The 44559-nt window shown below is 56.4% G+C and carries 42 protein-coding genes and 2 tRNA genes; 22 read left to right on the top strand and 22 right to left on the bottom strand.

Translation table 11 applies throughout. The features are described from left to right. Positions 1–320 precede the first annotated feature (320 nt). The 4 genes from Tam1G_RS07485 to Tam1G_RS07470 all read right to left on the bottom strand — a co-directional run bounded on the left by Tam1G_RS07485 (position 321) and on the right by Tam1G_RS07470 (position 2953). Complete coding sequence (locus tag Tam1G_RS07485) at positions 321–560, bottom strand: hypothetical protein (RefSeq protein WP_101626041.1); 240 nt, start codon at positions 558–560, stop codon at positions 321–323. 385 nt (positions 561–945) lie between these two features. Then, a complete protein-coding gene (locus Tam1G_RS07480) occupies positions 946–1257 on the bottom strand; it encodes a pyrophosphohydrolase domain-containing protein (RefSeq protein WP_101626040.1) in 312 nt (103 codons plus the stop codon). Positions 1258–1299: 42 nt separating this feature from the next. Further along, positions 1300–2361 (bottom strand): hypothetical protein, encoded by a 1062-nt coding sequence (locus Tam1G_RS07475; RefSeq protein WP_101626039.1) that lies wholly within the window; start codon positions 2359–2361, stop codon positions 1300–1302. Positions 2362–2464: 103 nt separating this feature from the next. After that, positions 2465–2953: a hypothetical protein gene (locus Tam1G_RS07470; RefSeq protein WP_243394873.1), complete on the bottom strand. Its 489-nt coding sequence runs from the start codon at positions 2951–2953 to the stop codon at positions 2465–2467. Between the two features lie 149 nt (positions 2954–3102). On the opposite strand from Tam1G_RS07470, the gene Tam1G_RS11940 reads away from it, so the two are divergent. Further along, on the top strand, positions 3103–3552 hold the full coding sequence (locus tag Tam1G_RS11940; protein ID WP_242689630.1) for a hypothetical protein: 450 nt from the start codon (positions 3103–3105) through the stop codon (positions 3550–3552). Between the two features lie 56 nt (positions 3553–3608). Further along, positions 3609–4079 (top strand): hypothetical protein, encoded by a 471-nt coding sequence (locus Tam1G_RS07460; protein WP_101626037.1) that lies wholly within the window; start codon positions 3609–3611, stop codon positions 4077–4079. Positions 4080–4549: 470 nt separating this feature from the next. Here Tam1G_RS07460 and Tam1G_RS07455 read toward each other — a convergent pair whose 3' ends face one another. The 3 genes from Tam1G_RS07455 to Tam1G_RS07445 form a co-directional block, all read right to left on the bottom strand. Next, positions 4550–5437 (bottom strand): ABC transporter ATP-binding protein, encoded by an 888-nt coding sequence (locus Tam1G_RS07455; RefSeq protein WP_242689629.1) that lies wholly within the window; start codon positions 5435–5437, stop codon positions 4550–4552. Then, entirely contained in the window at positions 5434–6681 is a 1248-nt protein-coding gene (locus Tam1G_RS07450; RefSeq protein WP_101626036.1) for a CynX/NimT family MFS transporter, read from the bottom strand. The genes Tam1G_RS07455 and Tam1G_RS07450 overlap by 4 nt, the downstream gene beginning before the upstream one ends. A 66-nt stretch (positions 6682–6747) precedes the next feature. Continuing rightward, positions 6748–7293, bottom strand: coding sequence for a TetR/AcrR family transcriptional regulator (locus Tam1G_RS07445; protein WP_101626035.1), 546 nt, complete (start codon positions 7291–7293; stop codon positions 6748–6750). Between the two features lie 184 nt (positions 7294–7477). On the opposite strand from Tam1G_RS07445, the gene Tam1G_RS07440 reads away from it, so the two are divergent. Beyond that, a complete protein-coding gene (locus tag Tam1G_RS07440; protein WP_101626034.1) occupies positions 7478–8890 on the top strand; it encodes a DHA2 family efflux MFS transporter permease subunit in 1413 nt (470 codons plus the stop codon). 48 nt (positions 8891–8938) lie between these two features. Further along, on the top strand, positions 8939–9958 hold the full coding sequence (locus tag Tam1G_RS07435) for a lipocalin family protein (protein ID WP_101626033.1): 1020 nt from the start codon (positions 8939–8941) through the stop codon (positions 9956–9958). 395 nt (positions 9959–10353) lie between these two features. Here the strand turns inward: Tam1G_RS07435 and Tam1G_RS07430 are convergent, their stop codons facing one another. Then, positions 10354–10734: a hypothetical protein gene (locus Tam1G_RS07430; protein ID WP_101626032.1), complete on the bottom strand. Its 381-nt coding sequence runs from the start codon at positions 10732–10734 to the stop codon at positions 10354–10356. A 203-nt stretch (positions 10735–10937) separates the two neighbouring features. Between Tam1G_RS07430 and Tam1G_RS07425 the strand changes: the two genes are divergently transcribed. Both Tam1G_RS07425 and Tam1G_RS07420 read left to right on the top strand, forming a co-directional pair. Then, positions 10938–11552, top strand: coding sequence for a sugar O-acetyltransferase (locus tag Tam1G_RS07425; protein WP_101626046.1), 615 nt, complete (start codon positions 10938–10940; stop codon positions 11550–11552). Between the two features lie 166 nt (positions 11553–11718). Then, complete coding sequence (locus Tam1G_RS07420; protein ID WP_101626031.1) at positions 11719–12846, top strand: zinc-dependent alcohol dehydrogenase; 1128 nt, start codon at positions 11719–11721, stop codon at positions 12844–12846. 120 nt (positions 12847–12966) lie between these two features. On the opposite strand, the gene Tam1G_RS07415 is transcribed toward Tam1G_RS07420, so the two are convergent. The 6 genes from Tam1G_RS07415 to Tam1G_RS07390 all read right to left on the bottom strand — a co-directional run bounded on the left by Tam1G_RS07415 (position 12967) and on the right by Tam1G_RS07390 (position 19945). Further along, complete coding sequence (locus Tam1G_RS07415; RefSeq protein WP_101626030.1) at positions 12967–13893, bottom strand: response regulator transcription factor; 927 nt, start codon at positions 13891–13893, stop codon at positions 12967–12969. A gap of 119 nt (positions 13894–14012) precedes the next feature. Further along, complete coding sequence (locus Tam1G_RS07410; protein ID WP_101626029.1) at positions 14013–14702, bottom strand: hypothetical protein; 690 nt, start codon at positions 14700–14702, stop codon at positions 14013–14015. A gap of 101 nt (positions 14703–14803) precedes the next feature. Continuing rightward, positions 14804–16075: an ABC transporter ATP-binding protein gene (locus tag Tam1G_RS11935; protein WP_242689628.1), complete on the bottom strand. Its 1272-nt coding sequence runs from the start codon at positions 16073–16075 to the stop codon at positions 14804–14806. 123 nt (positions 16076–16198) lie between these two features. Beyond that, a complete protein-coding gene (locus Tam1G_RS07400; RefSeq protein ID WP_101626028.1) occupies positions 16199–16510 on the bottom strand; it encodes a transcriptional regulator in 312 nt (103 codons plus the stop codon). Continuing rightward, positions 16497–17114 carry a hypothetical protein gene (locus Tam1G_RS07395; protein ID WP_101626027.1) on the bottom strand — a complete coding sequence of 206 codons (618 nt, stop codon included), beginning with the start codon at positions 17112–17114 and terminating at the stop codon, positions 16497–16499. Before Tam1G_RS07395 ends, Tam1G_RS07400 begins: the two co-directional genes overlap by 14 nt. 119 nt (positions 17115–17233) lie before the next feature. Next, positions 17234–19945, bottom strand: a complete 2712-nt coding sequence (locus Tam1G_RS07390; RefSeq protein ID WP_101626026.1) for a DNA gyrase/topoisomerase IV subunit A — start codon at positions 19943–19945, stop codon at positions 17234–17236. Positions 19946–20033: 88 nt separating this feature from the next. On the opposite strand from Tam1G_RS07390, the gene Tam1G_RS07385 reads away from it, so the two are divergent. Next, the gene (locus Tam1G_RS07385) at positions 20034–21314 is read left to right on the top strand and encodes an alkaline phosphatase family protein (protein WP_101626025.1); all 1281 of its coding nucleotides are present in this window, start codon (positions 20034–20036) and stop codon (positions 21312–21314) included. A 17-nt stretch (positions 21315–21331) separates the two neighbouring features. Here the strand turns inward: Tam1G_RS07385 and sepH are convergent, their stop codons facing one another. Beyond that, complete coding sequence (gene sepH / locus Tam1G_RS07380; protein ID WP_101626024.1) at positions 21332–22432, bottom strand: septation protein SepH; 1101 nt, start codon at positions 22430–22432, stop codon at positions 21332–21334. A gap of 148 nt (positions 22433–22580) precedes the next feature. Here sepH and Tam1G_RS07375 point away from each other — a divergent pair, with 148 nt between their 5' ends. The 3 genes from Tam1G_RS07375 (at position 22581) to Tam1G_RS07365 (ending at position 25767) form a co-directional block, all read left to right on the top strand. After that, positions 22581–22874 (top strand): DUF4193 domain-containing protein, encoded by a 294-nt coding sequence (locus Tam1G_RS07375; protein ID WP_033890131.1) that lies wholly within the window; start codon positions 22581–22583, stop codon positions 22872–22874. Further along, positions 22874–23356: a dUTP diphosphatase gene (gene dut, locus Tam1G_RS07370; RefSeq protein ID WP_033890132.1), complete on the top strand. Its 483-nt coding sequence runs from the start codon at positions 22874–22876 to the stop codon at positions 23354–23356. The genes Tam1G_RS07375 and dut overlap by 1 nt, the downstream gene beginning before the upstream one ends. Before the next feature lie 86 nt (positions 23357–23442). Next, complete coding sequence (locus Tam1G_RS07365) at positions 23443–25767, top strand: RelA/SpoT family protein (protein ID WP_033890133.1); 2325 nt, start codon at positions 23443–23445, stop codon at positions 25765–25767. Between the two features lie 106 nt (positions 25768–25873). Here the strand turns inward: Tam1G_RS07365 and Tam1G_RS07360 are convergent, their stop codons facing one another. The 4 genes from Tam1G_RS07360 to Tam1G_RS07345 all read right to left on the bottom strand — a co-directional run bounded on the left by Tam1G_RS07360 (position 25874) and on the right by Tam1G_RS07345 (position 29399). Then, a complete protein-coding gene (locus Tam1G_RS07360) occupies positions 25874–26413 on the bottom strand; it encodes a peptidylprolyl isomerase (RefSeq protein WP_101626023.1) in 540 nt (179 codons plus the stop codon). Positions 26414–26457: 44 nt separating this feature from the next. Next, positions 26458–27534, bottom strand: coding sequence for a hypothetical protein (locus tag Tam1G_RS07355; RefSeq protein ID WP_101626022.1), 1077 nt, complete (start codon positions 27532–27534; stop codon positions 26458–26460). Positions 27535–27658: 124 nt separating this feature from the next. Continuing rightward, positions 27659–28366 carry a nitroreductase family protein gene (locus Tam1G_RS07350; protein WP_101626021.1) on the bottom strand — a complete coding sequence of 236 codons (708 nt, stop codon included), beginning with the start codon at positions 28364–28366 and terminating at the stop codon, positions 27659–27661. Positions 28367–28463: 97 nt separating this feature from the next. Continuing rightward, the gene (locus Tam1G_RS07345; protein WP_101626020.1) at positions 28464–29399 is read right to left on the bottom strand and encodes a DMT family transporter; all 936 of its coding nucleotides are present in this window, start codon (positions 29397–29399) and stop codon (positions 28464–28466) included. 252 nt (positions 29400–29651) lie between these two features. Here Tam1G_RS07345 and Tam1G_RS07340 point away from each other — a divergent pair, with 252 nt between their 5' ends. Continuing rightward, a complete protein-coding gene (locus Tam1G_RS07340; RefSeq protein WP_033890139.1) occupies positions 29652–30056 on the top strand; it encodes a pyridoxamine 5'-phosphate oxidase family protein in 405 nt (134 codons plus the stop codon). Between the two features lie 93 nt (positions 30057–30149). On the opposite strand, the gene Tam1G_RS07335 is transcribed toward Tam1G_RS07340, so the two are convergent. Beyond that, positions 30150–31415 carry a THUMP-like domain-containing protein gene (locus Tam1G_RS07335; protein WP_101626044.1) on the bottom strand — a complete coding sequence of 422 codons (1266 nt, stop codon included), beginning with the start codon at positions 31413–31415 and terminating at the stop codon, positions 30150–30152. Positions 31416–31490: 75 nt separating this feature from the next. On the opposite strand from Tam1G_RS07335, the gene Tam1G_RS07330 reads away from it, so the two are divergent. The 11 genes from Tam1G_RS07330 to tsaD all read left to right on the top strand — a co-directional run bounded on the left by Tam1G_RS07330 (position 31491) and on the right by tsaD (position 44053). Then, positions 31491–32336, top strand: coding sequence for a histidine phosphatase family protein (locus Tam1G_RS07330; RefSeq protein ID WP_101626019.1), 846 nt, complete (start codon positions 31491–31493; stop codon positions 32334–32336). 136 nt (positions 32337–32472) lie between these two features. Then, positions 32473–33423, top strand: coding sequence for a magnesium transporter CorA family protein (locus Tam1G_RS07325; protein ID WP_101626018.1), 951 nt, complete (start codon positions 32473–32475; stop codon positions 33421–33423). A 4-nt stretch (positions 33424–33427) separates the two neighbouring features. Next, positions 33428–34282 carry a transporter substrate-binding domain-containing protein gene (locus tag Tam1G_RS07320; RefSeq protein WP_101626017.1) on the top strand — a complete coding sequence of 285 codons (855 nt, stop codon included), beginning with the start codon at positions 33428–33430 and terminating at the stop codon, positions 34280–34282. A gap of 42 nt (positions 34283–34324) precedes the next feature. Further along, a complete protein-coding gene (gene leuS / locus Tam1G_RS07315) occupies positions 34325–37288 on the top strand; it encodes a leucine--tRNA ligase (protein ID WP_101626016.1) in 2964 nt (987 codons plus the stop codon). Positions 37289–37381: 93 nt separating this feature from the next. Next, entirely contained in the window at positions 37382–38176 is a 795-nt protein-coding gene (locus Tam1G_RS11930; protein WP_242689627.1) for a helix-hairpin-helix domain-containing protein, read from the top strand. Then, entirely contained in the window at positions 38173–39948 is a 1776-nt protein-coding gene (locus tag Tam1G_RS07305; protein WP_165781946.1) for a ComEC/Rec2 family competence protein, read from the top strand. The genes Tam1G_RS11930 and Tam1G_RS07305 overlap by 4 nt, the downstream gene beginning before the upstream one ends. 51 nt (positions 39949–39999) lie before the next feature. Beyond that, on the top strand, positions 40000–40968 hold the full coding sequence (gene holA / locus Tam1G_RS07300) for a DNA polymerase III subunit delta (protein WP_101626015.1): 969 nt from the start codon (positions 40000–40002) through the stop codon (positions 40966–40968). Between the two features lie 11 nt (positions 40969–40979). Beyond that, positions 40980–41537 carry a tRNA (adenosine(37)-N6)-threonylcarbamoyltransferase complex ATPase subunit type 1 TsaE gene (gene tsaE, locus Tam1G_RS07295; RefSeq protein ID WP_101626014.1) on the top strand — a complete coding sequence of 186 codons (558 nt, stop codon included), beginning with the start codon at positions 40980–40982 and terminating at the stop codon, positions 41535–41537. A gap of 115 nt (positions 41538–41652) precedes the next feature. After that, the gene (gene tsaB / locus Tam1G_RS07290; protein WP_101626013.1) at positions 41653–42462 is read left to right on the top strand and encodes a tRNA (adenosine(37)-N6)-threonylcarbamoyltransferase complex dimerization subunit type 1 TsaB; all 810 of its coding nucleotides are present in this window, start codon (positions 41653–41655) and stop codon (positions 42460–42462) included. Next, positions 42462–43013, top strand: coding sequence for a ribosomal protein S18-alanine N-acetyltransferase (gene rimI, locus Tam1G_RS07285; RefSeq protein WP_101626012.1), 552 nt, complete (start codon positions 42462–42464; stop codon positions 43011–43013). The genes tsaB and rimI overlap by 1 nt, the downstream gene beginning before the upstream one ends. Further along, positions 43010–44053: a tRNA (adenosine(37)-N6)-threonylcarbamoyltransferase complex transferase subunit TsaD gene (gene tsaD / locus Tam1G_RS07280; RefSeq protein WP_101626011.1), complete on the top strand. Its 1044-nt coding sequence runs from the start codon at positions 43010–43012 to the stop codon at positions 44051–44053. The genes rimI and tsaD overlap by 4 nt, the downstream gene beginning before the upstream one ends. Positions 44054–44232: 179 nt before the next feature. On the opposite strand, the gene Tam1G_RS07275 is transcribed toward tsaD, so the two are convergent. Both Tam1G_RS07275 and Tam1G_RS07270 read right to left on the bottom strand, forming a co-directional pair. Next, positions 44233–44308, bottom strand: a tRNA-Asn gene (locus Tam1G_RS07275). Between the two features lie 39 nt (positions 44309–44347). Then, a tRNA-Asn gene (locus Tam1G_RS07270) sits at positions 44348–44420 on the bottom strand. Between the last annotated feature and the right edge of the window lie 139 nt (positions 44421–44559).

Raw genomic sequence — 44559 nt, 5'->3', positions numbered from 1 at the left:
GGCGACATCGACGGCCTGCCGCGCCCGGCTTCCGTGAGTCTGCGTCTCGCGGTGCTCCTGCCGATTCCCANCACGGAGCACATCTCATCGAGGATGCGTCCCTTGTCCTTCTTCGACGCCTTCATGTATTCATCCCTGAATCTCAGGGTGACCTGCCGCTTCGTCGCCATGCTGATCCTGTCTTCCATAAGACAAGCCAAACAGGACCGATACCGTTCGCGCTCATTCCCGATGAGGCACCACCACACCCTACGCGCTCAAAAAACGTGAGGCACGTCGGGAGGGCAATGGTGTGTGAACTTGTGGTAAGAATGACGAAGTCAGTTCTTATCATCGTCAAGTATTTGACGTTCGAAAGCATCAAAGTCAGCATCGGTGCGTAGAGCGGAATCCGTAGAGAGCGGATGCAGTGTTTTACCTGCAGCTTCAATCTTGCTTTGCCTAGCCTCGGCAACGTATTCGACGAGAAAAGCGTTAATGAGATCAGGAAGACTGGCGCCATTGAGTCGCGCTACCACTTTGGCTCGAGCATATGCAGGTAAATCTTCAATGTAGGTCATTGAAAATGACTCCAATCTGTTGAGATTCTACAGTCGATTACAACTATCCAACATAATTGACGGAATAAAATGCATCCAGTTTTCGCTGGGCCTCAATGAATGATGTGACTATGCGTCAGATGTCCTGAGCAAGGTACTTGTACTAGATGACTGAGTAACCCCTTGCTGGTTCGCAGGGTTGATTCGTTGGTTTCTGTGAGATTCGTCAGTTACGTTTTCGCTGCAATGATGCCGGTTCTGTTACCTTCGCCAGATTCGGTGATTGCCACTGATTTCGCTGTTCTCAGGGGTCATCGTGTCTGAATCGTGTCTGAGCCACAGACACGATGACGAGCATCATTCCAATGGCTGATATGGCCCGATGATTGAGTGTCAGCCATGTTGTTCAGTCATCGGAGTGCGGCGTCATGCGACCGCGCGCGTCGTTCCGTACCCGGCAGTCCTCGATGGCCTGATGAATCTCATTGTCGGTGAACTCCATCGCGGCCATGAGGTTCACGGTCGCTTGAATCACGTCGGCGCACTCGTCAATCAGATCGTGGCGCTGCTCCGCGGTTTGCCCGTGCTTGTTCCAGTCCTTGAACGCTTCCACCACTTCCGCAGCCTCTTCAAGCACTTTCAACGCCTGCGGCTTGTCCTGATGCAACAGTTCAGCGCGGAACGGTTCCACGGCTCCAATGCACACTCTCTGATTCATCTCTACCTTCCTGAAAATGTATATGTCTATTTCGGGTGTTCTCTATCTTAAAGGTGTATCCACAAAAGCAGACTGGTTCAGCCCGGCTTCGCCTTCAAACATCTGGATATACTTCATTATTTGTTGGTTAGAAGGGGCCATTAATTGACGTGCCTTTTGCCTTTCATGAACGGTATTCAGTATGGAAAGAACTTTCGATTCTGTAATTCCTTTTCTGAGATCTAGCGTGCATTCAATCTTGGGAACCGGAAGTGAATACTCTTCATTTTCAACATCGGACAAAGTGGCTTTTTCCCGCAGCCATACTGGATCGATATTCCTTGTGACCAGTACCGTTTTCCGTTTAGGCATTCCCGTTTCGTATTCCAGTCCTGCCTCATAAGCATCAGTAACGCTTATGAAATAACAGTCCCATGCAGCATTCCATGCCTTACGTGATAAGTCATCGATGGATTCATTGCTCGAATACTTAATCAATTTACGCGCTTGTTCCGATCGGCTGGTGCTTCCAACCAGCATGTCAACGGCGACCTGAAGCTCATACGCCGAAAGCGTGCCCAACCGGGTATTGACCCACGAGACATACTCGGCAAGCAAATTCAGACGATTATCCGCCTTCATCTTTTGAGCCAGCAGCATGATTTTTAACAACGAAGCGTAATGAATTGCGAATTGGGCACAGTCGCTGATTGTCCCATCAAAACCATAGGCCAATGGGTCAATTCGAGTCTGGTACGGACGGTCGCGCCATTTCTTATCACGACTGACCGGAGGATGCCGATTGGCAAATTGCCTTTCAATCACATTCTCATCCCACTGGAACAAGACCTCTGCGACATAACGCTTCCTCTGGAAATTATTCTCATCGAATCCAGAACGCCACTGATGACACGATTCCAATAAGGCAAAACCTATGCTGAGTTCCACTCTATCCTTCACAAGATACAGCAGTAGATCTTTTAGCGATTGACGATTCTTTTCGCTCGTCTGATTGAAGTAGAAAAGCTCCATATCAATCACGACATTCGTATCTAATACAGCGCACTCCACACGATCAGACGTATTAGCGCCGGCAGATAGCAGACTGTACTCGCCGATTTGCATTGGCCTCACATCTCCTCGAACTCTTGCGCCGGGATTGCGGTGTCGAACAGACCAACCTGCGTATCCTGTTCGTGTTTGTCAAACCTATTAAGCATATTGTGTCTTAATCGGCGTCAGCCCATGTAATCGATTGCCTATAGTGTTCAAGCATTTGACTCAATTCGTCGTTGTCTCGAATGAACTCCCGAAGGTAGTCTTCACTGATCTCGAATTGTTCCTGTGTTTTCCTGTCTTTGGTTCCAAGAATCTGTTCTCCGGCCTTCGACGTAATGCGGAAGCCATGAATAATCCGATTACGCCGTACTACGATGTCCGAAAACTTCTTTTGGATGTCGTCTCCCGCCACTTTGGTAATTGTAGCGGCGATAGTGGGTTTCAACTGCCCGGATTCCTTATCGATAAGGTCACGCCAAGATTGACTGGCATCAGTATGAATCACATTCTCGATGATGAACTCATTATTTGAGCTGTACACGCACATCGCAATAACCAGCAGGCGGATGTATTCCTCTGACGGTAATGACTGATGCGTCAACGAGATGTCATACATGGCACATGCTCCAATCCTCACTCCGCAGCCGACGATGCTCACGTCTGGGGATAACGACAGTACACAGTTGCGTCTCCTGAATGCGGGCGAGCACCACATACCAGACACCTGCGCTATCCCGCCTTCAACTGAGCGTCTTCCATGATACCAATGCCAATCCACGCCGACGACCTCGGAGACAAACAGCTGACGTGCTCGAGCTTGTGCGCGGCATTCTCAAGGACGACAAGCCACTGCTCACGGCACCGGACGCGCGCGAATGGTGGAGGGGCGTCGTGGACGTGGCCGGCAAGGTCAACCGCATGGTGGATCCGCCGGCCACGAGGGTGGCGTTCGGCGCGTGCCCGTTCTACGAGCACGGCGTCGTCTGGGGAGCGCCACGGGACCACATGGGCGAATGCCGTTCCTGCGGCGCGCAGGTGAACCGCGCCTACGTGGCCGACCGGCTGCTCGACAAGCTCGCCCAATCCGAGAAGAAGGGCACCCCGAAACAACTGAGCCGGGAATGCGCCAAGGCCGGCATTCGGCTATCGGCCGCGACCATCCGCGCGTGGATCCATCAGAAACGCCTCACGCCCGACCAGCACGGACACGTGACCCTCAGCGGCATCGTGCCGTTGCTGCGCCGAAGAGCCGGCTGAAACGACAAAAACGGCCCCGTTCTCCGCGATGGAGTGAGTGACTGTAGCATAAATATATGGAAGAAGCTAAGCAGCGGCAGCGTGGTGAACTGTTCTCATGGTGCTTGGTCGCGAACGTCGTTGACGAGCACGAGGTCGGTCAGGACCATCACATCGAGCACGGCACGAGGATCTTCAGCCCCGGCACGAAGGTGTACGTGTCGTCATGGTGGGACAACAGCGCGAAGGATGACGGCGGCGTGCTGTGGGTCATCGGCAAGGCCCGCAAACAGTGGAGGCTAGTAGCTGCGTACATCGCCCGCGACAAGCTGACGAACTTCCGCGTCAAGAAGGTGTTTGATCCGAAAGCGCTGCGACGCATGGCGCAGGACGAACACCAGAACCGGCCGCGGCCGGCACAGTTCGTTCGATGGTGGGGGAAAGATGAGGAATCCCGCAGAAGGGTCGAGGAAAAGGCGGCCTACTACAATCAGGACATCTACTCGGTCAGGCAACGCGAACGGCAACCCTCGGCAAGACCCGTGTGAGGAAAATGTAATGAGCCGGTGGAATCGGATAAAAATCGGATAAAAGAAAGTCGCCGGGCGAACCAGAGACACGCCGGCGATATGAGGCGTGTCATGGGGGCATCGTGTCTGGTCATGTCCGAAAATCGTGTCTGGGCGGGCAAAACGAGGGGAGGAGAGAGAAACAAAAAAGCCCGGAATCGTTGAAATTCCAGGCTTTTTGGTCGGACCAGCGGGATTTGAACCCGCAACCCCTTGTTATTTTGAAGGGTTGATTCGCTGGTTTCCGAGGACTTCATTAGGCGCGTTTTCGTTGCAATGACGCCGTTTTGACGACTTTCGTGAGATTTCGCTGATTGCTGCTGATTTCGTTGTTTTCCGCGGTTGCTGTGTCCCGGTTGTGTCCGTATCGGTTCCAGCGCTCCCCAGTCGAATGCGACATAATGACTGAGGAACACTGGAACCGGCGACGAGGCGTTCATTCGGACCGCTCATGCGAAACGCAGCCGGTGCGAGGCTCTCCATCGCTGCCCGGTTCGCTCTACGTGTAGCGGGACGCCGAACATCGATTCGAGACGTTCGTCGGTAAGCCCTTCGTCAAGTGGTCCGGTGAATGTGATGGTTCCCGGTGTCGTGTTGCCGTCAAGTGTGGCGTAGATGCGCGGATGCGTGTCAAGGTATGTCATGCACTCGTGTTCCATCATTCGGCCCATCATCGCGATATGGTCGAATCCGGCGGGGATGTCCTCCACCTGATGCGTGACGAGCAGCATCGTGCGCTCGTCCCCTCGCGAGGCCAGCGCCGACAGTTCTCGCAATACCGTTTCACGGCCACCCAGATCAAGGCCGGTGGTCGGTTCATCGAAGATTAGGAGATCCGCCGGCGAGACGAGCGCGCGGGAGATCATCACCCTCGTGCGTTCGCCTTCGGACAGGTTGCGCCACTGTTTGCCGGTCAGATATGCGATGCCGAGCCGGCGCATCATCGCGTACGCCTTCTCGTATGCCTCGTCAGCCGAATCCTTCGTTCCTCGTGGAATCCCCGAGGCGACGACCGTGAGCGGGTTCATTCCCGACCCGATGTTGTGCCCGAACGCCGCCGAGACGATGGCCACGCGGGTGCGACGGCGCTCCGGGTCCGAGCCCGCAACGGTTCGGTCCCCGAAGACGCGCAGCTCGCCGACGTTGGGGTAGGTGCGCATCGCGATCATTTCCAGCAGTGTGGATTTTCCCACTCCGTTCGGTCCGAACAGCACCCATCGTCCGCCGGTGGCAATGGTGAGGTTTACGTCGGCAAGGATCAGCCGCCGATTGCGATAGTAGCCCACCGACCTGGCTAGTACCATTGCGTCGTAGGGTGTTTCGCCGAGCATGGTCATCGCCCCGCTTCCTTATTTCGTCCGATGATGATGCCGATGGCGGTCTGTGCGACGGCTAGTATGGCCAGCATGATGAGCACCGTCCGCCATCCCGAGGTGATGTCGTAGATCGTTCCGGCCAACGTGGGACCGACTGCGGCGAGCAGGTATCCGACGCATTGAGCCATGCCTGATAGTTGCGTCGTCTCCTCGGTGGTCGAGGTCTTCAATCCGATCAATGAGAGTGCCACGACCAGAGAGCATCCCGAGCCGATGCTGGCGACGATGATCCACAGCAGATCGAGCCACGGTGTGAATGCCAGTCCGAGCGCACCGATGGCCAATGGCACGCTGGCGACGACAACGGCGGCGACCTGGCTGTCGCCCTTCAGCAGCACGGGGATGAGCAGTCCCATGATGATACCGACGAGCTGGAAGACCGCCAGATGCCAGCCGGTCCGGTCGGCGGGCACTCCGAAGGAGACCTCGATGGTGGGCAGCCAGGTGACGCACACGTAATAGTTCACAGATTGCAGCCCCATGAACAGGGTGACGGCCCATGCCTCCGGCCTTTTCCACATGGAGACGCGGAGTCGGGTCTCCGATGCCGTACTCTGTCGGCTGCGAGGCTGCGCATTGGTGGCGGTCTTCGCAGCCGGGGCCGTCCTTTGCGCATTCGCCCGTGAACGCCATAGCCACAGCAGCGTGACGATTCCGGCGGGAATGGCCCAGATGCCGAGCGTGCCCTGCCACCCGATTGCATCGGACAGGGGCAATGTCGCGGCCGAGGCGAACGCTGCCATGCCGGTCATGCATGCGGAGTATATGCCGGTGGCAAGTGATGTGTGACCGGGGTAATCGCGTTTGACTATGGCCGGCACCAGAACGTTGCCCACCGCGATCGAGCAACCGATGACGAGCGTGCCGGCCCACAATCCGATGGTGCCACATGCCGAACGGATCACGATGCCGAGCGTCAGGAACGCCATTGCGGCCAGCACGGTGCGTTCGATGCCGAGGCGTTCGGCGGCCCGGTGCACCATCGGGGAGACGACGGCGAACGCGAGGATGGGCAACGAGCCGAGCAGACCCTGCATCGTCGCGTTGAGATGTTCGGACGCCCCTATCCGTGGCAGCAGCGGGCCGACGGATGTGAGCGGGGCTCGCAGATTCAGCGCGACGACGAAGACCAGCGCGGTCAGTATCGATGCGGCGAATCGCGATGCCGACGATGGGATGGGATGATGTTCTGTTATCTGTTCCATGATGATTGACTGGATGATTGAAAGTATCCGTGTGATGATGTCGTTGATTCGTATAGGGGGTGTTCGTTATCGTCCGTCGGGGATCCGAGCGGCGATGGCGTTGAGGTTTTCGACGACCGCCGCGATGATCTCGTCGTCGCTTTGTCCGCCTTCCAGCTTGAGCAGGCCAAGCGAGTGGAGGGCCCCGGCGATGGAGAAGACGGCGGCGATGCGCTCGCGCTCGTTCGCGGCTCGGGCGGAGTAACGCTCGACGAGCATCGATTCGATTTTGCGGAACATTGCTTCGGGGCGGCCTGCGAACAGGACGCGCAGATCGTCGATCTGGCTGTCGATGGCCGGTCTCCAGCCATTGAGGAATGCGGGTGGATCGGACAGGATCTTGTCCTTATCGGGGTAATGCTCCAGCATCGCGTCGATGGTCTCGTCCTCAAGCTTGTCGTTGAGGTCGTATACGTCGAGGTAATGCTTGTAGAACGTGCTCGGGTTGACGAGCGCAAGGTCGCAGATGTCCTTGACCTTGACCTTCGAGACCGGAACTCCTGATGCCCGTAGGCGCAGAAACGCCTCGCGGATTGCCTTGCGGGTTTTGATGATGCGCAGATCGGTCACCATGCTCCTTTCGTTCTGTCGGTAGCGTCATTCCTGCTCCATCCATAAGCCGCATGTTATTCGACGATTCAGGCGAATCGTCGAATAAACGAGAAATGTCGCATATCGGTGGTTGTCATCCGTTGCGTTTCGATAATAATTGATGCTCGTTGAATAATCAATAACTATTGTTTATTGGAGTGTTATTGTGAAACTTGGCATCAACAGAAAACAATGGATCATGGTCATCGTGCTGCTCATGGGCACATTGCTGGCCGTGCTCAACATGTCGGTGGTCACGCCGGCGCTGCCGTCCATCATGAAGGATCTCGGGGTGGATTCCACCACCGTTCAGTGGCTGTCCAGCGGCTATTCTCTGGTCGAGGCGATGGTCATCCCGCTCGCAGCGTTCCTCATGGGGCGCTTCTCCACCCGCAGACTGTTCATTGGATGCATCTCATTGTTCGCGGCCGGCAGTCTCGTCGCCGCATTCGCGTCGACCTTCCCCCTGCTCATGGTCGGTCGGGTGCTGCAGGCCCTGTGCACCGGCGCGATCATGCCGATGGTCACCGCGGTGATCCTGCTCGTGTTCCCCAAGGAAAGCCGCGGTACGGCAATGGGCATCACAGGACTCGTCGTCGGTTTCGCCCCGGCGCTCGGCCCGTCCATCTCCGGCGTGATCATCGACTCGTTCGGCTGGCGCACGCTGTTCGTCATCATGGCGGCAGTCTCGCTGATCGTCATCGCGTTGGCCGCCGTCTACCTGCGTAACTTCGACGGCTTCCAACCGGGTGCGTTCGACCTTGTCTCCGTGCTGCTCTCCTCGGTTGGTCTGGCATGCCTGTTGTACGGGCTGTCCACGTTCACGTCCACCGGCAACATGATGCTCACCGTCTCGCTGATCGTCGTCGGCGTGCTGCTCGTGGCCGTGTTCGTGCGCCGACAGCTCAAGGCGAAGGAACCGATGCTGCGCGTCGGAATCCTCGCCAACCGCACCTACGCGCATTCGGTGATCATCGTGGCATGCATGCAGGCGGCCCTCATGGGTTGCAACGTCATGGTGCCGATGTTCATCCAGACCGTGCTCGGCGCATCCGCCACCGCCAGCGGGCTCGCCATGCTTCCCGGCGCCCTCATCGGCGCATGCTGCGGTATCGTCTCAGGCCGCATGTTCGACAAATACGGCATCCGCAAGGTCGCCCTGCCCGGCCTGACGGTCATGGCCATCGGCGGCGTGCTCATGGCTCTGCTCGGCGCGGACGCCTCGGTCATCCTCACGGCATGCGCCTATACCGTGCTCTACGCGGGACTCATGTTCGCCATGACCCCGGTGAACACCTGGGGCATCAACGCACTCGACAACGAAAACATCGGGCACGCGCAAAGCGTGACCAACACCGTCGGACAGATCGCCTCCTCGATGGGTACAGCCCTCATCGTATCCATCTCCGCGCTGTCCACCACCCTCGCGCCCACCGCCACCGGACACGCGCAATCCATACTCGGCTCGACGCTGGCATTCGCCGCCATCGCGGTCATCCTCGCGGCCGCCCTCATCACGGCGCTTCTGGCGACTCGAACGCGCCGAGGCATGACGAAACGGACTCTCGTCGGACAGTGACCGAAACGCCAACGTATCAACAGACACGGAATCAAAACGAAACGAGACATGATGAACAACACGAACAACTCGCTGACCCACAACATCCGTACCTTCCACCACGGCACCGAACCGCTGGTGGATCCCATCCAAGACACATTCATACGCACCGACAAAGTCGGCAACTCATGGTTCTGGGTCGGTCATTTCGAGACGGGCGGCCACACCCTTGACTTCATGTACCATGTCAGCGTCCTGCAGTTCTCCAAATACCTGCCGGTGCGCATGATCAACAGCGTGCTGTCCATCACCGATGAGACCGGACGCATCTACCGTCACGAAGACCGTTTTTACAAGGTCAGGCGAGGACAGGTCGCAGGCCAGGGACTGCACATCCACACCGACAAGGACGTCATCGAAGGCGACCTCGACAACATGCGCATCGCATCGGCCATGCCGGACGGATCCATCTACCTCGACCTGCACGGCACCGGATACCCACTCTACAGTCTCGGTACCGGCTACTTCCAGATCGCCGGAGTGGCCAACTACCAATACTCGTTCCCGCACATGGCTGCCAAAGGCGTCATCACTCTCGACGGCCAGCGCCACGAGGTGGAGGGAATGGTATGGATGGACCGTCAGTTCGCCGGCATGCCCAAAGGCAGAAGCCTCAAGGACGGCTACAACTGCAAATGGCTGTGGATGAACCTCTGCTTCGATAACGATCCCGACGTGATCAGCCTATGGGGTGTAACCGAACTGGCCACGGGCAGCGAACATTGTTGGGCCAGCGTCTTGCATGAGGATGGCACCCAATCTTCCGCCGGCGTGGATCCGATGGTCGGCGACTCCTTCAACGTGTGGGAAAGTCCTGTGACCGGCATGAAATACCCAACCGGATGGACCATCTCCATCCCTGAATGGGAAGCGAAACTCACTGTCACATCCATCATGGACGAACAGGAAATCGCTTCGCCGAACCCCTCAGGGCGCAAATACGAAGGCGCAAGCCAAGTGGCCGGCACCTACCGAGGACACTCGGTAACGGGCCACTGCTGCCTCGAACTCGTCGGAGGATGGAACTAACAACATCGGCCCATTTTCCGAAAAACATCGGCATCGGTCCAATTCCGCCAACCCGCCGAAGAAAGCCACAACCCGACGAACCGGTGAACAAGGGATTTGGAATGGGCGCTGAATAGCCTTTCGGGGGCTCTCGCGCAAGTTAAGCCCGTCTCGCGCACAACACGAGACGGGCTTAACTCCTTGTTTTTTTTATTTAGCTTCACTGTCTTTGCTGAGCTTGCCGCCGAACGCTTGGCTCACCAAGGTGTAGACGGCTTATGCGACGGCGATGACGCCGGTGAGGACGATGCCCCAGCCGTAGCCGTGGAAGCCGTTGGTGGCGGCGATGGCGAGCACGCCGAGCAGTACGCTCACTCCGAGGGACGTAAGGCCCACGTAGTCGGCGGGGATATGCTCTACAGCTCTATATCTTGCGCGAGAATGTTGACGGCATTGGTTTTGTGCTCGATCCACCAGGCGGCGTCGTCGCGGCGCAACACCTGTTTGCGCAGTTCAGCAAAGGCGTCGCGGTCTTCGATGCGGGCGTGGACTGCGAGAATATCCACTTGGTTGAGCGCTCGCCGGCGAATTGGCTCGGCGCGATCGCGTTGCGCTTTGCTGCCCCACAGTGGGCAGAAGCCGCTCTGTGCGTTATCCCATCGATTGGTGGCGCCGATGCATGCCGCGCATGGTGATTGCTCCGCCTTGCGTACGCGCTGCTCCACGATTACGTATGGGCCGTCCACATTGATGCGTTCTTGATGTCCGCATGCGTGCGTGATTAATCTCCAAGCCATATCGGCCACCTCAACTTCCGTACAACCAGTCGTTTCCATAGGTATAGAACATATGTTCTGTACCTATATGGACATTTGTTCGAATTGGTCCGATGGTGCAGTCTGAAGATGTTGCGTGTGCCACTCGGCTATTATGAAGGGAAATCCGAGCCATAGAGGATTCGGAGAACTTGACAATCGCAATGAAGCAGGAGGGCAATCGTATGAACGTGCCGCAGGAAGTCTTGGATGTGCTGCATTCGGGCGAGGTGTATCTGTGGAACAGTGAACTGATGGATGCCGCGCAGCAGGCGCAGCGGGAGATGCTGCGTAAAACCAATGAATTGCCGGCTACTTCGCCGGAGCGAGACAAGCTGCTGCACGAATACTTCGCCGAAATGGGGGAGAACACGTGGATTGAGCCGCCGCTCCGCGCCAACTGGGGCTGCTCTACTCACTTGGGCAGCTTCGTTTACGCGAACTTCAATCTGACGCTTGTGGATGATGGCGAGATTTTCATCGGCGATCATACGATGATCGGCCCGAACGTGACGCTCGTGACCACCGGCCACCCGATTCGCCCTGACCTGCGTGAAAAGCTGGCACAGTTCTCGGAGCCGATTCATATCGGTCGCAACGTGTGGATCGGAGCGAACGTCACCGTGCTGCCGGGCGTCACCATCGGAGATAATTCCGTCATCGGTGCGAGCAGTCTGGTGACCAAAGACATTCCTGCCAACTCGGTGGCGATTGGCAGCCCGTGCCGAGTTCTGCGTGAAATCAACGAGCATGATCAGGAATACTACTGGCGCGATAAGCGCATTCCGGAAGGAATGTAGTAACGTTTACGCAGTTGCAGAACTACCCCTCAGTCGGCTTTATCGACAGCTCCCCTGACAACAAGGGGAGCCAGAAGAAGACAAGGTGTTGATGCGGTGTTCTGCGGGGTAATCGGACTAATGTAACCAAGTGAAGGCATTCCCTCATCACAAAGGAGTTATGACAATGTCCGAACCAACCATCCCCGCAGAAGGCCGTGTTGCTGTATTAACGGAGCCCAAGCACATCGACGTGCGCACGCTCCCGTTGCCGCAAATCAACGATGACGAGGTGCTCGTCCGCGTTGAAGGCTGCGGCATCTGCGGCACCGACCAGTCCGAATACCGTGCCGACCCGTTCGGATTCGCTCCTATCGTGCTCGGCCATGAAGCCACCGGCGAAGTCGTGAAGCTCGGCAAGAACGTCACCACGGATTACTCCGGCAAGCCGCTCAAGGTGGGCGACAAGATCGTCACCGGTTTGCGCCCATGCGGTCACTGCGCTATCTGCAAGCGTCGCGCCGACATGATTCATCTGTGTGAAAACGGCGAAATCCACGGCCTTATGCCCGGCGAGGATCACTTCTTCAACGGCTGGTATTCCGACTACATGAAGTGCAATCCGGGCGCAGTGATCTTCAATGTGAACGACATGCCCGACCGTGACCTGCGTATTCTGATCGAACCGGCCGCCGTGATCGTGCATGCCGTGGAGGAAGCCAAGAAGATTTACGATTTCAAGCACGGCTCCCATGTGCTGGTCCAAGGCTGCGGCCCGATCGGCCTGCTGCTGGTCGCTCTGCTCAAGACCTACGGCATCCGCAACATCGTAGCCGTGGACGCCAAGGAAGCCCGACTCGAGATGGCCAAGAAGCTTGGTGCCACCGCTACCGTGAACTTCTCCGACTATGATTCCGTGGATGCAGCGGCCGACGCCGTGCGTGAAGTGACTGAAGGCCTCGGCGCGGAAATGGGCTTCCAGTGCACCGGTTCGCCCGCAGCGGCCGCAGCCCTGTTCAAGTACATTCGCCGTGGCGGCTCCTACTGCGAGGTCGGCTTCTTCACCAACACCGGCGACGCCACCTACAACCCGCATCTGGACGTGTGCCAGAAGGAAATCAAGCTCACCGGCTCCTGGACCTACCAGGCCGGCGACTGGCTGGAGGCGCAGGAATTCCTCAAGGAAGCCAAAGATCGCGGCCTGCCCGTCATGGATCTGGTGACCAACGTGTTCCCGCTTGACCAGATCAACGAAGCAATGGAATACGCGCTCAGCATGCAAGGCCTCAAGATCGAGGTCGTGCCCGAGCTGTGAGGCAGCGAGAGTAGCTTCACCCTCATCGTGAAATAGCGTGCTTGCGAACAAGTTGCTCATCAACAACGTGTCCGCAAGCACGCTATGTTGTATTCGATTGCGGATATTCAGCTGCGATTGCTACCGAATGCGGTAATTGGAACCACGCTGCGTCATGATGAGACCCGCGCGCGTGAGCTTCTTATCCAACGTATACAAGGCGTTACGCAGCAAGCCCTGCTGTTCGAAATACGGCCCACCCACAAGGCCCACAAGCTCCTTGGCATTGACGAACTTGCCGTCGGCTTTGACCAATGCTTCCAGCAGACTGTATTCCAAGCGGGAGAGCGTGATTGGGTTATGCGTGGACGCATAGTAGGCCCGGCGATGGGTGGTGTCCAACGTGAGATTGCCGCGGATGATCATCGCAGGGGAGTCGGCTGCGAGCGCGCTGATATATGAGAGCAGCTCGGTATCGGAGAATGGTTTGCGCAGTACGGCATCCGGTTGGTTGACGTTTACTTGTGTGCCGGATTCTTTTGAATCGCTGGATTCCCCGGTCTCATTGGATTCAGATGATGCAGCTGGTTCGACGGATTGACTCGGTTCGATGGGCGCGTATTCATGCGGTAGAGCTCGCCAACGATTGCCTTCACCGGTTGCGCGGCTCAGCGGAGTGGTGGCAAGCAGCAGAATTTTCAGCGAATGGTCGGCGCTGCGCAGTTGAGCAATAAAATCATTGTGCGGCGGTTCGACCAGATCCTCGTCGAGCACAATCGCATCATAAGGGATTACGGGTGCTGCATCGGCATCGTTTGCGGCTTGGGTCTGCGCTGGGGCAGTGGTTTGTGCCGGAGCGTCAGTTTGCGCAGTCTGAGCCTGATTGTTAGCCGGTGCTTTGGTATTGGTTTCGGCATCGGTTGCAGCCTGCCCCTGCTGTGCCGCGATAATCGCATGCAATGTCGCTTTCTGGGTGCCGGTCTGGTCGACCTCATGTTGCGCGCCCAGCAACGTGCCGCGAATGGCGCGGGCGAGCGGCTCATTCGATGCGGCGACCAGTAACTTCATAAGGCACCTCCTATGTCGCCCAGTGTAGGCCGAGGTATGGCAGAGGTTCCGGATACAGGTACCATCCAGAACCCCCTTGTCTAGTCTAGGCCGGAATGTGGTTGATCAGAGAAGTGTGATTACAGAATGGGCCGCAACGTCGTGGGATAACGGTGGTGCGCGGAAACAATGGTGAGTGAAGCGGCAAGAATACCGAATGCGACCAGCATGATGAGCGCCCAGGTGGCAGACGTCATCAGCATCACAATCATGAATACCAGCATTGGCACAGAGGAAACCAGTGAGATTACCGAGAATGAGCCGACCGATGCCGCATGCGAGGCGAGCAATATTTGCTCCCCTGCGAAAGCAATCACAGCTGGGGTAAGAACAATACACACGATTTCAGGGATTGCATTGTTATTCCATTGAACCAATCCGCCCCAAGCCAGATAACCGAAAATGCTCAGTGACATGACTTCGGCGATCAGCATGGGTAACAGGCTTTTGGCTATGCAATACTGCAGCATCGAGCGGCCTGAAGCACGCCAAGACTCCGCAGTGCCGTCGCCCTCCACCGAAGCAGACACATCCATCGTATTGGGATTAGCCATCAGCGTGCATATTGCCAATTCGATGCCCAGGAACCCATACCACGGTGCGAGTACCTGGGCCGCGGATAATCCGTCTATGGTGGCGGGATCCGTTGGATCGCTCACGGAGAGCACGGCGAGCATCACCGGAATGAACAGCCAAAGGCCGATGCCGAGTGCCAGATATAACGGGTTCTTGCGTAGCAGGGTCCAATCTTTCCAAAGCATTGCATGCATAAGAATTGTCCTTTTTGTGATGCCTATATCAATGTTGTTCGTCTATTTCCATGAACTACCCCTCAGTCGGCTTTGCCGATAGTTTCTCTGGCAAGGGGAGCCTAAGAGGCGCTGATGCCGAAGTTCACGTTGTTGCGTTCATGCCCGAGCGTGGCGGCCTGTTTGAACGCGTCGATATTTGGGAAATCGCTGATATCGCAATCTTTGACGAGGTGCTTGTTATCGAGGATGATGATTCGGTCGGTAACTTCCCAGCAGTATTCCAAATCATGCGTGATGGTCAGTATCGTGCGGCCGCTTGCTTTGAGCTGCTTCATCAAGTCGATAAGCAGTTGTCGGGTGATCGGGTCCACGGCATTGGTCGGTTCGTCCAGCAGAATGAGCTTCGGACCGAACAGCATGCCTGCCACGATGCCTGCGCGTTTCTTCAGGCCGCTGGAAAGATCTTTGATCTTCTTGTCGAGGTGCTCGCCCAACTCGAACGCCTGCACCATCGGCAGTTTATCAAGATGCTGCATGTCGATGGGGTGTGGGTTCTCGTGCGTGGCGTAAAGCATCGAACGGAACTTGAGATTTTCGCGAACGGTCATCGTAGGGGAGAGATTGCCGGAATCGCTCAACTGAAACACTTCGCGCATCGAATGGAATACGTTGCTGTTAATTGCGGCGGAACCGTGCTGCGGGCGCAGCAAGCCAGTGATGATGCCGAACAGAGTGGTTTTGCCCACGCCGTTATATCCCAGAATGCCCAGCGATTGGCCGACCGGCACATCGAGATTAATATGCTCCAGCACTGGTTTGCTGCGTTTATAGCCGAACGTCATATCCGTGATACGGATGGCTGGCACTTGATCGGTGCCGATAGTGTCGTTGTTAGGTGCGAGGGTGGAGCTGGTCATGAGTAAAGCCTTTCCTTTGATGCAAATGGACCAGAGATAGAGTGCGAATGCCATCAGTGTGGGTGTGAATGCGCTCGCCATTGCTTGAGGCGCAAGGGTCGTCGAGCGTAGTGTCGGAGCGACTGCATAGGTGAATGCGGTGAGTATTGCGCTCGCTGCGGTGATGGGGATGAGCGCCCACACCAGTTGTGCGATGACGTATTGACGCATCGGACGGCCGCAGGCTCGCACGGTGAGAATGGTGCCATTGGCGAGGTCGCTGCGGATGGCATCGATGGAAAGCGTAGGTGCCAAACATATGCCCAATGTGATGATGGCGAACTGGTACAGGGCGTTCGCTGTATTGCCATTCATGCCGATTACGGGAATCATGGCGATGCAGAGCATTGACATGGCAATGGCGATGATGGCGATGGACAGCATTGCCATGTTATGGCGAAGCTGTTGGAAATCCTTGTAGAAGATGGCTCGCATAGGTGCCTCGGATTAAGCGTGGTGGGGTGGCGCGTGGGTGTTTTTGGGTAAGCTTGCGCCAAGCCATGCGCATGATAGTGATTTTGGGTATGGCTTGCGCTGGCTCAGGAAGGTCAGGAACTGCTACTGTCCGGCGACGATTTGACGCAAAGCGGCTACATGGGATTGGAAAGCCTGCTTGCCTTCTTGGGTGAGCTTGACCCAGGTGACTTTGTAGGCTTTGCCGCCCTCTCTGGCCTTTTTATCGAGCTGAATATAATCATGCTCGGCCAGTGTTTTGATGTGTTTGGAACACGTGGCGTCGCTGATTTCGAGCGTATCGCGCAGTACATCGAATCGCATTGTGCCATAGGTGTCGAGTAGGCCGCAGATGCGTAGTCGAATCGGCGCGTGTATGACTTCGTTGAATACCGGTTGTGGATTATCTGATGCCATGATGCGCCTCCGCTAAAGAGTCAAAGGCGGATGGATCTGGAGCGGTGCGCTGCTGTAATGCGCGGACGATTTCGTCACATTCCCACGCTTCCATCCTGCCATTGATAACCGCGCCAACCAATGTGACTGCCGCGGCTGACCACCATGCAGTGGTGGCGAATCCTACGGCAAGCGCCAAAAATGGTGGAATGAAATTAACGAAGAAATGCACGGCGAGCGCCATCGTATAGCGACGGCTTTGCATCGCTGGTTTCGGTGCCAGCCATTGCGGGGCGACGCCTTGGCGGCGGCTATTAAGCATGATGGCTGCAGCGAGAAGCAGCAGACTTATCGCCAGCAGAGCAGCCACAATCCATATGGGATTCCACGGCAGGTTGAATCGGTTGAACCATGCCTGAGGGATTAGCCAGTACGTGAATGTGAGCAGACCGTATACGATGGCGATCCAAACAATGTTGGACGTGCGGCGGGCCGCATAGCCGGCTGCGATTTTCGCGCGATCGATGTCGAGTGTGCGCAATGCATCAAGTGCGTCCATTGCCTGCTGCTGATATCCGGTATGGTTGTCGGAATGCGACTGTTGCGCTTTCCTCATGTTTGCCATGATGGCCCCCTTTGTGCGGGATGAGGCCTGTCGGAATAGCAAACCTCTTTCCGTTATGGAAAATAATATCACTTTCCATTGTGGAAAGAGGTTTTCGCGTGTCGAGGGATTGCTGGCAATCAGCCGATGAAGGCGATGGGGGAGGCGAGATCCACGCCGGAACCGTCGCGGCGCATATCCGGCTTTGGCAGCTCCACCGCGGTTCCGGATGATGTGGCCGCATTGAGTGGGTAGAGACCCACCCATGCCAGAATCAGCGTGTTCTGCCCCTTCAAGAAGCGTTGCGAGCGCACGCCGCCCGTGGCACGGCCCTTGGTCGGATACATTTCGAGCGGTGTCACCTTGGCAGCACCGTTTTCGGTACCAGGCAGAGCGTCCTCGTCGCCGGCCACAGTAAGCACCACCGCGCCGGAGGCCGAACTCAAGCCGTTTTCGCCTTCCTCATACGTCCATGCCACCTTGCCGGCAGGCACCACGTTGAACGCCATCACATGCGCGCCGGCAGCCAGCTTGATACCGGCCATACCGCCTGCGGTACGGCCTTGCGGGCGCACGTTCTTCGCTTCGAACGTCAACAGTGAGGAGTCAGAGGAGATGAACACCAGACGATCGTCATCCTCGGCGGTGGCGGCGAACACCACTTCGTCGCCTTCCTTCAGATCAATGACCGGCCAGGAATCCATCGTGGTGGGTGCCTCGCGGTTCCAACGCTTGACCACACCATTGCGCGTGCCCAGAGCCAGCGAGGGAAGCGGGGCGGACTCCGAGGAATCACCATCGCCATTATCGCCGTTCTTCGGCTGCTCCATAGCGATGGCAGTGACCACATGCTCACCACGGATCGGGTCGGTGGACTCGGTCATGCCAATCAGCTCATCAGCCTGCACGCCACCGGTGAGCGTCAGCGTTTCCGAAGCGGGCAGTGCCGGCAAATCAACCACATGAGCCAATACCAGGCGGCCCGCCGAGGTGATCAGTGCAAACGTAGCCTGAGTGGAAGTCGGGAAAATCGTGGTGATCTGATCGTTCGGCTGACGCTTGTCGGAAGCGGAGCGGGCATGGTACACATCCAGCGCGCTCGGTGTGGTGCGGGCGATCAGACCAGTGGCGCTCATCATCACCACGCACGGCTCATCCTCGATCTTCAATGCGCCGGCCAGAACATTCTCTTCACCGCTCTTCTTCGCTGCCTTGGTGGCGGCTGCCACATCGGCCGCGGCGGAGGAGATTGTGGCGGCGGACTTGGCCGCTTCCAGAGCGGATTCGGCAAGTTCGGACGTGCCGGAGCCATGTGCGGCCACTGGGGTCAGCGTGCCGTCCGGGTCCACGTCCAACAGCACCGTGCGGCGTGGGGAACCCCACTTGGCCACGGCCTGATCCATCTCGTCGGTCACCACCTGATCCAATGCTTCGGCGGAAGCGAGAATGCGGGTGAGCTCCTCGATACTTTTCTTCAGATCATCGCGTTCGGCTTCCAGCTCGATGCGATTCATCTTGGTCAGACGGCGCAAGCGCAAATCCAGGATGTACTGGGCCTGCACATCGTCCAAATCGAACACAGCCATCAAACGGGTTTTTGCGGCATCCGCATCATCCGAGGTGCGGATCACCTGAATCACCTCATCGATGTCCAGCATGGCCAAGAGCAGGCCTTCGACCAAGTGCAGGCGCTCCTGAGCTTTCTTCTTGCGGTATTCGGACCGGCGACGAATCACCACACGGCGGTGGTCAATCCACACCTGCAGCATTTCCTTCAAACCCATCGTGTGCGGGCGGCCGTTCACCAATGCCACGTTGTTCATGGCGAAGTTGTCTTGCAGCGGTGTGTGCTTGAACAGTTGCACCAGCACGGCATGAGGATCGAAACCGGTCTTGATCTCAATCACCAGACGCGTGCCGTTGTGACGGTCGGACAAATCGAACGCGCCGGAAATACCTTCCAGCTTGCGGTTCTTCACACCATCGGAAATACGTTCGATTACCTTTTCCGGGCCCACCATATACGGCAGTTCGGTTACCACAATCGCCTGCTTGCGGGCGGTCACATGCTCCACATGCGTGGTGGCTCGCGTGGTCAGCGTGCCACGGCCGGTCTCGTAGGCTTCGCGAATGCCGTCACGGCCCAAAATGGTGCCGCCAGTCGGCCAATCCGGGCCCGGCACATAGCGCATCAGCTGCTCAAGCGTGGCCTCCGGATGAGCCATCAGAAACTTAGCCGCATTCACCACCTCGCCCAGATTATGCGTGGCGAGATTCGTGGCCATACCAACAGCAATACCCGAGCCGCCGTTGACCAGCAGGTTCGGAATCGCAGCCGGCAGTACGGTCGGCTCCTTGAGCTTATTGTCATAATTCGGCGTGAAATCAACCGTATCCTCATCGATATCAGCGTTCATGCCGAGCGCGGCCGGGGCAAGACGGGCTTCGGTGTAGCGGGATGCTGCCGGGCCATCGTCAAGAGAACCGAAATTACCGTGGCCATCCACCAGCGGCAGGCGCATCGCGAACGGCTGAGCCAAGCGCACCATAGCCTCATAGATTGCGGAATCACCGTGCGGGTGCAGCTTACCCATCACCTCGCCCACCACACGGGCGGACTTCATATACGGGCGGTCCGGGTTCAGATTCATCTGACCCATCTGGTAGACGATACGGCGCTGCACCGGCTTCATGCCGTCGCGCGCATCCGGCAAAGCACGCGCATAAATCACCGAATACGCGTACTCAAGGAACGACTTGCTCATTTCCTCGTTCAGCGGCGTCTCGACGATATGCTCCTTGACCTTGCGTGGATCATAAGTCTGCACGGACGGTTTGCGGTGTGATGCCATGAAACTCCCTTTCAAACTCGCCCTATATTAGCAGTGCCCCTCGCATTGCTCGCACCGCTATGGGAGCGATGGAGTTACGATAAATCTTATGACTGTCGAAACGCCGGATATGGATGAGCTGCTGCGCCTGATACCCACCGTGACCTATGGAGACAATGATCCCCTCCGGTCCGCTGCAGACGAGCGCGGGGGAGCACTGCACCTTTCCGCCGTGTTACCCGCCTTATCCAGCGCTATCGGCCATCCGGCCGCTACGCCAGTGCACGCCGACCCTCAAGCCTGCCAACGGGCGCTTGGTTTTCCGGACGTCACCTCCGCTATCGTGGTGCTTGTGGACGGCCTCGGCTACTGGAACCTGGCCATGCGACTCGGCCATGCGCCTTATCTGCGTTCACTGATGAACGACACCGCCAATCAGCGCCCCATCGCCACTTGCGCGCCCAGTACCACCGTGGCCGCTATGGCCGCGTTTGGCACCGGCACCTGCCCGGGATTGACCGGCATGGCTGGATACACGCAGCTGGAACCGGCAAGCCATACGCTTATCCAACTCATTCAATTCAAAGATGCGTTGGCGCCGAAACCTGCAAATCCTCACATTCCGGTACCGCCGATGATTAATCCGCTCGACTTGCAGCGTGAGCCGACCATGTTCGAGCGTCTCGCCGCACAGCATGTACGCGTCACCAGTTCCGGTCTGCCCAAGTTTGCAGGTTCCCCGCTCACTGAAGCGGCTTTACGAGGCAGTGATTATCAGGGCAATGTAACGCCGCGAGATCGTGTGCTTGCCGCCGCTCGTGCCGCCCGGACTCCGGGACTGACCTATTTGTACATTCGTGACGCCGATAAAGTCGGGCACAACTACGGTTGGGATTCCGAACATTGGGTGGCCGCGTTCGAACACATCGACGCTCAACTTGCTTTGCTGCATCGTAGCGCGCCCAAGGGCACGTTGATTGTGATTGTGGCCGATCACGGTATGGTGCAGACCGATATGAGCCAGCGCGTGGACATAGCCGAGGACCCGCGGTTGACACGAGGCGTGAAATTCGTGGGCGGTGAGCCACGTTCGCTGATGCTCTACGCCGAAGCCGGCGAAGATCCCGAGGACATCGCCGCACGATGGCGTGACCGGCTCGGTGAATCGGCTCTGGTCCGCACGCAAACGCAAGCATTGAATGATGGTTTGTTCGGTCCGATGGACGAGCGCATCAAGCCGATGATTGGTGATGTCATCGTGCAGGCCGCAGGCGCTGCCACATTCGTGGATTCACGCACGCAAAATGATAAGGCTACCCATCTGCCGAGCGTACATGGTTCGCAAACGCAGCTGGAAATGGATATTCCCTGCCTGATTGATGTTGCATAGGAAATGGACGGCAGCCGTCAGTCTCCAAAGAGAATTTCATCCCAACTTGGCACCGCGGAACGCCCTGAGCGACGTTTAGCTGGTTTCGCGGTATGAGACGCGGAAGCATTCGCATCATTGCCGGTAGAGCTCTGCTGCGTATCGGTGCCGTTGCTTGTTGCATTGGCGCCGGCATCAGTTCCATTGCCGTTACCGAAAGTCGTGGAGTCCGATGGAGCTGCCCCAGCGGATGCGTCAGAACCAGTGCTTAATGCTCCGGATGGAGACGGGAGAGCCGGAGCAGCGGCACCCGGAATTTTGACCGGAGGCATCGAACCGGAAGCGGAAGAATCAGCAGATCCACTAGTGGAAGTATTCGACGCTGCGAAGGTACCGGAATCCGTGACCGCAGCCTGGGGAACAGCGGCTGAAATCGAGGGCTTAGGAGCCGCCCAAGCGCTGACCGCACGCTCAATACGAGCAGAACGCACCGAATCACCCGGCAAATCAGGAGTCGGAAGTACTTTGGCTGCGGACTTGGAATCATCGGCGGAACTGCGTTCGCCGAGCAGCTTGCGCGCTGCATTGTTCAGGCACACCACGGAATTGTCGTGCATGTTCCATGTCCACTCAGCGTGAATTTCGCGGCCGGCTGAGGTGAAAATAGCCACGATGCGCCAAGGCTCAAGCCCGCGGCGAGTGGACTTCCACGTCACGGATTCCATGCCGATTGAAGCGGAAGCCAAAGTTCGTTCCACAAGATCATTGATGGTCCGCACTCGGCTGTCTTTCGGAGCAGGCACGGTGAGGAACTGTTCGATGGCATATTGCTTCTCGGTCTCCACCGCGGCGGAGAAACGACGCACCAATGTTTCACTCAAGCCGTAGCGCTGCGCCACGCGTGACGGATCGGCGCCGGCGCGAATCAGCGACTGAATCTGCGAAATAGGCAATGTGACCTGTTCGTGAGGCTGCGCGGACTTCTGAGTCTCGCTTTTAACCTGTTTAGCCTCGAGAATCGCACGTTCGAGCGTGTCGTCAAGGCTGATGGCCACATAGCGGTCACCTACCGAGAACACCAAATCCCCGGTATCGCTGACACGCTCAAAATGGGCCTTTTCAAGCCGATTCTCAGGCATATGCACACCACTTTCCTTGGCAAAGACATTGCTATATTCCAGTATGCCCCACGTGTCGAACTTTACATGTATTTCAAATCGTGTACCCTATGGCCGAGTACAGCGCGGTAATACGCGCGGTAAGTAGATGTAAGACGAAAGGACCATGATGGCTCAGGATTATGATTCCCCACGCAACAAGGACGAGGACGAGGAATCGCTGCAGGCTCTGGGAAAGTCCGCACAGAATTCCTCGAGCGATATCGATGATGACGAGAACGCCATCGCCGAAGACTATGAGCTGCCGGGCGCTGACCTGAGCAACGAAGACTCTTCGGTGACCGTCATCCCGATGCAGGGCGACGAATTCATTTGCTCCCAGTGCTTCCTGGTTAAGCACCGCAGCCAGCTCGCTTACATGGACGAGGATGGCCAGCCGGTATGCGAGGAGTGCGCCGCCTGATGGGGTTTGACGCAGCCTACAACGAACCTGAAAACACTGAGGTACTGGTCAAGTCACTCGATCCCGAGCATCCAGCCAACCTGCATTACGCGCATGCCGGTGATGCAGGCGCTGATCTCATCACCACGGTTGATGTGACGTTGAAGCCGTTTGAGCGTGCTCTCGTGCCTACAGGCGTGGCCATTGCCTTGCCTGCCGGATATGTGGCATTGGTTCATCCTCGTTCCGGTCTCGCCGTCAAGCAGGGTGTTACCGTGCTCAATGCTCCCGGAACCGTGGATGCAGGCTACCGCGGTGAAATCAAAGTGCCGCTGATTAACCTCGATCCGGAGCACACGGCAGTGTTCCATCCGGGCGATCGTATCGCCCAGTTGGTGATTCAGCGGTATGTGGAAGCGAAGTTCGTACCCGCTGAGACATTGCCCGGCTCCGACCGAGCCGAACGTGGCTTTGGCTCGACGGGTGTGGCCTCGAACAGCTGACGAAGACAAAGGCCGCGCCGTGAGCCCAAGACACGGCGCGGCCTCATGCGTGGCTACAATATAAGTCACATTGGGAGGTGGTTGGCATGTCGGAAAACGATAGCGAGCAGTATGCTGCCCGCAAACTGGGCTGCGAGATCAGTGCTGATCCGTTGAACCCGCTTGAGCCCATCAAGCAGGTATGCAAGGCCCATCATCCCGGTGAGGACCTATCCATTCTCGATCGTGCCTATCAGCGCGCCGTTGTTCAGCATTCCGCACAGCGCCGCAAATCAGGCGAACCATACATTATTCATCCGCTGGCCGTCTCTCAGATTTTGGCTGACCTCGGTATGGGCCCTGTAGTGGTGGCAGCAGGATTGCTACACGACACAGTGGAGGACACCGATTACACGCTGGATCAGTGCCGTGCCGAATTCGGTGACACGGTGGCCGGTCTGGTCGATGGTGTGACCAAGTTGAGCCAGCTCGAAGTCGGCGACTCGGCTCAGGCTGAAACCATTCGCAAACTTGTCGTTGCCATGAGCCGCGACGTGCGCACTCTGGTGGTAAAACTGGCCGATCGCGTGCACAATGCGCGCACCTGGCGCTACGTGAAAACCTCCTCCGCTCAGAAAAAAGCTCGAGAAACCCTTGACGTGTATGCGCCGCTCGCCAACCGCTTGGGCATGAACGCCATCAAAACCGAACTGGAAGAGCTGAGCTTCAAGGTGCTCTATCCGAAGATCTACAACGAGATCGTGGTGCTGGTGGCACGTCGCGCCGGTCAACGAGACGTGTATCTGAAGCAGATTCTCGCCGAAATCAATGAGGATCTTTCCGAACAGCACATCAAAGCCTATGTGACCGGTCGCCCGAAGGATTACTTCTCCATCTATCAGAAGATGATTGTGCGAGGCCATGATTTCGCCAACATCTACGATCTGGTGGGTGTGCGCATCATCGTCGATACCATTCAAGACTGTTATGCGGCGCTTGGTGCCGTGCACGCGCGATGGAATCCGGTTCCCGGCCGGTTCAAGGATTACATCGCCATGCCGAAGCTCAACATGTACCAGTCGCTGCATACCACGGTGGTTGGCCCCGGCGGCAAGCCCGTTGAGATTCAGATCCGCACCTGGGACATGCATCGTCGTGCCGAATTCGGTATTGCCGCCCACTGGAAGTACAAGGAAAACGGTCAGGCCGGTCGTGCCCTGAGTTCTCCGGATAAATCCGACCGTAAGCGTGGCGAAAACGAGCAGGAGCTTTCCGAAGCCGATAACCTGAAGTGGATTCAGCAGCTTGCCGATTGGACTTCCGAAACCCCTGACTCCAACGAATTCCTCGGCTCTTTGAAGGAAGACCTTGGCTCGGCGGAAGTCTATGTGTTCACGCCGAAGGGCAAGATTGTCTCCTTGCCAGCCAAGGCAACGCCAGTGGACTTCGCATACGCCGTGCACACCGAGGTGGGCCATCGCACGATGGGCGCACGCGTCAACGGCCGGCTGGTGCCGCTTGACACCACACTCGACAATGGCGATACGGTGGAGATTCTGACTTCCAAGTCAGATACCGCTGGCCCTTCCCGCGACTGGTTGAGCTTCGTCAAGAGCCCTAAGGCGCGCAATAAGATTCGCCAGTGGTTCTCCAAGGAACGCCGCACCGAGGCCATTGAAGAAGGCCGTGACGAACTCACCCGCGCCATGCGCAAACGTAATCTGCCGATTAATGCGCTGTTGACTCCTGAAGCGTTGGTCGGTGTAGCCGTGGACCTGAACTTCCCGAACGCCGACGCTGTGTTTGCCGCTATCGGTGACGGACAGGTTTCTACGCAAAACGTTATCTCGCATCTGGTCAAGGATGCGGGAGCTGATGAGGTGGATGAGGAAGTCGAGCAGGAAGTGCTTCCGCTCAAGCCTGTGGAGCGCAAGACCTCATCCAGCTCCACTGGTGTGTCCGTCAAGGGTGTGGGCGATGTGTGGATTAAACTGGCCCGCTGCTGCATGCCGGTGCCAGGAGACCAGATTGTCGGCTTCATCACCCGTAATCAGGGCGTTTCGGTGCATCGTACCGACTGTCAGAACATGATTGATTTGAAGAACAAGCAGCCTGAACGTGTGGTTGAGGTGGAATGGACCAGCACTAAGGGCTTGTTCATGGTCAAGATTCAGGTTGAGGCTTTGGATCGCCGCAACCTGCTTTCCGACGTGACGCGCGTGCTCTCCGATCATGGTGTGAACATTATTTCCGGCACGATTGCCACCGGCTCCGATCGCGTGGCCACCAGCCAGTTCAGCTTTGAAATGGCCGATCCGCAGCATCTCAATACGCTGCTTGCCGCGGTGCGTAAGATCGACGGCGTGTTCGACGTATACCGTCTGACGGGTGCCAAGGAATCCGCCGAACCGCGACTGCGCAAAATGAAATAATGCCATAAAAGGTACATATGGAGCCATATAGAAAACCCCGTGACTGATTTCATTCAGTCACGGGGTTTCGATTATGTCCTCAGCCGTGTAGGTCAGTAGCGCAGCGTCACTCAGCCACGTCCACGGACAGGATTACAGCCGGCTCAAGCGGACGATCCATCGGATCGGTGGCCAGAGCTTCGAGCTTGTCCACAACCTGCTTGGAAGCCTCGTCAGCAACCTCGCCGAAGATGGTGTGATGGCCATCCAGCCACGGGGTAGGAACGGTGGTGATGAAGAACTGGGAGCCGTTGGTGCCGTGAATCTGGCCGTCACGACCGCGGCGCAGACCGGCGTTTGCCATAGCCAGCAGATACGGCTTGTCGAACTTCAGGCTCGGATCGATCTCATCATCGAACTCGTAGCCCGGGCCGCCAGTGCCGGTGCCCAGCGGGCAGCCGCCCTGAATCATGAAGTCCTTGATGATGCGGTGGAAGGTCAGACCGTTGTAGAACTTGCCGTGGGACGGCTGACCGGTGTACGGGTCAGCCCATTCCTTCTCGCCGGTGGCGAGGCCGAGGAAGTTGGCCACAGTGTTCGGGGTCTTGTCATCGAACAGGTTGAGGGTGATGTCTCCCTCACTGGTGCGCATAATAATAGTGGTCATAAATCTCCATGTTACATTGCCCCACGTCATTGCGCGGTAGTGGATTAGCTGATGGTGTTGAATCCGGTGCCTTCAGCACTGCCGGTATTCGAACCGGTGCTACCGGATGAACCGGAGCTGGAGGAACCGGATGATGAACCAGAGCTCGATGACGAGCCAGAGGATGAACCAGAAGACGAACCCGACCCACTGGAATCGGAGGCGTTGCCGGACGAATTGGAACTATCCGTAGTGCCCGAACTGGTGGAGCCGTTCGAACTATTCGAGCTGCTGGAATCAGAACCGTTGGAGCTGGAGGAACCTGAGCCGGAAGTGGTGCCGGAGCCATTGCTCGTGGAATCGGAGGTGCTGCCACTGGTATCCGTTGAGGTATCACTATCGGAATCAGTGGTATCGGAATCACTGTTGCTTTCGCCGTATTGCGGGGTTGTGGGCGCACCATGCTGCGGCTGTACCGAAGAATCGGAATCAGTATCGGAGTCGTTGGAATTGGTGGAGGATGTGGTTGGGGAGACCAGATCGGAGACCACACTATCAGTGCCGTGGCCTTGCGTAATCAACATGACAATGCCAGCGGTTACGGCAACGGTCAGCAAACCGGATACCAAGGTAATGATAACGGCTATGCGCTTGGGATCGCGACGTTTCTTGCGAAGCTCGCTGATGGAATATGTGTGACCGTCAGCAGGACGGGAGATAATCTCGCGCGGCTTGCGCTCGGACTGAGCCTGGTCGGACGGAGTGGACGAGGAGGCCACGCGGGCATCGGATTCGCCGTCAGCTTCATGCTCAGCCGTAATTTCGGATTCGGCATCATCAGATGCTGCAGCAGCTGATTCGGATTCAGACAAATCGCTTTTGTTCGACTGCACGCCTGCACCAGCGTTGCCATCGGTCGTATCGTCATCCGAACTGACGATGCTTTGCTGGAATTTCTCGCTGGAGGCTTTGATGATGTTCTTGTAAATGTTCGTAGCCACAGTGGAGACGATGTAACTGGCGGCAGCTCCGATGACCGATCCGGCGACGCCAATTTTCGCAGCCAATAAGAACGAGGTGACGGCGGCAAAGGTGCCCGCCACTATCGAGGAAAAGGAAAGACCTTGGAAAAACTTCTTCACAACGTAAGACCGTAGGCGATTGCGCTGAAGTATTGCTGAAGGCGCGGTGAAAGCGACAGAATGCTTACACGAGAACTCCAAAATCTTCACATGTGCGGTCTGCGGCGTTCAAATGGCACTGTATTCAGTCAGCCCAAGTGAAATGTTCGGCACCGGCACCAATCTCGAAATGTAGTTTGGCTATGCCAAGGCACAGGTGTGCCTGTACGCCGTCGAGCGCTTCAGCCTGCACCGTGTGGCCATCATCCAGCAGTGTGAACTGCACCGGTTGCTTGCCAAGGGCGCTGGGAGCAAGCATCACTGCTTCAATACCGGCATGGAACCATTCAGGAGCATTGGCATACGAGCCAATGCCAGAGGATACCAGGCCAAGTTCTTCTGCCGGCTTACTGCGATGTGCACGTCCGGGGCGTGCGCCATGCCCAAGCACGATGGCAGCTGGCATGCGTTGACCGTCAGCAATCGTCCATGCGCCCTCGTGCTCGCTGGTTTCATGCAACACCACCCATGACGTATCCAACCCAAGCGCCACGGTCTCCAACGCCAGCGTTTCGCCTACATAACCAATGGTTTCGTCCAAATGCTCGGGTGCATCCGCATCATCTGCCCCGATGAGTGCTACGAGGTTATGCACGCCGGAGAATCGCCCATAATGAGTAGGGCAGCCGCCGAACGCATCGTCAACATTATGAATCAGCTGAATATTCAGACCATGCGCAGCATTGAGCTCGGCGATGCTGCCGGACAGTGAGCGGATGTGTTCTGCAGTCAATGGCTCATCGGTGAAGTTACGAACGGCGTGACGTTCCTTCATGGCCTCAAGCAGATTCATAATGCTCCTTCTATGATTCGATTTTTCATTACTGCTTACGACTCTATAAGGCTGCTCTTACAGGAGCGACCTCCTTGAGATGGGTGTGATGAACAGGTCAGTTGCGATGCAGAGAATGCTTCGTCGGCCTGATTACCGACATCAACACTGCCGCGAAAATCAAGGCGAAACCAACCAGCGAACTCCACATGATGCGTTCACCCCAGAACAGAGCGGAGAAGGAAACGGCGAACAGGCTTTCCGTGCACATGATGATGGAGGCCTGCGAGGCAGGTACATGAGCCAAGCCGATGTTCTGCATGATTTGCGCGCTCATTGTGGCGCCAAGGAACAGGTACAGTACGCTGGCCACCACCGATGGTGCCAGCCATCCGGCGTTCGGCGCTGGCTCGGTGGCTATCGCGCCAACGAAGAACAGTACGCCGGCTACCGCGAACTGCACGAAAGTCAGTGCTATCGGGTCGAAGCGTTTGGCGTATACGCCGAGATAGGTGAGGTTGAAGGAGAAGATGATGGCCGTGGCAATGGTGAGCCAGTCACCCATGCCCAGCGAAAATGATCCGCCCGGTTTCAATGAGACGAAGCCCACGCCGATTAGGCAGATAATGCCGGCGATCAGATTGATCAGTCGTGGCTGGTTTTTGGATACTATCCAGGTTACGAACGGCGTCAAAACGCAATAGGCTGCGGTGAGGAACGCGCTGCGGCCTGGGTCGATGGTTTGCAGGCCTGTGGTTTGGGTGACCATCGTGCCCCAATAGGTCAAACCCACTACCAACGCCGGCACAATGATTTTCGGCGTTAGACTGGGAATGATATGCCTGTGGAACAGAGCAAGCATGCACATGCATGCACCGAACATGCGAATGGCCATCAGCCATTGCGGAGCGATGGCCTCCATAGCGAATTTGGCCAGCAGATAACTGCCGCCCCACAATGCTGCGCAGGCAAGCAGCATCAGACGTGCCAGATTCGGAGGAAACGAACGAGACCAGCGGCTACGTAGCTTGCTGAAACGCTCGACCAGACCCATGATGCACCTCTGCTTGATCTCTTTTCTTTCCGGCACATAGGTTACGGGTATGGCCAGCCAAAAACGGGTGGAATCACCGGCCGCGAGTGTCCGCCATAGTGGCACGCGGTATCTGGGTGCAGAGGCAGCGTTGAGGACGTGCATGCTGGTAAAAGGCAGAAGGTGAGGTTACTCACAGCGAACATGCGGGCGGCTGGAGCATGGATTCGCTAATCTTATACAGGTACTACTGTTCTTCAGAAAGGACTTGCTATGGCAGTCATTACCCCGGAAATCAAGGAATTCGTGGCCAACAACCTCGGTTGGGTCTCCACCATCTCCAAGGACGGCGAGCTGGATCTCGGCCCGAAGATGTCCCTGTTCGTGCTGGACGACACTCACATCGCCTATCATGAGCGCACTGCCGGCCAGACCTACGAGAACCTGAAGAACGGCTCCCCGCTGGTCATCGCCTTCGCCAACCTGGAGAAGAAGCAGGGCTACCGCTTCCGTGGCACCGTGACTCTGCACACCGATGACGACATCTACGAGGCTCAGGTCAAGGTGGCCGAGGAGAAGGGCACCAAGAAGCCGGCCGTAATCCCGGTGCTCGAAGTTACCGAGATTCAGAACCTTGCTTCCGGTCCGACCGCTGGCAAGACCATCGTCAAGGACTGAGCACTGCTTGCTGCCGCGCGGCAATCGCGTTGGCAATGATGCAATAAAGCCGCTTCGCCTTATCAGGCGGGCGGCTTTTGCTATGTGCGCGGTTTATGCTTTCGCTGCGGAGATGAGAATATGGCGACCGGTCTTATCGGTGGTGGCGAACAGGTATGTGTTGCCTCCATCCTTGAGCTTGAGTTTTTTGCGCAACGTGTTGACCGGCATGGGAAAATTGCGCACGGTGATATTGGCATGAGTCAAACCTGCAAGCGAGGATTTCAGCTCTTTTTTATTCATGCTGGCTACTGATGTGATCGCGAATGATCGACCCGGAAAATCCGCAACACGTTGTTCACTTACAAACAGGTGGCTATTAGGCGCAATCATGGTGGCAGGGAAACGTTGAGCAATCACATCAAAGCATCCGGCCTTCATGATTGAGACGTTTGGCTCGTAGAGGTATTGGGCGTCATCGACATCGATTTCGCCGGTTCCCGTAGATTGTGCGGAATCATTGGGAATCATGGCAGCGTCACCGTTATCCGCAACGTGATATTCCAGTACCTGCCCATCATTGACGCATACCATCCGGGGCTCGTCGCAGATTCCGCGCTTCAACACCAGCAGCAGATCCTTGCACTCATTGCCGGTGGACACAATATGCACCTCGTGCACGGAACCAGCGAAATCGTCGACGGTTTTATGCCAATCCAGCATAGGGGAGAGTTTGACCATTACTAGAGGAGCTTTGGACAGCAGCTGACTCTGCAATGCCAAAACGTCTGGCGTGCAGTCAGCGATTGCATACGTGCGAGAACCATGACTATCACGGCGAGCCGGATCGAGGAAAAACATTGAAGCGGATTCAATTCGGCTCAACACTTCAGTGGAATCATCATTGATGACCTGTGCTGATTCCAATCCAAGCAGCGGAAAATTATGACGTGCGATCTCGCACAGATTCGGCTGCCGTTCCACATATGTGGCCTGATCGAACACGCGAGCCATATACGAGAAATCCACGCCGAAGCCACCGGTCAGATCAACGAGCGATGTGCGAGATAGAGCAGAGGAGAGTGCCGACGAAGCAGGCGCGGCTTCCTCTTCCGCAAGCAATCGTGCGGCTAACTTTGCCTTGTATTGAGCGGTGAATTGGGAGGAACACTGTTCCATCGGCACCTGAGGCGGGAAAATCAGCCCATCGCGCGCCGCCCAGTCGGGAAGTTTGACTTGCGCACGCTGCCAGCCGGAAATCTGTTCCAATGCGAATGGCAAGTCTACTTCGGCGCCGCGCTTGGCATGCAACGCCAGTTCGCGTACATCCTCATGACGATGCTCGGCGATAAACGCCCACGTTTGTTCGGTAATCTCCACGTACGCCATTGTACGAGGCGATTATGGTCTCCACGGGTTGTGATGAGATGAACATGAGTAAGGTAAGGAGGCCGCATGATTGATGAAGTAGTGATGCTGCGCCACGGACGCACACAATACAATCTTCAGCACCGACTACAAGGCCAGATCGATGTGCCGCTGGACATCGTAGGCCAATGGCAGGCGGACCAAAGCGGCTATGCGCTCGCCAGCCGATTCTATTGGGCGAAAGTCAACCGTCTGGCCACTCACCCCGAGTCGATTGCACAGCCACCGCAGACCGCAGCCGAGCGCACAGACATCAACCAATACCGTGAAGCGCCAGCCGCCGCACGCCGCATGGTGGTAATCTCTTCCGATCTATTCCGTGCACAACAGACCGCGCATGCATTCGCCGATCTGCTTGGTCTTGAAGTCACCTGCGACACACGACTGCGTGAACGCAGCTTCGGACAGTGGGAAGGCTTGACCCGCGAACAAATCAAGACCATTGATGCCGAAGCATACGATTCATGGAAACAGCATACGGGTGGCGAAACACGCTATGGCGTGGAAAGCAGGGCTCAAGTAGGCGAGCGCGGTGCCAACGCGGTCCGTGAACTGGTAACCGACCCTGCGTACAGCAACGACCATCCCACCACAATGATGCTGGTCGGCCACGGATCCTGGATCACTGCCACCATCGCCAATCTCCTCGGATTGGATCCGGATGGTATGAACGCGCTCGGCGGTATGCGCAACGCTTGCTGGTGCAGGCTCAAAGTACGTCACACCGTCAACGGCAAACCAGCCACACAACCATTATTCGAACTTGAGGAATATAACAAAGCGCCCGCCATCGCAGACAGCGACGATTGGGAGAACGGGCCAGCTGAGTTGCGCGGCTCCAGCATGCCGGATTGGCAGCCTATCGTCTGGTAAACGCGTCTGGTAGGTGCATGGTCAGCTTTCGCAAACCGCGCTGCCGCACAAGTTCGCACGGTAGGTCTAGACTAATCTCGGTTTTAAACCGTACAGCGATAGAACATAGGAAAGCGCGGAAGGCGGGTGAGACGGCATGCTGAGAATCTTCAGCTCAATCAACAACCAAGTGGAGCAGATCGAGAAACCAGAAAACGGTTCCTGGTTGTGTTTAAGTGAACCTACTGATGTTGAACTCGCCACCGTCGCCTCGCAAACCGGCATCGACCTCGCCGACCTGCGCGCCCCCCTGGATGATGAGGAACGTTCCCGTGTGGACGTGGAAGACGATTACACGATGATCATCGTCGACATTCCCACCGTGGAGGAACGCGGTGGACGCGACTGGTATGAGACCATCCCGTTGTCAATCATCGTGACCGAAAACCTCATCATCACCGTCTGCATGCAAGACACGCCCGTGCTGCACCCGTTCATGGAAGGCACGATTCGCGGGTTCAACACCTATATGCGTTCGCGCTTCATCCTGCAGATCCTCTATCGCAACGCCACGATGTATTTGCGTTACCTGCGCATCATCGACCGAGAAAGCGACAAGCTGGAACTGAAGCTGCGCCACTCCATGCAGAACCGTGAGATCGTGATGCTCATGGAGCTTTCCAAGACCTTGGTGTATTTCACCACCTCGCTGAAATCAAACGAAATCGTGATGGAAAAGCTCACTACGCTGCAGCGCATCAAGCAGTATCCGGATGACGAGGACCTGTTGGATGACGTGATCACCGAAAACAAGCAGGCTATCGAGATGGCTAACATCTACAGCGGCGTTCTTGCGAACATGACCGACGCCTTCGCCTCGATCGTGTCCAACAACTTGAACAACGTGATGCGTATCTTCACCATCATCTCCATCACGCTGTCCATTCCAACGTTGATTTTCTCCATGTACGGCATGAACTTCCAAGAGGGCATGCTGGGCATGCCATTGAGTGACAAGCCGTGGGGATTCGTGGCGATCATCCTTATCTCCATCGCATTGTCCGCAGTGGTCACCTGGTTCCTCACCCGTTCCCGCATGTTCAAATAACATCATGCGAATCAAGCGAACGATTGCTGCGTCAGCGGCAGCCGTGATGATGGCAATGCCACTGAGCGGTTGCGGGCAGATTCAAGTCACCACGGTTTCCGGTTCCCCAGAAGGTCCTACCATTGCCATTGGCGTCACTGCTGACGAGCCTGCGATAGGCGTATGGCATGACGGCACCTATGAAGGATTCGATGTGACAGTGGCCAAATATGTGGCCGCGCGTCTTGGCTATGCGAATAAGCAAATCGTTTTCAAGCAGGTTCGTCCGGAAACCAGACAATCCATGCTTGACAATGGGCAAGTGGATATGGTGGTGGCTTCCTGGCCCATTACCGGCCAGTCCCGTGCCGCAGTTGATTTCGCCGGTCCTTATCTCACGGCAAGCGTGGGATTGCTGGTTCGAGCCAGCGATCGTGCTGATTACGAAAACGGGAATGGCACAGTTGGCGATGTGAGCCAGCGTGACATCTGTGCGGTGCAAGGCGATGAAACAGCGAGCCTGTTTCAAATGAATCATCCTGAAGCCAACATGCAGGAACGCGATAGTTACGCACAATGCGTCACCGCGTTACAAGCCGGCTCTGCGGATGCCATTGTCGCTGATACGGCGATTCTAGGCGGCCTGCGCCAAGCCAATGGGCCGCAATATACGGCGGTGCTCACAGATCAGGGAACCATTGAATACGGCATCGCAGTAGGCAAAGGCACAGCCGAACTCGCCGGCAAAATCGCCGAAGCATTACAGAACATGATTGATGATGGCAGCTGGGCCGCTGCGCGCGATGAGCTGAAACAACAGAGCAAACTATCCGTAAAACTCAACGGTACGCCTCAAGCCATCGTCTCGGATGATGAATAGCGCCAAGAACCGTGTCCAGTTACGCGGCTACCTTGCTGATTTATGAGTGACAACGAGAAGAGCACGCAAACCGCAGAGCCCAGCTTCCGCTACAACGCTGAACTGGCGCAGGATATCGAAAACAAATGGCAGAAAATCTGGGATGAGCGCGGCACCTTCTGGGCCGCCAACGTCAATGGTGATCTGAAGGATGGCAAGGGCCGCAACGCTGAAGGCCGTACCGCTTACTTCGCTATGGACATGTTCCCCTACCCGTCCGGCAAAGGCCTGCACGTGGGCCATCCGCTCGGTTATCTGGCCTCTGACGTGGTGAGCCGCTACCACCGCATGAAGGGTGAAAACGTGCTGCATGCTATGGGCTACGATGCCTTTGGCCTGCCTGCCGAACAGTACGCCGTGCAGACCGGCCAGCATCCGCGTGTGACCACTGAGGCGAACATCGCCAACATGTCCCGTCAGCTGCACCGCATGGGCTTAAGCTTCGACAACCGCCGTACCTTCGCCACTATCGATCCCGGCTATGTGCGTTGGACCCAGTGGATCTTCTCTCGTATCTACGAATCTTGGTATGACGATGAGGCCACCAACCCGTCCGGCACCAAAGGTTCCGCACGCCCGATCAGCGAACTGATTGCCAAGTTCGAATCCGGCGAAAAGACCATCCCCGGTCATGAATCCGACGGCAAGGCATGGGCCGACCTCACCGAAGCCGAACAGCAGGATATTCTGAACGACTTCCGTTTGGCCTACATCTCCAAGTCTCCGGTCAACTGGTGCCCAGGCTTGGGCACCGTGCTCGCCAACGAGGAGGTCACCGCTGAAGGCAAGTCCGAGCGTGGCAACTTCCCGGTATTCCAGCGCGAACTGCGTCAGTGGTCCATGCGCATCACCAAGTACGGTCACCGCTTGATTGAAGATCTCGACGGCATCAACTGGCCTGAAAAGGTCAAGCTCATGCAGCGCAACTGGATCGGCGAATCCCACGGTGCTTCCGTGCACTTCGAGGTTCCCACTGCCGACGGCGTCAAGGATATGGAGATTTACACCACTCGTCCTGACACTCTGTTCGGCACCACGTTCGCCGTGGTCTCCCCGGAGCATGAGCTGCTCCAGTACGTCCCGGCCGAATGGCCTGCCGATGTGCCGGAAGCATGGAAGGGCGGTTACGCCACCCCGGCCGAAGGCATGAAGGCCTACCGTATTGCAGCCGAGTCCAAGACCGCCAAGGACCGCGTGGATGAGGCCGGTGAAAAGACCGGTTTGTTCACTGGCCTGTACGCCATCAACCCGATCACCGGTGCCAAGCTTCCGCTGTTCACCGCCGATTACGTGCTGATGGATTATGGCACCGGTGCCATCATGGCTGTGCCGGGCGGCGACCAGCGCGATTACGACTTCGCCACGAAGTTCGGTCTGCCGGTCATTTACACCGTGCAGCCGCTGCCGGAATCCGGCGACGATCTGGCCAACTATGAGGGTAAGGCCCCATTCGTCTCCCACGACGGCATCGTCATCAACTCTTCCGTGGATGCAACCAAGGCTGCCGGCGACGCATTGAGCCTGAACGGTCTGCGCGTCGATGACGCCATCGCCAAGGTCAATGCATGGCTCGAATCCGCAGGCGTGGGCAAGGGCACTGTATCCTACCGTCTGCGCGACTGGCTGTTCTCCCGCCAGCGTTACTGGGGCGAACCGTTCCCGATCGTCTACGGCGAAGACGGCACCCCGCACCTGCTGCCGGACTCCGCACTGCCGATCAACCTGCCGGACGTGCCGGATTACGAGCCACGCACCTTCGATCCGATGGACGCCGAATCCAACCCTGAGGCTCCGTTGAGCCGCAACGAGGATTGGGTCAAGGTCGAGCTCGACTTGGGCGACGGTAAGAAGACCTACTACCGCGACACCAACACCATGCCGAACTGGGCCGGCTCCTGCTGGTACTACATGCGCTACATCGACCCGACCGACACCGCTCACATGGTGGAGAAGGACGAGTTCGACTACTGGATGGGTCCGAACCACAACAAGTACTCCGGCGATGAAGGTGGCGTGGACCTGTACATCGGCGGTGTGGAGCATGCTGTGCTGCACCTGCTGTACTCCCGTTTCTGGCACAAGATCCTCTTCGATCTGGGCTACGTGGACTCCGCTGAACCGTTCCACAAGCTGTTCAACCAGGGCATGATTCAGGCCTACGCCTACACCGACGACCGTGGTCAGTACGTGCCGGCCGACGAGGTTGTGGAAGGTCCGGCCGATGCCTCCGGCGAACCGACGTTCACCTGGAACGGCGAGCACGCCAACCGTGAATTCGGCAAGATGGGTAAGAGCCTTAAGAACATCGTGACCCCGGACTTCATGTACGAGAACTACGGTGCTGACACCTTCCGTCTGTATGAGATGAGCATGGGTCCGCTGGACGAATCCCGCCCGTGGAACACGCGCAACGTGGTCGGTGGCATGCGCTTCCTGCAGCGTCTGTGGCGTAACGTGATTGATGAGACCACGGGTGAGGCCCATGTGTCCGAAGACACTCCGGATGAGAAGACCTTGAAACTGCTCAACAACACGATCGCCGAAGTGACCGCGGAAATGGAAGGCATGCGACCGAACACCGCCATCGCCAAGCTCATCGTGCTCAACAACCATCTGACTTCTCTGAAGTCCGTGCCGCGCTCCGCTGTTGAGCCGCTGATTTTGATGCTTGCTCCGATTGCTCCGCACATCTGCGAGGAAATGTGGAACAAGCTCGGCCATCCCGAGTCCCTGTCCGCCGAGCCGTGGCCGGTGGCTGACGAGCGTTACGTGGGTCACGACACTGTGACCGCCGTGGTGCAGATTAAGGGTAAGGTGCGCGCCAAGCTCGAAGTGCCGGTGGACATCGACCCGGCCGAACTGGAGAAGATGGCTCTGGCAGCCGTAGCCGAACGTCTTGGCGGCAAGGAGCCGCGCAAGGTTATCGTCAAGGCGCCGAAGATCGTCTCCATCGTGCCTGCGGAATAAGCCGGATAAGGAGAATGTGGATAACTTCGTAAGCTAGAACCACATAGCCCGTTTCAGCTGGACAAATGCTCATGAATCCATCAGCGTGGATTCATGAGCATTTTTCGTATCACAACACGTCCCGTACGAACTGAAACATCAGGACGACGATTGCGCGGCTTAGTGGATGCTGGTGATGCTGGCGTCACTAAGCCGGTAGCAAAGCATGAGTTCGTGCGATTCACTGAACCCGCTCGCAACACGGTTGCAGATCCCTCCGATCAGCAGCATGCCATTCCACCTCCTCCTGGTTCCGACGTTATTGCGACACCAATACCGGTTGCGGACGGCAATGCAACGACACATAGCCGCAAACCATTAAGCGCGTTTATCGGAGTGCGCTCATCTGACAGTGATGCCACGGATATGAATCGCCCTATGCTGATGCGGGACAAGCCGAGAACCCTGCTGACTCCAGGGCATGCACTGGTGGTTATCGTGCTCCTCATGGCCATATTGGGTTTGAGTCTGGCGTTGATCGTGCAACAATCCATGAACCTAACGGCCATTGCCAATGCCGGCGTCGGCAGTTCATCCGCAACAGTGAGTGGCGAAGAAACCGACAACTCGGCAAATGCGGGTGAAGCAACGCAAACAAATGAGGAAACGCCGAACGGTGAACACCCCACGGACGATTCATCTGTCAGCACGGATACACGAATCAACATCAACACCGCATCATCTGAGGAATTGCAATCCATTATCGGAGTCGGACCAGTCACAGCACAACGCATCATCGACCATCGCAAAACCATAGGACGTTACACATCGGTCGATCAGTTAATGGACGTTACTGGTATCGGCTCAAAAACATTGGAAAAGATGCGAGAGCAGGTGAAAGTCGAATGAATGCCGATCATATGCTCAGAGAGCAGGGAAGCAGAGACCGTCGTCTTCTGCCCGCTGCCATTACCATATGGGCATCAAGTCTGTTCACGCATCAAATGTTTGCCTATTATGCGTCGTCGCAACAGTCCCAATCGGATGATGGGCAAACGCAGAACCTCGCGAGCGCCATAGCACAATGGCTGATTTTGCCGCTAAGCCCAATGATGGCAGTCGTAAGCATAATAGGAGCCGCAACACTGCTCATAGTGCTCGCTATCGCCTTACAATCAAGAGCCCACCGGTCGGGAATGCTCTACGTGTGCCTCGCTGCGGCAATCATCGCAACAATGACCGCGACAGCGTCAGATACACGCACATGGCTCGATCCCGCCACACAGCATGCACAACATGCAAAGAATGCCGACGAGGAAACCATCATCGCGCAAGCCACCATAATGACCCCGATACTCGTATCGGACCAGCGCGACTACGCTTGCCAAGCGGACATGCGATTCGATGCCATCACCGTGAACGGTGTTGAACGGCGTTCCTTCGCTTCAGCCAGACTCTACGCTCAATACAGTGAATGCACTGTGTTGCAACGAGCAGCACAATACCGGTTTACCGGCATCGTACGCAACGCCGAATACGGTCGCATGCCCCTATGGATGCTTGTTGATACGGCATCCGATTCCCGGAACGATACCGTCACCCAATTGCGGGCGCCGCCTTGGCATCGCCGCGTGGTGACACGAATGCAGCACGCGTTCTTTCGTATTACGGAAACATTGGATGAGCAGGGACGCATACTCGTACCGGGAATGACTATGGGTGTGCTCGGGCAGGATTATTTTGACGCGGAAACGCCATCCGAACCTGTCAATGACACGTATGCGAATGCTGTTGAGGAATACTTTCGCAAAGCCGGCATCATGCATTTGATGGCGGTCTCCGGTGGGCATTTTGTATTGCTCGCATCATTGATACGGCGTACCGGTATGTGGTTGCTGGCTGATAGACGAATTATCGCTGTGCTGATGTCGTTCGCGTATATGGCATTGGCTGCAGTGGTGTTTCCGGGAGACTCGGTGACGCGTGCGCTCATCATGGGTCTGATGGGAGCGGTTTCCTATGCGTGCGGGCGCAGAGCACAGGCGTTAAGCGCCTTATGCTGGACGGTTATCGGTACTGTGATACTCAAGCCTGATATGTCACGTAGCTATGGGTTCGCATTGTCTTGCGCCGCGGTATTAGGGATTGTGCTGTATGCCAATCGGATCGAATGTGTGTTGAACCATGCGATGCCCCAGCCGATTGCTCAAGCTGCGGCCATGACCATTGCAGCGCAAATGTTCACTGTGCCTATTCAGGTGCTGATGGAGCCGGAACTGCCGTTGCTGTCCGTACTCGCTAATCTGTTGGTTTCCCCATTGGTATCGTTGGCCACGATGGCCGGTCTTATGGGATTATGCTGCGCCTGGTGCGTGCCGTGGCTTGCGCTGGTATTGGTGCGAATAGCTTCATGGTGCACGCTGGTTATGGAGCGTATTGCCACTTGGCTGGGCGGCAGTGATTGGGCGGCTATGGCCTGGCCTGAAAATGCCAAGGGTGTTTTGCTGACGCTTGCACTGGAAGTTGTCGTGTTCTTGATGATGAAATACGCATCGCATTGGTTGCAGCGCAGGCGCATCGAACCGGGGCTGCTTGGCGAACGATTCGGTAGATTGCCTGCGCAACGCGTGCGCTTCACAGTATGGTGGCATGAGACGCTCCGCCTGCTGCTACACGGTTAGCTGATTTATGGCACTCGAAGATTGTCCAATGGGTGTGGGGAGATGGAGCCTATGGCCAGAACAGCGAATACTCCGGTAAAAGTGGTTCCCGGAGGAGACTCATATCTGAATGCTTCGCGCGTTAAGGAACTATGCGCGGAAGCACTGAAGGCGCGCCCTGACGCGGAACTCATCGAGATGGATGCAACCAATGCTGACCAATATGCTTTCGATGAGGCTGTTAGCCCTTCTCTGCTTTCCGATGTTGCCGTAGTTCGCGTCGATAACCTGCAGAATGCTGACGAAAAACTCGCTGAAGCCATCATCTCCTACACCAAACAGGCTGTTAAAGACCCTGCCGGTTCAAGCATTGTCATCTGCCAGCATGAGGGCGGTGCCAAAGGAAAACGCATCCTTGAACAGATAATCAAAGCCGGTGCCGGCAAAGAAGAAGTGCCGGATCTAAAAAAGCCTGATGCGCAGTTGAATTTCGTGTATAAAGAATTCGAGAAACGCAAGAGGCGAGTTGAACCGGCAGCAGCCCAACAACTGATTGCCGTGCTCGGCGGCAAGACCGGCGAGCTTGCTGCCATGTGCGAACAACTCTGCTTTGATTTCGACGATAATCCTATTGGCTTGGAACGTGTCAACCAGTATTTGACAGCCAACCCACAGGTCACTGGTTTCGCCGTTGCCGATAAAGCCATTGAAGGGCATACGGCACAAGCCATCGTCATGATGCGAGCCGCAGTGGAACAAGGCACCGATCCAATCGCGCTGATTGGCGCCTTGGCTATGAAACTGCGTACTCTGGCCAAAGCCGCAGCGGTAAAATCCGGTACGATCTCGCAAGCCGAAGCCAAAACCAATCCGTGGGTATTGCGCAATGCCACACGACAGTTGGGCGGCTGGACTTCAGCAGGCATGTCACACTGCATCCGCATGCTGGCCTGGGCGGATGAGCAGAGCAAAACCAATGGCGGCGATCCGTTGTACGCACTCGAACGTTGCATTGAAGACATCAGCCATAAAGGACGATAGGACCATTACACATGAACACACACATCATCGAAGTTGCCACAGGCGAAGCCATGCAGGAGCTCGGCAAACAAGTCGCCTCGCTCGTACATGGCGGCGATGTACTACTGCTGTCCGGACCACTGGGTGCCGGCAAAACCACCTTTGCCCAAGGATTCGGCTCAGGCCTGGGCATCACCGAACCCATCGTATCGCCCACATTCACCATCGCCCGCGAACTGAACGGACAGTTCGCCAATGGAGAGCCGGCACATCTCATCCATGTTGACGCCTACCGCCTAGGCGGTTCCTCATACGCGCCAGGACAAGACACCATCGGTCGACTTCTGGATGAATTGGAATCCCTAGGATTGGACGAAGAACTTGAAGACCCTAGCGAAAACACAGTGATTCTCATGGAATGGGGCGAACAAATGGCCAGCGCATTAGCCAGCGAACGCCTTGAAATCCACATCGACCGACCATTGGAACATGCGCAGAACGATGGTCCCACAACGGAACTCACCAGCAACGGTATCCGAACCGTCACCTTCGTACCAGTCGGCGCACGCTGGGAAGACTTCAATCTGTAATTCCGGAAAACAGATTGCATGCGTATGCATGCATGTCTTCTGCGCCCATAGACTCCTCGATGTACACTCTCTAAAGGTTTCCACTTAAAGAAGTTCAGATTTACGAGGAGCATACATGGGCTGCACGCTGGTGATTGATACGTCATTCGGCTCAACGGTAGGTGTTGTGGGGCATGAACCCATTGTCGAGACGGACTCACGCACCCATGTGGAAAAACTCCAAGTCAACATTGCGCAAGCAGTAGAAGAAGCCGGTTACCAGCCATCAGATATCAGCACCATCGTGGCAGGCGTGGGCCCTGCACCCTTCACCGGCTTGCGCGCAGGCATTGTGGCAGCCAAAGCGCTCGCTTTCGCGACCGGCGCCACATTGCTAGGACAAAATGTACTGGAACCTCAAGCACAATGGAATCTTATTCGCCGCAGCAAGGCCGGTACGCTCGGCAATCAGCATGAATTCCATGTACTGACGTTGGCGGTGAATGATGCGCGCCGCAAACAGCTGTATTTTGAACTATGCGACACACCTTTAGCTGGCAGTGAGTCTGATGTGCCGGCGCTCGCTAAACCGCTTATCGCAATGGATATCGACTATCCCGAATCCATAGTGAACAGGGTCAACCAAGCCGCTCAGGAATATCAGCAGACCATCGGCGGACAGGTCATAGTCGATGTGATTGGTCACGGTGCGCACAAGTATGCCTCCGTTCTCGAACATATCGAGCACTTAGACGATATTGAGGAATCCTCAGTGCTTGACCAAGGCGAACAAGGATTGTCTATTTTCGCGAGCGAAGCCCTGCTGAACGCCGAACATAACGTCGGTGCTCCAGTCGAGCCGTTGTATTTGCGCCGCCCGGATGCCGAGATTCCAGCTCCGCTCAAACATGTGCTCGGTCATGAAGGCGCGGAGCGTACCAACTGATGCTGGTTGACGCGAATGAACTGGGCGTGGAGCCGGCCATCGTCGCTATGCGTGCGTTGGAAGTCGAATTGTTCGGCAACCACGCGTGGAGCGAAGCTTCCGTTCGCCAAGAAATAGAAGGTACAGGGCGCACATACGTCTTCGACATGGATGACGATACTCATGCGATTCGAGGATTCGCCGGTTACTGGTATGACGGCGAAGACGCGGAAATCATGGATGTGGGCGTCGGCAAAGCATATCAACGCCAAGGCATAGCTCGCAGTCTTATGACTGATCTTATTGAGCGAGCGAACAAGCAGGGCGCGCAGCGTATGCTGCTTGAAGTCAGCGTTATCAATACGTCTGCCATTGAGCTTTACCGTGGCCTTGGATTCGAACGAATCGGTTTGCGCAAACGGTACTATCAGCCGGAAGGCATTGACGCTTACGTCATGTCTTTGGATTTAAAACCGAGAATTGTGGGCTTTCAAAGCAAGCAGAGCAACGGTTCTGCTGACGAACAGAACATCAATGATGAACAGGGCAAGGAACAGGAGAGACAATCATGAGCGAACCAATCGTGCTGGGTATCGAATCCACCTGTGATGAAACCGCGGCGGCCATTGTATGCGGCCGTGAACTACTCTCCAATGTCGTTGCTTCTTCAATGGAGGAGCATGCCCGTTATGGCGGTGTGATTCCGGAAATCGCATCCCGAGCACACGCTGAAGCATTCGTGCCGTGCGTGTCCAAAGCACTGGCGGATGCGAACATGACGCTGGCTGACGTGGACGCTATCGCCGTGTCTGCAGGCCCTGGTCTTGCTGGATGCCTTGCCGTGGGTGTTTCCGGAGCCAAAGCGCTGGCTTGGGCGGCAAATAAGCCGATTTACGGCATCAATCATGTGATTGGGCATATTGCAGTAACCCAGTTGCAGTTTGGTGCTTTCCCACCGGATACACTGGCTCTGATTGTTTCCGGTGGTCATACGTCGCTGCTGCATGTGGAAGATATGCCGCGCAAGATTGACGTGGTAGGTACCACGTTGGATGATGCTGCGGGGGAGTGCTTCGACAAGGTTGCCCGTCTGCTGGGCTTCCCCTACCCGGGTGGACCTCATATTGACCGCCATGCGCAAAACGGCGATCCACATGCCATTAAAGTGCCGATGGGCTTGACTCAAGGCAAGGCCGGTGCTGCACATCCGTATGATTTCAGCTTCTCCGGAGTAAAGACCGCTGTGGCACGTTGGGTGGAAGGCGAACAAGCCGCAGGGCATGAGATTCCTGTGGACGATGTGTGCGCTTCATTGGCGGATTCCGTGGCTACCGTATTGGCTCGTAAGGCCATGCGTGGCTGTGAGCAGTACGGTTCCGAGACTTTGATTGTGGGCGGTGGATTCTCCGCCAACTCGCAGCTTAGGGCCAAGCTGCTTGAATATGGCGAACAGTGCGGCGTAGAAGTTCGCATTCCACAGCTCAAGCTGTGCACCGATAACGGTGCTATGGTGGCCATGCTCGGCGTGAATCTGGTTGAAGCCGGAGTCGCGCCCAGTACTCCTGATTTTCCGATCAATTCCGCAATGCCACTGACTCAAGTCTCCATGTAGTTTTTATTTGAGGAGTGCATGATTGCGTAAAATCATGCACTCTTTTTTGTATTCAAATTTGAAGAATCGATGGACACAGAGTAACCGGCTACTGCCGATGACTATCGAAGCGACTATATAGCCTGTTGCTGAAAATTCTGGGAAAACAAAAGCCTCTTGAATTTTCAAGAGGCTTCATATGGCTCCTGCGACTGGGCTTGAACCAGTGACCGTCCGATTAACAGTCGGATGCTCTGCCAACTGAGCTACGCAGGAATATTCAATTTTCATTCTGGACGTTTCCGGCCAGATGAGCTCCTGCGACTGGGCTTGAACCAGTGACCGTCCGATTAACAGTCGGATGCTCTGCCAACTGAGCTACGCAGGAATGGCTTTCATGCTTGAGATTTCTCTCGCGCACAAGTCATATAGTTTACATGTATTTCACAATAATGCAAATTACGCACGCGTGGGCATGTCGCGCTATTTTCTGGGCTTTTGTGCATTCATTTTTTGCGAAGAATAGT

The organism is Bifidobacterium imperatoris, from assembly GCF_002860405.1.
Lineage (GTDB): Bacteria > Actinomycetota > Actinomycetes > Actinomycetales > Bifidobacteriaceae > Bifidobacterium > Bifidobacterium imperatoris.
This window is presented reverse-complemented; position numbering and strand designations above follow the sequence as displayed.

Excerpts from the sequence above, each read along its gene's own strand:
- Tam1G_RS07485 (WP_101626041.1), bottom strand. The coding sequence starts at position 560 with ATGACCTACATTGAAGATTTACCTGCATATGCTCGAGCCAAAGTGGTA.
- Tam1G_RS07480 (WP_101626040.1), bottom strand. The coding sequence starts at position 1,257 with ATGAATCAGAGAGTGTGCATTGGAGCCGTGGAACCGTTCCGCGCTGAA.
- Tam1G_RS07475 (WP_101626039.1), bottom strand. The coding sequence starts at position 2,361 with ATGCAAATCGGCGAGTACAGTCTGCTATCTGCCGGCGCTAATACGTCT.
- Tam1G_RS07460 (WP_101626037.1), top strand. The coding sequence starts at position 3,609 with ATGGAAGAAGCTAAGCAGCGGCAGCGTGGTGAACTGTTCTCATGGTGC.
- Tam1G_RS07455 (WP_242689629.1), bottom strand. The coding sequence starts at position 5,437 with ATGACCATGCTCGGCGAAACACCCTACGACGCAATGGTACTAGCCAGG.
- Tam1G_RS07450 (WP_101626036.1), bottom strand. The coding sequence starts at position 6,681 with ATGGAACAGATAACAGAACATCATCCCATCCCATCGTCGGCATCGCGA.
- Tam1G_RS07445 (WP_101626035.1), bottom strand. The coding sequence starts at position 7,293 with ATGGTGACCGATCTGCGCATCATCAAAACCCGCAAGGCAATCCGCGAG.
- Tam1G_RS07435 (WP_101626033.1), top strand. The coding sequence starts at position 8,939 with ATGATGAACAACACGAACAACTCGCTGACCCACAACATCCGTACCTTC.
- Tam1G_RS07430 (WP_101626032.1), bottom strand. The coding sequence starts at position 10,734 with ATGGCTTGGAGATTAATCACGCACGCATGCGGACATCAAGAACGCATC.
- Tam1G_RS07425 (WP_101626046.1), top strand. The coding sequence starts at position 10,938 with ATGAACGTGCCGCAGGAAGTCTTGGATGTGCTGCATTCGGGCGAGGTG.
- Tam1G_RS07420 (WP_101626031.1), top strand. The coding sequence starts at position 11,719 with ATGTCCGAACCAACCATCCCCGCAGAAGGCCGTGTTGCTGTATTAACG.
- Tam1G_RS07415 (WP_101626030.1), bottom strand. The coding sequence starts at position 13,893 with ATGAAGTTACTGGTCGCCGCATCGAATGAGCCGCTCGCCCGCGCCATT.
- Tam1G_RS07410 (WP_101626029.1), bottom strand. The coding sequence starts at position 14,702 with ATGCATGCAATGCTTTGGAAAGATTGGACCCTGCTACGCAAGAACCCG.
- Tam1G_RS11935 (WP_242689628.1), bottom strand. The coding sequence starts at position 16,075 with ATGCGAGCCATCTTCTACAAGGATTTCCAACAGCTTCGCCATAACATG.
- Tam1G_RS07400 (WP_101626028.1), bottom strand. The coding sequence starts at position 16,510 with ATGGCATCAGATAATCCACAACCGGTATTCAACGAAGTCATACACGCG.
- Tam1G_RS07395 (WP_101626027.1), bottom strand. The coding sequence starts at position 17,114 with ATGGCAAACATGAGGAAAGCGCAACAGTCGCATTCCGACAACCATACC.
- Tam1G_RS07390 (WP_101626026.1), bottom strand. The coding sequence starts at position 19,945 with ATGGCATCACACCGCAAACCGTCCGTGCAGACTTATGATCCACGCAAG.
- Tam1G_RS07385 (WP_101626025.1), top strand. The coding sequence starts at position 20,034 with ATGACTGTCGAAACGCCGGATATGGATGAGCTGCTGCGCCTGATACCC.
- sepH (WP_101626024.1), bottom strand. The coding sequence starts at position 22,432 with ATGCCTGAGAATCGGCTTGAAAAGGCCCATTTTGAGCGTGTCAGCGAT.
- Tam1G_RS07375 (WP_033890131.1), top strand. The coding sequence starts at position 22,581 with ATGGCTCAGGATTATGATTCCCCACGCAACAAGGACGAGGACGAGGAA.
- dut (WP_033890132.1), top strand. The coding sequence starts at position 22,874 with ATGGGGTTTGACGCAGCCTACAACGAACCTGAAAACACTGAGGTACTG.
- Tam1G_RS07365 (WP_033890133.1), top strand. The coding sequence starts at position 23,443 with ATGTCGGAAAACGATAGCGAGCAGTATGCTGCCCGCAAACTGGGCTGC.
- Tam1G_RS07360 (WP_101626023.1), bottom strand. The coding sequence starts at position 26,413 with ATGACCACTATTATTATGCGCACCAGTGAGGGAGACATCACCCTCAAC.
- Tam1G_RS07350 (WP_101626021.1), bottom strand. The coding sequence starts at position 28,366 with ATGAATCTGCTTGAGGCCATGAAGGAACGTCACGCCGTTCGTAACTTC.
- Tam1G_RS07345 (WP_101626020.1), bottom strand. The coding sequence starts at position 29,399 with ATGGGTCTGGTCGAGCGTTTCAGCAAGCTACGTAGCCGCTGGTCTCGT.
- Tam1G_RS07340 (WP_033890139.1), top strand. The coding sequence starts at position 29,652 with ATGGCAGTCATTACCCCGGAAATCAAGGAATTCGTGGCCAACAACCTC.
- Tam1G_RS07330 (WP_101626019.1), top strand. The coding sequence starts at position 31,491 with ATGATTGATGAAGTAGTGATGCTGCGCCACGGACGCACACAATACAAT.
- Tam1G_RS07325 (WP_101626018.1), top strand. The coding sequence starts at position 32,473 with ATGCTGAGAATCTTCAGCTCAATCAACAACCAAGTGGAGCAGATCGAG.
- Tam1G_RS07320 (WP_101626017.1), top strand. The coding sequence starts at position 33,428 with ATGCGAATCAAGCGAACGATTGCTGCGTCAGCGGCAGCCGTGATGATG.
- leuS (WP_101626016.1), top strand. The coding sequence starts at position 34,325 with ATGAGTGACAACGAGAAGAGCACGCAAACCGCAGAGCCCAGCTTCCGC.
- Tam1G_RS11930 (WP_242689627.1), top strand. The coding sequence starts at position 37,382 with ATGAGCATTTTTCGTATCACAACACGTCCCGTACGAACTGAAACATCA.
- Tam1G_RS07305 (WP_165781946.1), top strand. The coding sequence starts at position 38,173 with ATGAATGCCGATCATATGCTCAGAGAGCAGGGAAGCAGAGACCGTCGT.
- holA (WP_101626015.1), top strand. The coding sequence starts at position 40,000 with ATGGCCAGAACAGCGAATACTCCGGTAAAAGTGGTTCCCGGAGGAGAC.
- tsaE (WP_101626014.1), top strand. The coding sequence starts at position 40,980 with ATGAACACACACATCATCGAAGTTGCCACAGGCGAAGCCATGCAGGAG.
- tsaB (WP_101626013.1), top strand. The coding sequence starts at position 41,653 with ATGGGCTGCACGCTGGTGATTGATACGTCATTCGGCTCAACGGTAGGT.
- rimI (WP_101626012.1), top strand. The coding sequence starts at position 42,462 with ATGCTGGTTGACGCGAATGAACTGGGCGTGGAGCCGGCCATCGTCGCT.
- tsaD (WP_101626011.1), top strand. The coding sequence starts at position 43,010 with ATGAGCGAACCAATCGTGCTGGGTATCGAATCCACCTGTGATGAAACC.